A 46,530-nucleotide genomic window follows, 5' to 3' on the forward strand; every position below is an offset into this window, starting at 1 on the left:
CTGGCCCGACATGGCCGTCAGCGTAAAGCGCAGGGCGTCGGCGCCGAACTCGTCCACCAGCTCCAGCGGGTCCAGGACATTGCCCTTGGACTTGGACATCTTCTTGCCCTCGGCGTCGCGGACCAGGGCGTTGATGAAGACGCGGCGGAACGGAACCTCGCCGCTGAAGTGGATCCCCTGCATCATCATCCGGGCGACCCAGAAGAAGATGATGTCGAAACCGGTGATCAGGGTGTGGGTCGGATAGAAGCGCGCTAGGTCGCTGGTCTTGTCCGGCCAGCCCATGGTGGAGAAGGGCCACAGGCCTGAGGAGAACCAGGTGTCGAGGACGTCCTCGTCCTGGACCAGGGGCTCGTCGCGGCCGTAGTGCTCGCGGGCGGCGGCCTTGGCCTCGTCCTCGGTTTCGGCCACGAAGGCCTTGCCGTCGGGGCCGTACCAGGCCGGAATGCGATGCCCCCACCAGAGCTGGCGCGAGATGCACCAGGGCTGGATATTCCGCATCCATTCGAAATAGGTCTTGTCCCAGTTGCGGGGCTCGAAGACCGTCCGCCCCTCCTCCACCGCCTTGATGGCGGGGCCGGCCAGGGTCTTGGCGTCGACGTACCACTGGTCGGTCAGATAGGGCTCGACCACCACGCCGGAGCGGTCCCCGTGCGGGACCACGTGGCGGGTCTTCTCGATCTCGCGCAGCAGGCCGAGGGCCTCGAACGCTTCGACCACCTTCTTGCGGGCGGCGAACCGGTCCAGGCCGCGATAGGCCTCCGGCGCGTTCTCATTGATCCGCGCATAGTCGTCGAAGACGTTGATGACCGGCAGGTTGTGGCGCTTGCCCACCTGGAAGTCGTTGAAGTCGTGGGCCGGGGTGATCTTCACCGCGCCGGAGCCCTTTTCCGGATCGGGATATTCGTCGGCGATGATCGGGATCGGCCGGTTCACGATCGGCAGGCGCACGGCCTTGCCGACCAGATGCTTGTAGCGTTCGTCGTCGGGATGGACCGCCACGGCGGTGTCGCCGAGCATGGTCTCAGGCCGGGTGGTGGCCACGACGATCTCGCCGGAGCCGTCCTCCAGGGGATAGGCGAAGTGCCAATAGGCGCCGTCAACCTCGCGCTGCTCGACCTCGATGTCGGAGATGGCGGTCTGGAAATGGGGATCCCAGTTCACCAGCCGCTTGTCGCGATAGATCAGGCCTTCCTTATGGAGCTGGACGAACACCTTGCGGACGGCGGCCGACAGGCCCTCGTCCAGGGTGAAGCGCTCACGGCTCCAGTCACAGGAGGCGCCCAGGCGGCGCAGCTGGTTGACGATGGTCCCGCCGGACTTGGCCTTCCACTCCCAGATCTTCTCGACGAAGGCGTCGCGGCCCATCTCGCGGCGGCCGATATTACCGGCCTCGGCCAGCTGGCGCTCGACGATGTTCTGGGTGGCGATGCCCGCATGGTCGGTGCCCGGCAGCCACAGCGCGGCCTTGCCCCGCATCCGCTCGAACCGGATCAGCACGTCCTGCAGCGTGTTGTTCAGCGCATGGCCGATGTGCAGCGAGCCGGTCACGTTCGGCGGCGGGATGACGATGGAGAACGGCTCGGCGTTCGGATCGTCGGTGGGGGCGAACGCGCCCGACTGCTCCCAAGCCTCATAGAGGCGGGGCTCGGCGGTCTTGGGATCGAAGGTCTTTTCAAGCATGGCGGATCAGGGGGTCCATACAGGCCCGCGCATCTGCGCGAAAGCCGGATGCTGCGCCGAAACGAACGAACCCGCCCTGGCGGGGCGGGTTCGGCGACTCACACGCCCGTGGGGCGTGAGAGACAGATAGACTAGCGTACGCGACCGCGGGCGATGCGCTCGACCTCTTCGCGGACCGAGGCCTCGACGATCTGCGGCAGGTTGTCGTCCAGCCACTGCTTGAGCAGCGGGCGCAGCATCTCGCGGACCACGTCCTCAAGGGTGCGGTCGGAATGCGGCATGCCGATCGCCGCCGACAGCTGACCGAAGGCCGAGGCTGCAGCCGTGGCCGCCGTCTGGCTAAGCAGGCCCTCGTCGGCGGACGGCTCGGCGTAGGAGGGTGCGGGTTCCGGCGCAGGCGGCGGCGAATAGGCCGCCGATTCCGGCTCGGCGGCGGCCGGCGCGGTCGTGGGGCTATAGACGTCGAGATCGCCGACCTGGTCGACCCGTTCGGTCAGCTCCAGGGGCTCGTCATCTTCCTCGGCCGCCGGAGGCTCATAGGCGGGCGCGGGCGGCGCCTCGGGCTCAGGCTCGGGCGTATAGGCCGGCGCCTCGGCGGCGGCGTCCTCGGCGGGGGCTTCGCCCTCCTCGGCCTTCGCCTCGTCCGCAGGCGCGTCGTCCTCCGAAATGATGCGGCGAATGTAGGCGAGAATCTCCTCCATCGTCGGTTCTTGGGAGGTCTGATCGGACATGTGGCCGCCGTTATGACTTCAGGTGAGAATCCGAGCGCCAGCCTAGGCGCGATAGATCGATCCTGCAATTTTCCCCTGTCGGCGCAAGGCGCTTATCGCCCTGCGCGAAGGCCACACACCAAAAGTCTAGTTGGCCGTGGCCATCGGCGCGTCCCGGGGCAGTTCCTCGGTCACCGGCACAAGGATCGAATCCGCCAGGCCGATGGGGACTTCCCAGGGCGTCCAGCCGCCAGCGAAGCGCAGGCCGCGGGAATTGGCCTGGGCGTCATAGCGCTCGACGTCGGGGATCAGGTTGGCCGCATCCAGCCGGCCCACGGCCGACAGCACAGAGGCGGCGGCCACATATTCGTCCCGGCGGGCCGAGATCTGGGCCAGCTCAGCGGAGCGCAGCTCCTGTTCGGCGTTCAGCACATCGATGGTGGTGCGCAGGCCCACCTGCTGTTCCTGGCGCACGCCTTCGGCGGCGATCCGCGTGGCGCGGACCTGCTCGTCGGTGGAGCCAATATTGGCCCGGGCGGCCAGGAGCTGGCTCCAGGCCTGGGTGACGTTCTGCAGGGCCGTGCGGCGGGCCTGCTCGACGCCGAGCTCGCTGGCCGTCTCCCGCTCGCGGGCGGCGCGGACGCGGGAATTGGTCAGGCCGCCGGTGAACAGCGGCACGGTCAGCGTCGCGCGGCCAGTGATGTTGCGCGAATAGTCCGAGGGCTCGAAGGGCTCGGCCAGACCGCTCCAGCCGAGGCTGGCGTTCAGCCCGAGATTGGGCATGCGCTCGGCCCGGGCCGCCGACACGCGGGCTTCGGCCGCCTGGGCGTTGTACATCGCCTGGCGAACCTGCGGATTATTGATCTCGGCGGCTTCGAAGGCGGCCTCGACCGACGGCGGCAGGAGGGGCCCCAGGGGCGGCTCGGGTTCTAGATCGCCCGGGTTCTGGCCGACGATGGCGGCGTAGCCTGCACGGGTGATGGCCAGTTGGGCCTCGGCGGACCGCATCTGCGCCTCGGCCGCGGCCAGCCGGGCCTGGGACTGGGCGACGTCGGTGCGGGTGATCTCGCCGACCTCGAAGCGGGCGTCGGATTCTTCGAGCTGGCGACGCAGCACCTGGACATTGTCCTGGCGGATGCGCAGGGCCTCGATGTCGCGGCGCACATCCACATAGGCGACGATCACGCCCCCCAGGACCTCGGCCTCGATGCGACGCAGGTTTTCCTGCCCGGCCAGCACTTCAGCCTGGGCCGCCGAGACCGCCGAGGCCACGCGGCCGCCGGTCCAGATCGGCTGCGACAGGTTGAAGGTCGCCGCCCCCGAATTTCGCTCGTCGATGCCGCTGCCGGCGGCCGTGTCGGGAATGCCGTCGCCGTTGGAATCCACCAGGGTCGCCCCGGACTGCTGAGGCGTGCGCGTCTCGGTGTACCCGGCGCTCGCCGAGGCGCTGAGAGTTGGCCGCCAGCCGGACTTGGCCTGCACCGTGCTTTCATCCAGGGCCCGCAGCGTCGCGCGCTGGGCCTGCAAGGTCGGGTTGGTCTGATAGGCGAGCGCGATGGCGTCAGCCAGGGACTCGGCGGCCACCGGAGATCCGAAGGCCAGACCAGCGCTGAAGACGGCGGCCAGCAGGCCTGCACGACGGCTGATGAACATGCGTAATCCCCGACGACGACGAGACAGATGCCCCTATATGACCGGCTGACTCCAACTCGACCAGGGGTCCTAACCTTAAGCTTTTTTCACGCCCGGCTTTCTGGTGTGTTTCAGCACGCCCTAGAAGGCGAAACCTTGCTCAGGCTCAAACCCGGCCAGATGGCGCGGCGTGGCGTCGAATATTACCCGACGGGCGAGACCGGTCTCGGTGCGGGCATAGATGGTCGCCTTGCCCACGGGGCCTGCGCGCTCGATCACCGCCAGGCGGCCGCCGGGCGCCAGGGCCGCAGTCCAGCTCTCCGGCGCGCGAGCCACGGCGCCCTCGCAGATCATCACGTCATACTCGCCGGCCGGCGGCGTCTTCAGGTCCTCGCCGTCCAGGCGGGTCACGGCCAGGCCCGCATGCTCCAGCACCGCGGCGGCGTAGGGCGCGGCGATGGCCAGGGCGCGCTCGCCCGGTTGGATGGCCAGGGCGTGCAGCAACTTGGCGACGTCCCGCGGAGCCAGCATCCAGCGCCCCGGGGCGTACTCCACCTCGGCGTCGGCATAGGCCAGATAGGCCTTGCCTGGCGGGATGAGACTTTCGCGGGGAATGACGCGCATGGCGTCCTGGACCCGCAGGTCGGTCACGTCATTGGTCCGGACCTGACTGTCGACCATGTTCAGGCGGGCGGCGGAGAAGTCGACCATGGGACCTCGACGGTATTCTTGTGAAGCGCGCTTATAGGTCCGCCCCGGAGCCGAGCGCAATCGCCCGCTGCAAGAGAGATTGCCGCGGGCGGGCGGTTCTGTTAGCGATCCGCCTCCGCTCAAGGCGGCGCCTCCTTCTCAAGGGGGCGTCGGCGCAGGATGGCCTGGTGGCGGAGTGGTTACGCAGCGGACTGCAAATCCGTGCACCCCGGTTCGATTCCGGGCCAGGCCTCCATTTCTTCGTAGATTACGACGCGACCGCACCGCCGAGGCGAATCGGCTGTCGGCGCTCTCCAGATTCATGGATCCACACCCGATGAGCCCGGCCGATAACGACTTCGTCTATGATGAAACCACCGGCGAGTGGGTGAGCGCCGGCGAGGCGGCGGCCAATGCGGCCGCGGCCGGCCAGGTGGAGGTTCGCGATTCGGTGGGCAATCTGCTGGCCGACGGCGACAGCGTGACCCTGGTCAAGGACCTGAAGGTCAAGGGCGCGGGCCAGACCCTGAAGCGGGGCACGGTGATCAAGTCCATCCGGCTGACCGGCGACGACCAGGAGATCGACTGTCGCTACGAGGGCATCAAGGGCCTGGTGCTGCGGGCCGAGTTCGTCCGCAAGAGCTGAGGCGTGGTCGCCTAGGCTTGCCGGACAGCAAGCACCTCGACCTCAGACCCGTTCACCAGCGCCACGTCGCCGACGCTGCGGCCCATCAGGGCCCGGGCGATCGGTGAGACATAGGAGATGCTGCCCTGCCCCGGCTGGGCCTCGTCCTCGCCGACGATGCGGAAGGTCTGGCGCCGGCCATCCTCGCGCTCGAGCTCCACGATGCGGCCGAACTGGACCTTGTCGGCCTCAGGCTCAGGCTCGGTGAGTTGGGCGCTGGCCCGGCGGGCCGACCAATAGCGCAGGTCGCGGGTGGCCCTCGCCATGGCCGTGCGATCGGCGCTGACCCCGCCCTGCTGCTGGGCCGCGCCATAGGCGGCGCGGGCCTGCGCCAGTTCGGCCTCAATGGCGGCCAGGCCGCTGGCGGTGACCAGATTGGCGTGGGTGGAGATCGGACGATCCGGCAGGTCGGCGGCCTGGGACTCGTAGTCTTCCTCTCGGGTGAAGGCGACGCTCATCGAGAGAATCTAGGGATTGTCGGCGGCTTTTGCAAAGTCAGCCCAGGCGGCGGGCGCGCCAGGCGCGCACCCCTAGCGCCATCAGGCCGAACAGGAGGATCGCCAGGGCCACCCCGCCCCAGGCCCCCACGCTGCCGGTCCGCAGGCCCCTGATCAGGGCCGCGCCGCCGAACACCATCAGCGCCATCTTGGGCAGGCTGCCCACGCCGGCCCCGGCGATGAAGGGAGAGAAGCCGATGGGCGTGGCCCCGGCGGCGATGTTGATCACCACCGAGGGCACGGTGGGCGCCAGGCGGATCCCGGCGCTGACCCAGAAGCCCCGGCGGGCGAGACCGGCCATGAAGGCGGCCAGGGCGGGCGACTGGTACTGGGCGACCAGTTGCGCGCCGAACCGCCGTCCGACGAAGAAGCCCATGGCGCAGGCGATCATCTTGCCGGTCCAGCTATAGGCGAAGCCCGCCCAGGGGCCGAAGACCAGAACCAGGGCGCTGATCAGGACGAACTGCGGCACGCCGACCGTGGCCAGGCCCGCGAAGATCGCCACCCCGCACAGGGGCGCCAGGCGCCCATCGTTCATCCGGTCCACGGTCAGAGCCAGGGCCTCGGCGTCACCCAGGGGCAGCAGGGGGGCTGCAAACCCCAGCAGGGTGACCAGGGACAGGACCGCCAGCGCCACCACCACAGTGCGGCGGCGGGGACCCTGATCAGGGGGCAAGATCGCCCTCCCCGGCCACGAACAGGGTCAGGTCGAGGTCTTCGCCATCGGAATAGTTCTGCCCGGCCACCCTGCCCGCCGGTGCGGGCGACAGGCCAAGCGCCTGGGCGCGGGCGAGGAAGGCTGGCGTTTCCGGCCCGCCGATGACGGCGACCGCGCAGGCCGGCGCCAGGGCCAGGGCCTCGGCCGCCGCCTCCGGAGTCGGCGTCAGGCGGGTGGTTTCGGGGCCGTTCAGGAACACCATGCTTGGCTCATGGTACGGCGCGCTGATGATCAGCGGCGTCCCACAGCCGGGCGCGGCGGCGCGGGCCTGGGCGACGATCTGCGGACTCAGCCATAGGGCCTCCAGCCGCGGCAGGGTGTAGCCATAGGTGTTGCCGGTCACCAGGATCGCAGCCGCCACCCCCGCCAGCACCGCCTGGTCAGGCCGCCCGGCCAGGACGCGCCAGACGACCACGCCGACCGCGACGATGGCGCCCGCCGCCAGCACGACCGCCAGCCCGTCGATCCGCGCCTCGTAGGTCCAGATCCCGAACGGCGCCAGGGCGCTCAGCGCCAGGCTTACCGCCAGCCAGAGCAACAGGAAGAGGCCGAACAGCGCCTTCTGGATCCGCCCGGCGGCGGGACGCTGCGCCGTGATCGCCGCCGCCGTCAGGGTGGCGATGGCCGGAAACACCGGCAGCACATAGTGGGGGAGCTTGGTGGAGACGAGTTCGAAGACCAGCCAGGCCGGCACGATCCAGCAGATCAGGAACCGGATCTCCGGCCGCGCCCGCTCGCGCCAGGCAAATGGAATGGCCAGGGCCGCCAGCACGGCGCCTGGCCAGAAGGTCAGGGCGAACCCCATCAGGTGATAGCCGATCGGCCCGCCGTGGGACTGCTGGCTGGTCCCGACCTTGTGCAGCAGGTTGTCGCCGATCGCCACGCGGAAGAAGTCACCGTCGGTGGCCAGGCCGATCATCACATACCAGGGGGCGGCCACCAGCAGGGCAAGCGGCAGCCCCCACAGCGGCTGCAGCGGCTTGAGCCGCGCCAGGCTGCGGTCCCAGAGCGCCAGGGCCAGCACGCAGAGGCCGACGACGATCAGGATGATCGGACCCTTGAGCATCATGCCGACGCCCAGGGCGACCCAGAAGATCAGGACCGGCCAGCGTGAGCGGGCGGCGCCGGCATAGACCCGCATGAAGGCGAACTGGGCGAGGGTCACGGCGGCCAGGAGGGAGGCGTCGGTCTTGGCGATGCGCGCCTCGAAGCCCAGGGACATGCAGGCCGCCAGCATCAGGCCGGCCAGCAGACCCGCCCAGCGGCCGAACCACAGGCTGGCCATGAAGCCGGTCACCAGCACAGCCGCCAGGGCCGCGATCAGGGACGGCAGTCGGAAGGCCCAGATCTGGCGCGCCTCCGGCTCGGTGAAGGCCCCGGCGCTCAGGGCCTGGAGCCAATAGACCCCGGCCGGCTGGAGATAGCGCGGCTGATCCTGGAACCGGATATCCACATAGTCGCCGGTCGCCAGCATCTGGGTCGTGGCGACCGCATAGCGGGACTCGTCCCGGTCCACAGGCGGCAGGCCGGTGAGGCCCGGCAGCAGCAGGACGAGCGCCGCGATCAACAGCAGCAGGCCCTCGCGCAGCCCCAGGCGGTCTGAGGCGTCCGGCGTCACGGGCGGCGCTCGGACACGACCGGCGCCTGGATACGGCTCTTCAGCCAGATCACGCCGAGCATGTCGCCGACGCCCACCAGGGCGCGGCCGAGATTGGTGTATTTGGACTGGCCGTGCAGCCGGGCGTGGTGGGTGACCGGGTGATTGATCAGCGGATGCCCATAGGACTGGAAGAGCGCCGGCAGGAAGCGGTGCATCCCCTCGAAACACGGCAGGCGCAGGAAATCCTCGCGGCCGAACAGCTTCACGCCGCAACCGGTGTCGGGGCAATGGTCGTTCAGCACAGCGGCGCGGAAGCCATTGGCCAGCCGGGTGGCCACCAGGCGCGGCCAGGGATCGTCGCGGCGGACGCGGACTCCCGCCACCAGCGGTCTTATCCCCTTCGCGGCCTGGGCCAGGGCCAGCATGTCGGCGAGGTCGCCCGGCGTATTCTGGCCATCGCCATCCAGGGTGCCGACCCAGGGCGCGCGGGCGGCGACCACGCCGGTGCGCACGGCCTGGGACTTGCCGCAGCGACGGTCATGGGCGACCAGCCGGATCTCCGGATGGCGGGCGGCCAGGGCGAGGATCACCTGGGCGGTGGCGTCGGTGGAGCCGTCATCGACGAACACGATCTCAAAGGGGCCGACTCCGGCCAGCTGGCCCAGACAGTCGGCGGTCACCGCCTCGATGTTCTCGGCCTCATTGAGGACCGCAATCACCAGGGACAGGACGGGGCCGCTCGTCGCCCCGGCGGCGGGGCCGCTGGTTTCGAGCTCGCTGTGGTGCTCCACGCCCCCTCCTCATACGCTCTGGCCGCAGCTTGGACACGCGCCGCCGGCCACCGGCTCGTCATAGCCCCCGCCCGGCGGGCTGGAAACCGATTCCGCCCAGGCCTTTGCAGACGAGGCTCAGTCGACCCAGGCGCGGTAGATGGTGCAGCTCTCCGTCGCCTCGCGCAGGGGATTGTCGAATGGCACAACCTCCGCATCAGCCCGGGCGAAAACGCGCTGCAGCCGAGCGAGGAAGGCATCGTCCGGCGCGGCGTCCGACCAGAGGCCAAACACCCCGCCGGGATGCAGGCAGGGGACGAGCCTCGCCAGCCCCGCCTCGGCATAGAGGTCGCCATGGCTGGCGTTCAGCCAGGCCTCGGTGGAGTGGTCGATGTCGACGGCGATGACGTGGAACCGGCCGGGATCCGGCAAGGCGCCGCTGCGGGCCATGGCGAAGAAGTCGCCCTCGATCAGAGCGCAGCGCGGATCGGACGACAGCCGCGGCCCGAGGTCCACCAGGCCCTGCCGGTGCCAGGCGATCACCTCGGGCAGGACGTCGACCACCGCCAGGCTCCGCACCCGGTCGTGGTCCAGCGCCGCCGCCGCCGTATAGCCAAGGCCAAGCCCGCCCACGAGGACATCGAGGTCTCCGGCCGGCGCCGCCTCGATCGACAGGTGGGCCAGGGCCCGTTCGCCGGCCGTGAACAGGCTCGACATCAGGAAGTCCTCGCCGAGCTTCACCTCCAGCACATCGCAGTCCAGGGTGAGCATCCGCCGTCGGCGCAGGCTGAGCGCCCCCATGGGGGTCACGTGGTAGGCCAGTTCGGCGAAGGTCATGAGGTCTCGCGGTTCGGGGGGACGGGAACGGCCAGGGGCCCGCGTCGTCGGGCTCATCCTAGGCCTTGGCCGGGGCCGGTGGGTAGGGCGGCCAGCCAGGAACCTGCCCATAGGCTGGGCGCAGGGCGCTGCAATCTTGCTCAAAAGCGGCCAGGGGCGATCCCCCTGCGCGCCGCATCTGGCCAAGCCGGGTGTTAGAATGTACCATTGTCGCCAATTGGAGGCTGATATCATGCGGACAGCAGTTCTGTTGGGTTTTTGCGTCGCGCTAGGCGCCAGCGCCGCCCAGGCCTGCGATATGCATGGCGACCTGTACGGCCCCATGACCGCCTATTACAGCTATCGCGACATGAACCCCGAGCAGCGGCGCGATGCTGACGCCAGGGCCCGGGAGGCCATGCGCGAGAAGGACATGGCCGACGCCCGCAGCGCCCTGCTCTCCCGGTTCGCCATCAAGGTCGAGCGGGGTCCGGACGAGCCGCAGCTGGCCAGCGCCGCCTCCAGACAGGGTCGAAGCTCCCGCTAGCCTCCAGCCTGACGACCTTCGTTTATTGTATCCTGGACACATCGCGCCGATCTGATGACGACGCCTTCCGAACGGCTTATCGAAGTCCAGGGCCTGCGCCATGAGATCGCGGGCCGCTGCGTCATGGACGTGCCTGCCTTCGCCGCCGGCCGTGGCGAGCACACCCTGCTGATCGGCCCGTCCGGCAGCGGCAAGACGACCCTGATCAACGTCATCACCGGCCTGATCACCCCGACCTCCGGCGAGGTGCGGATCGATGGCGAGCTGATGTCCAGCCTGCCGCCGGCCAAGCGGGACCAGCTTCGAAGGCGAACCATCGGGGTGGTGTTCCAGACCCTGCGATTGATTTCAGCCCTCACCGTCCGCCAGAACCTGTCCCTGGCCCAGACCCTGGCCTTGGGCCATGCCGAGCCCGCGATCATTGATGATCTGATCGGCCAGGTGGGGCTGAAGCATCGGGCCGACGCCATGCCCCGGGAACTGAGCCACGGCGAGGGCCAGCGCGCCGCCATCGCCCGCGCGCTGTGCGCCCGGCCGGCCATCGTGGTGGCCGACGAACCCACCTCGGCCCTGGACGACGCCAATGCGCTGGCCATGGCCGAGCTCTTGCTGAGCACCGCCGAGACAACCGGCGCGACCCTGCTCATCGCCACCCATGACAACCGGCTGCGCGACCGCTTCGCGCGGACCCTGGCGCTGACAGCCCCGCAGGTGACGGCATGACCCTGGCCGGACTGTCGCTGGCCTATCTGAAGGACCGGGCGCTCAATACCGCCCTCAACATCCTGTTGCTGACGCTGAGCGTAGCGACCCTGGTGATCCTCGTCCTGTTCTCGAGCCAGCTCAGCGAGCGGTTCGCCCGCGATGCGCAGGGAATCGACCTGGTGGTCGGCGCCAAGGGCTCGCCCCTGCAGCTCATCCTCTCCAGCATCTACCAGGTCGATGTGCCGACGGGGAACATCCCGCTGGAGACCCTGGAGACGCTGCGCGCCGATCCCACGGTGGCCGAGGTCATTCCCCTGGCCCTGGGCGACAGCTTCCGCAGCTATCGGATCGTCGGAACCGAGAGCGCCTATGTGGAGCACTACAACGGCCGCATGGCCGAAGGCCGCATGTTCGAGGCGCCCTATGAGACGGTGATCGGCGCCCAGGTGGCCCGGGGCACGGGCGCGGGACTCGGTCAGAAGTTCGAGGGCTCCCACGGCCTTTCCGGCGACGGCCATGTGCACGAGCAGACGCCCTTCGAGGTGGTCGGCATCCTCGCCCCGACCGGCACGGTCCTCGACCGGCTGATCGTTACGCCGGTCGCCAGCGTCTGGGGCGCCCACGGCTTTGGGACCGGTCCGAGCGAGGATCATGACGATCACGAAGATCATGAGCACGAAACGGCGGGCCACGATGAACACGCCGGCCACGATCATGAGCATGACGACCATGAACATGAACATGACGACGTCGCCCACGACGACGACGCTGCACATCACGCCGACGAGGCCGAGCTGGAAGTCACCGCCCTGCTGGTGAAGTACCGTTCGTCCCTCGCGGCCGTCCGCCTGCCCACCTTCATCAACCGCCAGACCCAGCTGCAGGCCGCCGCGCCCGCGGTGGAGATGACCCGTCTGCTGTCCCTGCTAGGGGTCGGCATCGACGCCGTGCGGGCCTTCGCCATCCTGTTGATGATCACCAGCGGCCTCTCGATCTTCGTCGCCCTCTATTCGGCGCTTCGCCAGCGCGAGGGCGACATGGCCATGTTGCGCGTCATGGGCGCCCGACCGCCGGCCATCTTTGGCCACATCGTCCTGGAGGGCGTGCTGCTGGCCGCCGCCGGCGCCCTTCTGGGGGTGATCGTGGGCCATTGGGTGGTCGCCTTCGCCGCCGCCACCTTCCCGCAACTGCAGGACATGGGCCTCAGCGCCCTGCGCTTTGAGCCGGCCGAAGCGGTCATCGTCCTGGCGGCCATCGCCATGGGCGGGCTCGCCGCCCTGGTTCCGGCCTTGAAGGTCTTCCGGGTGGATATCGCCCAAACCCTCGCCGACACCCGTTAGGAGTCAGAGTGATGCTCATACGCCTGCTGCTCACCGCCGTCCTCGCCCTCCAGGCGACGCCAGTCGCCGTCTCGGCGCAGACTCGCCCGGTAGCGCCGACGGAGAGCGTCTGGAAACCGGCCGACACGCCCCCCGGCGGCGTCGCCTGGTCGCTCCTGGAATCGACCCAGGAGATCACCCGCACCGATGCGCGGGGTTATGTAGTGTCCAAGCCTTCCTTCCCGGCCGGGGTGCTGGCCCTGAAGGGCAAGAAGGTGAAGGTCTCGGGCTATATGATGCCGTTGCAGAACGGCCCGAACCAGACCCACTTCGTCCTGCTGGCCTATCCGCCGGACTGCCCCTTCCACCTCAATCCGAGCCCGATGCAGTTCATCGAGGTGAAGACCGAAAAGGGCGTGACCTTCGACTATGGGGTCAAGACCATCGAAGGCGTGCTGGAGCTTGGCGGTCAGGACGAGGGCGGGGTCTTCTACAAGATCAACGGCGGCCGCGCGCTCTAGGGACACGGGTTGACACTCTCGGGCGGGCGCAGGTTCAAGATCAGTCCTGCTCTGATCTTGGAAGGCCCTGATGTCCGACTGGCCCGACCGCCGCCTGATCGATCTGTTCGGGATACGCCATCCCATCCTCCAGGCCCCCATGGCCGGCGCCTCCGGTGTCGCCCTGGCCGTGGCGGTCAGCCGGGCCGGCGGCCTGGGCGCCCTGCCCTGCGCCCTACTGTCGCCGGAGGAGGCGCAGGCGCAGGTCGAGGCCTTTCGCCAGGCGGCGGGCGGCCCGCTGAACCTCAACTTCTTCTGCCATACGCCCCCTACGCCAGACCTAGCGGCCGAGGCGGCCTGGATGGCGGCGCTGTCGCCCTACTATGCCGAGTTGGGGCTCGACCCCGAGGCCCCGCGGCCGGCGGCGACCCGGGCGCCCTTCGACGACGCCTTCTGCGCGCTCGTCGAAACCACGCGACCGGAGGTGGTCAGCTTCCATTTCGGCCTGCCCACGGCAGGCCTGCTGGCGCGGGTGCGCGCGAGCGGCGCACGAGTCATCAGCTCCGCCACCACGGTCGAAGAAGCGGTGTGGCTGGCCGAGCGGGGCTGTGACGCCGTGATCGCCATGGGCTTCGAGGCGGGCGGTCATCGGGCGAGCTTCCTCACCGACGATATGAGCGCCCAGCCGGGGACCTTCGCCCTGGTCCCCCAGATCGTCGATGCGGTCGACCTCCCGGTGATCGCCGCCGGCGGCGTGGCCGATGGGCGTGGTGTGGCCGCCGCCCTGGCGCTTGGCGCCGCCGGGGTCCAGGTGGGCACGGCCTATCTGAGAAGCCCGGAGTCGCTGGTCCCGGACTTCCACCGCCAGGCCCTGGCGGCGGCGCGGGACGACGGCACGGCGGTGACGAACCTGTTCACCGGCCGCCCGGCGCGGGGGATCTCCAACCGGCTGATGGCCGAGATCGGCCCGATGTCGGCGGCGGCGACCCCCTTCCCCACGGCGGCGGGCGCCCTTGCGCCGCTGCGGTCGGCGCGGCCGGGGCCAGATTTCAGCAATATGTGGGCCGGCCAGGGCGCGGCCCTGGCGCGGGAGTCGGGCGCCGAAGATGTCACCCTGGCCCTGGCCCGGGACGGCCTCGCCCGGCTGGCCAGGCTCAGCGGAAGGCCGCGCCCGGCTTGACGCCCAGCTTCTTGAACACCAGGGCGGCCGGGCAAAAGCCCGTGAAGGCCGCCTGGATCATATTGGCCCCGGCAAACGCGCTGAGCAGCATCCACCAGGGGCTGACCAGATAGGCCAGGGCCACCCCCGCCAGGACGACGAGTCCGGCGAAGACGAAGACGACGCGGTCGAGTGTCATGAGCTTGGCCCTTGGTAAGCGCCGCCATTCAGGCGGCGGCGAGCGCCTGGTTCATCCAGGCGATGATCTGGTCGGTGGTCATGGCGCCGGCCTGGCGGGCGACCTCCCGGCCGTCCTTCAGCAGGATCAGGGCCGGGATGCCCGACACCCCAAGGGCGGCGCTGGCGTCCGGCGCCTCATCGGCGTTCAGCTTCAACAGACGCGCCCGCGGCTCCAGGCGCTGGGCGGCGGCGGCGAAATGCGGCGCCATGGAGCGGCAGGGCCCGCACCACGGCGCCCACACGTCCAGCAGCACCGGCAGGCCCTGATTGGCGCGGCGGTGGACCTGCAGGCGCGCAGCGTCCACCTCGACCGGGCGGCCCTGGAACAGGGCCTCGCCGCAGCGACCGCACTTGGCGGCGCCGGCGTCCCGTTCGGGCGGAATGCGGTTGGCGGCGGCGCAGTTGGGGCAGACGATCTGGACCATGGTCAGGCTTTCAGCTTGCGGGCCCCCATGAGGTCGAGGGCCAGCTTCTCGTAGAAGGGCGCGCTTTCGCCGCGCTTGATCTTCCCGATGAAGTATTTCTCGAAGCCCACCTTCGCCAGATGCACCCATGCGCCTTCGGCCGCCCAGTTGAGATTGCGCGGCGGGATCTGCGGTTGGGCGATAAAGGCCACCCCGCCGTCTCCGAAGTCCGCCAGACAGATGGCGTTCCATGTGGCTTCGTGCGTGGGCTCCTGGCCGTCCAGCATCTGTCGCAGGTTTTCGGCGATGGCGGTGACCATGCTCTCGATCATGAAGCCGGTCTTGGGCACCCCCACCGGCACCGGCGTCTTGCCCACCGGCGGAATGGCGACGCAGACGCCGAGGGAAAAGACGTTGCGATAGGTCGGATTGCGCTGGTGGCGGTCGGCCAGGATGAAGCCGCGGGGATTGGTCAGGCCATCGACCCCCGCCACCGCCGCGACGCCGCGGAAGGCCGGCAGCATCATGGAATAGGCGAAGGGCAGGTCGTGGGTCGCCTTCACCGCGCCGTCGTCGGCCACCTCCTCCACCGACATCAGGCCGTCCGTCACCTTGACCACCCGGGCGTTGGTGATGAACTTGATGTGCCGGTCGCGCATCTCGGCCTCCAGCAGGCCCTTAGTGTCGCCGACCCCGTCGAGACCGAGATGGCCCACATAGGGCTCGGCGGTGACGAAGGTCATGGGCACGCGGTCGCGGACCTTCCGACGCCGGAGCTCAGTGTCGAGGATCATGGCGAATTCATAGGCCGGGCCGTAGCAGGAGGCGCCCTGCACCGCCCCCACCACGATGGGACCCGGCTGGCGGACGAAGGCTTCGAAAGCCGCGGCCGCCTTTTCCGCGTGATCCACATGGCAGATCGACTGGGTGAAGCCGTCCGGTCCCAGGCCCTCGATCTCGTCAAAGGCCAGCTCCGGTCCGGTGGCGATGACCAGATAGTCGTAGAACAGGCTCTCGCCGTCTTCGAGCTCCAGGCGATGCTCCCCGGGATGCACGCGCCGGGCGCCGACCGCGGTGAAGCCGATCTTCCTGCGCGCCATCACGGGGGCCAGGGCCACCTCGATGGCCTCACGGGTGCGCCAGCCGATGGCCACCCAGGGGTTGGACGGCACGAAGTGAAAGGTCTCTTCGCGGGAGACGACCATGACCTCGGCCCGGGCGCCCACGGCGGCCTTGATCTCGAAGGCGGCGATGGCGCCGCCGAGTCCGGCGCCCAGAATGGCGATGATGGGTTTTGTCATGGGTCGATCCTGCTCCCCTCTCCAGGCCCCGCATTGATCGCGCTCAAGGCGCGACGGCGCGGCCTGCGTCACAAGGTCCAAGGCTTGAACCGTCTCTTTATTCCATTATATGCGCATCTTCGCATATACAATGGCGATCACGCATTCTGGAGCCCCGCCCATGACCGAGCCCGACATCAGCGCCGCCGACGTCCATGACCGACTGAACGCCCATCAAATCGTGCTGATCGACGTCCGGGAGCCGGCCGAATATGCCGCCGAGCGGATCCATGGGGCGCTCAACCTGCCCCTGACCACCTTCGATCCCGCCGCCCTGCCGGTGGGCGGCGACCGGCCCGTGATCCTGCAATGCGGCTCGGGCAAGCGCTCGGCCATGGCCCTGGACCTCTGTCGCAAGGCCGGCGTCGAGGTGGCCGGTCACCTGGCCGGCGGGATCGGCGCCTGGCGCGCTGCGGGCCTGCCGGTGATCCGCATCGACCCCGCCACGGGCGCCGTCCGCGACGTCCGCTAGTCGCCCCCGGAAGGATTGTTCATGCGCCTCCTCCTGACTGCGAGCCTGCTGGCCCTGACCCTGGGGGCCGCCGCCTGCGCTGAACGCGGCGAGCCGACGCCTGAGCCCAAGGTCGTGGCGGTCGCGGGCGAAACCCTGACCCTGGCGGCGACCACCGTCGATGATCTCAAGCCTGTCTCCGCCACGGTGACCACCCGTGACATGGCCGAGGCCCGGGCCCGCATCGGCGGCACGCTGAGCGCCCTGCTGGTCCGGGAGGGCGACCATGTCCAGAAGGGCCAGGTGATCGCCCAGGTGAGCGATCAGCGCCTCAATCTGGAAACCACGGGATATGAAGCCCAGGCCGCCGCTGCGGCCGCTGAGGCCGCCCGCGCCGACGCAGATCTGGCGCGGGTCCAGACGCTCTATGACAAGGGGTTCTACGCCAAGGCGCGGCTGGACCAGGCCATGGCGGCGGCGAAAGCCGCCCGGGGCCAGGTGGACGCCGCCCAGGCCCGCCGCGCCGCCAGCGCCGAGCTAGGCGCCCAAGGCGCCATCCTCGCCCCCTCTTCGGGACGTGTCCTTCGGGCGCCCGCCCCGGCTGGGTCGGTCGTGACGGCGGGCCAGTCCGTGGCGACCGTGACCTCGGGCCAGCCCCTGCTTCGCCTGGAGATACCCGAAGGCCAGGCCCGCGCCCTGAAGGTTGGCGACCAACTGCCCATAGCCGCCAATGACATCCGTGGCCTCGCCGCCTTCGGGACGGTGATCCAGGTCTATCCGGCGGTCACCGCTGGCCAGGTCACCGCCGATCTCGCCGTCGACGGCCTGCGCGCCGACCTGGTGGGCCAGAGGGTGGGCGTGAAGGTGAAGATCGGCGAGCGCCAGGCCCTGGTGGTCCCCGCCCGCTACGTCGCCCGGCGCTTCGGCCTCGACTTCGTTCGGCTGGTCGCCCCTGACGGGTCGGTCAGCGAGATCGCCGTCCAGACCACGCCGGCCGCCGCATCCGGCAGGGTGGAAATCCTGTCGGGGGCGCAGCCGGGCGATCGTCTGGCCCCGGCCCTGGCCGAGGCCGCCCGATGAACCTTGGCCTATCGGGGCGGCTGACCCGCGCCACCATCCATTCGCCCCTGACGCCCCTGGCCCTGCTGGCGGCCATCGCCGTGGGCCTGATGGCCCTGTTCTCGATCCCGCGGGAGGAAGAGCCGCAGATCAGCGTGCCCATGGTGGACATCATGGTCTCCGCGCCCGGCCTGCGGGCGCCGGACGCCGCCGAGCTGGTGGCCAAGCCCCTGGAGACCATCGTCCGCAGCATCGACGCCGTGGATCATGTCTACACCCAGGTGCAGGACGACCAGGTCCTGGTCACCGCCCGTTTCGATGTGGGTGAGGACCCCGACGCCGCAGCCGTCCGGGTGCACGAGAAGGTTCGGGCCAATATCGACAAGATCCCCGTCGGCATCCCCGAGCCTATGATCGTCACCCGCGGCATCAACGATGTGCCGGCGGTTGTCCTGACCCTGACGCCGAAGGCCGGCGCGGCGGACCGCTGGAGCGACCAGGCCCTCTATGATGTCGCCCAGAAGCTGCGCACCGAGATCGCCAAGGTCGAGGATGTGGGCCTGACCTTCGTGGTCGGGGGCCGGCCTGATGAGATCCGGATCGAACCCGATCCCGAGCGGCTGAACCTGCGCGGCGTGGCCCTGGGCTCGGTCATCGAGGCGGTGCGCCAGGCCAATCGCAGCTTTCCCGCCGGCGTGATCCGCCAGGATGGCCAGGCTGTCGAGGTCACGGCCGGCGACACCCTGGCCTCGGCCCAGGCGGTCGGCCTGCTCACCGTCGCCTCGGTGGACGGCCAGCCGGTCTATCTCCGCGATGTGGCCGATGTGATCCAGGCGCCGCGGGAGGATCAGGCCCGCGTCTGGCGTCAAAGCCGCACCGTCGAGGGCTGGAACCAGGCGCCGGCCGTCAGCCTGGCCATCGCCAAGCGCAAGGGCGCCAACGCCGTGGTGGTCTCCGAGCACATTCTCGAACGGGTCGAGACTCTCCGGGGCGGCCTGATCCCCGACAGCCTGGAGGTGGCGGTCAGCCGCGACTATGGCGAGAGCGCCAACGAAAAGGCCAATGAGCTGCTCTTCCACCTGGGTCTGGCGACCGTCTCCATCGTCATCCTGATCGGCCTGGCCATCGGCTGGCGGGAGGCGGGCGTCACCGCCGTGGTCATCCCGACCACCATCCTGCTGACCCTCTTCGCGTCGAACCTGATGGGCTACACCATCAACCGGGTCAGCCTGTTCGCCCTGATCTTCTCGATCGGCATCCTGGTGGACGACGCCATCGTCATGATCGAGAACATCTCCCGCCACTGGGCCATGCGGGACGGCCGCTCGCCCACCCAGGCGGCGATCGAGGCGGTGGCCGAGGTGGGCAATCCCACCGTGGTCGCCACCCTGACCGTGGTGGCCGCCCTGCTGCCCATGCTGTTCGTCTCGGGGCTGATGGGACCCTATATGGCCCCGATCCCGGTCAACGCCTCGGCGGCCATGGTCTTTTCGTTCTTCGTGGCCGTGGTCATCGCGCCGTGGCTGATGGTGCGGTTCGCCCGCCAGACCCTGGCCGAAGGTCCCGGACATGGCCACGACGAAGGCGGCGGCCGGTTGGGCGGTCTCTATCGCGCCCTGGCCGGCCAGGTCATCGCCAGCCGCCGCAGCGCCTGGATCTTCCTGATCGCCGTCGGCCTGGCCACCCTCTTGGCCATGGCCATGTTCGCCACCCGTACGGTGACGGTGAAGCTGCTGCCCTTTGACAACAAGTCCGAGCTGCAGGTGGTCCTCGACCTGCCCGAGGGGGCGAGCCTGGAGACTACCGAGCGCGCCCTGGCCGCCGCCGCCCAGATCACCGGCGGCCTGCCCGAGGTGACCGCCATCGAAGCCTATGCGGGGACCGCATCGCCGTTCAATTTCAACGGCCTGGTCCGCCACTATTTCCTTCGCAGCCGCCCGGAATTGGGCGACCTGGCGATCACCCTGGCCCACAAGGGCGACCGTCAGCGGACCAGCCACGCCGTGGCGCTGGACCTGCGCGAGCGTCTGGCCGCCCTGCCCCTGCCGAGCGGCGCCTCGTTGAAGGTGGTGGAGGCGCCGCCAGGACCGCCGGTCATGGCCACCCTGCTGGCCGAGGTCTACGGCCCCGACGCCGAGACCCGCCGCGCCGTGGCCGCCGAGGTGAAGGCCCTGTTTGCAACCGTCCCCTATATCGTCGATATCGATGACAGCGCCGGTCAGCCGCGGCCGCGCCTGCGGCTGACGCCGGTGCGCGAGCATCTGGAACATCTGGGGGTCTCCGAGGGCGAGGTTCTCGACTCCATCGGCGCCGTGCTAGGCGGCGGCCCCGTGGGCTACGCCCACCGCGGCGAGGGTCGCACGCCGCTGGAAATCTCCGTCCGCCTGCCCCAGTCCGACCGCACCTGGAATGAGCGGCTGGCGACGACTCCCGTGGCCGTGGCTCAGACGGCCGACGGCCGCCGGCTGGTGGAGCTGGGCGAGGTGGTGGAGGCCAAGGCCGAAGCCGGCTCGCACATGATCTACCGCCGCGACGGCCTGGACGCCGAGATGGTCACCGCCGAGTTGGCCGGCCAATATGAGGCGCCGATCTACGGCATGCTGGCTGTGGGCGAGGCGATCGAGGCCCATGACTGGGGCGCCCTGCCCGCCCCGGAGATCCGCCTGAACGGCCAGCCCACCGACGAACGCACGCCGACCTTACTGTGGGATGGGGAGTGGGAGATCACCTGGGTGACCTTCCGAGACATGGGCGCGGCCTTCGCCGTGGCCATCCTGGGCATCTATGTGCTGGTGGTCGCCCAGTTCAAGAGCTTCCGCCTGCCCCTGGTGATCCTGACGCCCATTCCGCTGACCCTGGTGGGGATCGTCATCGGCCATATCCTGTTCGGGGCGCCGTTCACGGCCACCTCGATGATCGGCTTCATCGCCCTGGCCGGGATCATCGTGCGCAATTCGATCCTGCTGGTGGACTTCATCCGCCATGCCCAGACCGGCGAGCGGCCCCTGCGCGACGTCCTGCTGGAGGCCGGCGCGATCCGATTCAAGCCGATCGTGCTGACCGCCGCGGCCGCCATGATCGGCGCCGCGGTCATCCTGTTCGACCCCATCTTCCAGGGCCTGGCGATCTCGCTGCTGTTTGGCCTGGCCTCCTCGACCCTGCTCACCGTGCTGGTCATCCCAGCCATCTATGTGGTGCTGCGGGACGATGGCCGACCGTCCAGTGCGCCCGCCGCCTTGCCCCAGGCCTGAGGGAGGCTAGATAGGGAAGATGACCGAGGTTTCCGCCCCCATCGCCCGACGCCTGCCCAAGCCGGCCGAACTGGCCGAGCTGGAGGCCAGCGCCGCGGCCGCCGCGCGGCTGATGAAGCTGATGGCCAGCGAGCAGCGCCTGATCATCCTCTGCCACCTGGGCGAGGGCGAGTGCTCGGTGGGTGAGCTCGCCCAGCATGTGGGCCTGGCGCAATCGGCCTGCTCGCAGCACCTGGCCAAGCTGCGCGCCGAGCAGGTGGTCGGCACCCGCCGCGAGGGCCAGACCATCTATTACCGGCTGACAGACCCCGCCGCCGTCCGGGTGATCGACACCCTGTGCGACATCTACCGCGGCAAGCCCGCCCCTAAACCGGCGGCCTAACCGGGCCGGCGGGCGATCAGGTCGATCAGGGCCGATGGGCCGCTATGGCCGGCGCCCTCCTCGATCACGGCGTCATAGACCGACAGCTCGAGGAGTTCGAAGTCGCTGAAGGCGGCGCGCAGCAGGGCCTCGGTATAGAGGTTCTCCGGCACGCGTGGGCCGCCTGTGCCATAGGCGATTTGCTCGGGCCGATAGCCTTCCAGGAGCAGCAGGCCGCCGGGCTTCAGGGCGCGCTTCATTCCGGCGAAGATCTCGTCCCGCAACTCGGGGCCTGCGAACTGGATAAAGATCGCCACCACCAGGTCGAACTGCGCGTCTGGCCACGCCCAGCTAGCCAGGTCCACCTCGTCAATCCGCAGCCTCGTCCCCCGGGCGCGGGCCAGGCGCGCCGCCTTGGCCTGGGCCACCGGCGAGGAATCCACCGACAGGACATCCAGGCCCTGCTCGGCCAGCCAGACGCCGTTGCGCCCCTCGCCATCCGCAACGGCCAGGGCGCTGAGCCCCGATTTCAGGCGGTGGGCCTGGGCGGCGAGAAAGGCGTTGGGCGCCTCGCCAAACAGATAGGCCTCGCCCTGATAGCGCTCGTCCCAGAAACTCATCCGCTCAGCCCCTTCCAGGCGACATAGACCGCCACCGCCAGAACCAGACCCGCAAAAAGCCGGCGGGCCAAGAGGGCATGTTGCGCCAGGGCGCCCGCGGCCTTCAGGCCGATCCAGCCGCCCCCGGCGCTCCCCAGAATGAACAGGCCGGCCACCGGCCAGACCACCTGGCCTGACAGGGCGTAGTTCGCCGAGGTGGCGGCCCCGAACAGGCTGACCGACAACAGCGATGAGGCCGCCGCATGGGCCAGGGTCATGCCGGTCGCCGCCATCAGGCCCGGCACGATCAGGAAGCCGCCGCCGATGCCGAAGAAGCCGGCGGCCAAGCCCGTCGCCAGACCGATGGGCGCCAGCCGCAGGGTCAGGGGCCAGGAGATATGGACCAGCGGATCGCCCGCCGCCTTGGGTCGCCGCATCATGGAGAGCGCAATGGCCGCCATGGCGAGGGCGAACAGCGTCAGGAGGGCCTGGCCATCGACCTGCTTGGCCAGGCTGGAGCCCGCCACCGCGCCCGCCAGGCCGGCGGCGGCGAAGACGCCGGCGCAGGGCCACTTCACCCGACCGCTGCGGGCGTGGCCCAGCAGATTGACCGCCGCGCTGACCGCCACGGCCGCCGCCGAAGTCCCGATGGCCAGGTGCGTGTCGTCCAGGCCGACCACATAGAGCAGGGCTGGCGTCGCCAGGACCGAGCCCCCGCCCCCGAAAACAGCGAGCAGCAGACCGACCACCGCCCCGCTGACGGCTGCGGCGATCATCGCCGTATGGGTGAGCTCCATCAACGCCTCCTGATCTCGTAGATAGGCGCATTTGCTATATTAGCAATAGTGAATATATAGGGTGCGAAAGGGAGACCATGATGTCCGTCCAGCACCACAGCTTCTTCCACGAACCCACCTCGACCGTGACCTATCTGGTCTGGGACGAGGCGACCCGCGCCGCCGCCGTCATCGACCCGGTGCTCGACTACGAGCCCCGCGCGGCGAAGGTCTCCGGCGACCAGATCGCCGAAGTTCTGCGGTTCCTGGAGGACCACGGGCTGAGCCTCGCCTATGTGCTGGAGACCCATGCCCACGCCGACCATCTGACGGCGGCGGCCCGCCTGCGCGAGGCCACCGGCGCGAAGGTGGTCATCGGCGCCCACATCACCGCCGTGCAGGACTATTTCGGCAAGGTGTTCGGCGCCGGCGACGTCACCCCGGACGGCGCCGTCTTCGATCGTCTGGTCCAGGAGGGCGACACCCTGATGCTGGGCGAGACCCCCATCGGCGTGCTGCATACCCCCGGCCACACGCCGGCCTGCGTCACCTATCTGATCGACGGCGCCGCCTTTGTCGGCGACACCCTGTTCATGCCGGACTACGGCACCGCCCGGGCGGACTTTCCCGGCGGGGACGCCGCGACCCTCTATCGGTCCATCCAGAAGATCCTGGCCCTGCCGCCCGAGACCCGGATCTTCGTCGGCCACGACTATCTCACCGACACCCGCCAGACCCATGCCTGGGAAACCACGGTGGCCGCGCAGGCGGCGGAGAACATCCATCTCCGCGGCGGGGTGACCGAAGCCGAGTTCGTCGCCCGCCGGGAGGCGCGGGACGCCACCCTGCCGCCGCCGGTCCTGATCCTGCCGTCCCTGCAGGTGAACATCCGGGCCGGCGACCTGCCCCCGGCCGAGGCCGACGGTCGGGTCTATCTGCGACTGCCCGTCACCCTGACCTGACGTGCGAGGGCGGGGCGCCCCCTCCCCGGCGGCCGGTCGAAATGCGAATGACGATTGGCGGGGCGGCCGCAATGGTGTTCTAGACTCCCATGGCTCCGCAGAAAGACACCTACCTGTTGCTGGACGTGGCCGGCGTGGACATGGCCCTGCCCATGACGGCGGTGGCCGAAATCCTGCCGATGACCCGGCTCGACCGTCAGGCGCCCTGGCCCAAGGTGTTGGCCGGGTTCGTGAACCTGCGCGGCCGGCCCCTGGCGGTCATCGACCTCGCACGGGTGATGGATCCCCAGCGAGAGCCCTCGAAGCCCGACCTCTACAGCCACGTCGTCCGTCTGGACCAGGCCCATGGCGGCGGCGGTCTCGCCCTGCTGGTCGACCGCGCCAAGGACGCCGAGGTGGCGGCCGACGACTTCACCGAGGTGGATGACGCCGCCACCGCCAACGGGGTGATCTGCGGCAACCTGCTCATCCTTGGCCGCCTGACGCCTTTGATCGATGTGAACCGCCTGCTCCTGATCGAAGAGGAGGTCCGGGTGGCCGAGATCGCCGAGGCCCTGCGCACGAGGCTCGAGGCCTCGGGGAGCAGCGAGCCCTGAGCGCCTTCCCGGTCTTCGGGCCAGACCATCCCTTCTGGCGGCTGAAGGCGGAGGTGATCGCCCGCACCGGCCATTTCTATTACGCCGACAAGGATGACGTCCTGTGGGATCGGGTTCGGCGCCGGCTGGCGACCCTGCGCCTGGCCGATGTGGAGACCTATGTCCGCCTGCTGGACGACCCCGTTGCCGGACCTGCCGAATGGCGGCGGCTGGAAGGCGAGATCACCGTCGGCGAGACCTACTTCCTGCGCTATGTCGAGCAGTTCGCCGCCTTGCGCGCCACCATCCTGCCCGAGTTGATCGCCCGTAACGCCGAACGCAGGCGCCTGCGGATCTGGAGCGCCGGCTGCGCCACGGGCGCCGAGCCCTATTCGGTGGCGATCCTGGTGACCGAACTGCTGGGCGACCGCATCGCCGACTGGCGGATCACCATACTGGGCACAGACATCAACGAGGCCGCCCTGGAGGCCGCCCGGACCGCCAGCTTCGGCGCCTGGGCGTTGAGATCCCTCTCGGCCGATCAGCGCAGCGCCTGGTTCATCCCGGAGGAGCGAAGCTGGCGGCTGAGGCCCCGCTTCCGCAGCCTCGTCCGCTTCCAGCACGGCAACCTGCTGGACCTGCTGGGCGCCGATGCGCCCCTCGACCTGACCGATTTCGACCTGATCCTCTGCCGCAATGTCCTGATCTACTTCCATCCGGACACCATGAACGCCGTGGTGGCGGCCCTGGCCGATCGGCTCGAGCCGGAGGGCTGGCTGCTGGTCGGCCATGCCGAGCCGAATCCCGGCTTTGAGGCCCATGTGCGGACCGTCTCTCTGCCGGGCGCCACGGCCTATCGCCGACGGAGCGGTGACGATCCAGACCCGGAGCCCCCCGAGGCCTGGGCGCCGTTGGTTTTCGAGCCCCCCGTCCTCACCCGGCCGACACCGCCCCCGTCCTCAGGCCCCAGGGCGATCCAGGCGCCGCCCGCGCCGCCGCCGGCGCCCGTCCCCACCAGCATTTCGGAAATCCGCGCCCTGGCCGACCTCGGACGCTTTGCTGAGGCCGCCGAAGCCTGCGCCCGGGCGCTGCAGTCCAATCCGGCCGACCCCGTGGCGCACTTCTATCTGGGCCTTGTGAAGCAGGCTCAGGGACAGCTTCATCAGGCCGAAGACGCCCTGCGTCGGGCGGTCTATCTGGATGGCGACTTCCTGATGGCGCAATATCATCTCGGCCTGGTCCGACTCGAACGGGGCTCCGCCGCCGAGGGCCGCCGCACCCTGGCCGCAGCGGCGCGCATGGCGGCGAGCTTGAGCCCCACGACAGGTCTGTGCGAAGGGGAGGGCTTGACCGCGGCTGATCTGCGCGAACTGGCGCGGCTGCAACTCGAGAGCCGATCGGGGGCGAGACATTGAGCCAGGACAAGCCGAAAGTCAGCCGAACGCGCCGGGCGGCGCAGGCTGAGTCACCTCGCACACGGCTCATCCTGGACGAGCGCGCCCAGCGGCTTGCGCGGCTCGATAGCGCCGGGCCCGAGGTGATCGCCGATCAGACCGCATCGGTCCTGTTGTGCCCCATGGGCGAAAATCTCTACGGCCTGCCCATGGTTGAAGTGGCCAGCCTGCGCCCGCTGGAGCGGCTCAGCCGGACGGCTGCGGCGGCCCGCAGCGGCGTCATGGGTCTGGTCGCCGACAGCGGCCGGGTCCGCCAGGTCCTCGACCTGGGTAACCTGCTGGGCGCGCCAGCCACCCGGGACGTCGACGGCTATCTGGTGATCCTCAAGGCCTATCCCGACCTCGCCCTGCGCCTGGGCGAACGCCCTCTCTCGGTCGCGGTGACCCCCGACCCGTCCCACCCTGAGCGCGCCCAGGTGGCGAGCCCCGGGGACCATCACGCCAAGACCCTTGTCATCCTTTCCGTCGCCGCCCTGCTGGCCGCCGACGTGTCCGTGGGAGCCTGACCCCGTGAGCATCGCCAACCGCATCCTGCTGGGCTTCGTCGCCGTCATCATCCTGGTGATAGCGCTGGGCGCCTTCGGCCTCAGCCAGATCGGCGAGGTCCGGTCGGAGACGACATCGATCGTCAACCGGGACCTGACCTTTATCCGGCAGCTCGCCGCTGTCCAGAACGCCCAGCATGGGCTGGAAGCGGCCACGGAGTCGGATTTCGCCGCCCATGCCCTGGGAACCATCGAGGCCAGCGCCGATGGCGTCTCACCGGCCTGGCGCGCCGCCGACGCCGGGGCGACCCAAGCCCTCGATCAGGCTATCGCCCAGGCGGCCAACTTCCAGGCGACCGCCGCCTCGCCCGAACGCGGCCGCGCCTGGGGAGAGATCGCCCAGGCCCTGACGCGAGCCCGCGCCGTGCTCGCCGACCTGCGCCAGCGCGATCTGGTGGCCTTCCAGGCCATGGCCCGGGGCGACATGGCGGCCGGCCAGGCGGCTCGGGCGCAGCTGCTCGCGCCGCGTGCGGCCTTCCGGGACGAAATGGCCCAGGCCAATGCGACGATGAACCAGGCCCTCGAGCTCGGGCAACAACGGATCGACCGCGTGTATCAGGTCAGCCGGCTCTCCACGCTGATCGGCCTCATCCTGGCCGTCGCGATCGCAATGGCCGTGGCCTATCTGATCCGCAAGTCGATCATCACACCGCTCAGCACCTTCATGGCCTTCGTCGAGCGCGTGGGTCAGGGGGACCTGACGCGCCACACCGAGCTGACCGGCGCCGACGAGATCGGACGCCTGGGCGCCACCTTGAACGGCATGGTCGATGGCCTGCGCGACCTCGCCCGTCAGAACCGGGACGCGACCGAGAACCTGAACGCCGCGACGGCCGAGATCCGCGCCTCCTCGCAGGAGCAGGCCGCCAGCGTCGAGGAACAGCTCGCCGCCGTGCAGGAAACCGCCGCGACGGTGGACGAGATCACCCATTCCGGCGCCCAGATTGGCAAGCGCGCCCAGGAGGTCATCGCCTCGGCCCAGGCCACGGCCCAGACCAGCAATGAGGGGCTGCGCGCCGTCGACGAGACCGCCCGGGCCATGGATGCGATCCGCGATCAGGCCGAGGCCGTCGCCGAGAACATCGTCGCCCTGAGCGAGAAGACCCAGGCCATCGGCGACATCATCAGCACCGTCAACGACATCTCCGAGCGCTCGCACCTGCTGGCTCTGAACGCCGCCATCGAGGCCGCCGCCGCCGGGGAAAGCGGGCGCAGCTTCTCGGTCGTGGCGTCGGAGATGAAGCTGCTGGCCGACCAGGCCAAGGACGCCACCAACCAGGTCCGCTCGATCCTCGGGGACATCCAGCGGGGGATCAACTCCTCGGTCATGCTCACTGAAGAGGCCGTCAAGCGGGTGGCCGCCGGCAAGGAGCGCACCGACACCACCCAGCGGACCATCACCGAGATCACCGGCCGGGTTCAGGAGAGCGTCCAGACCTTCCAGCAGATCGTCGCCTCCACCAACCAGCAGCAGCTGGGGATCGAACAGGTCATGGGCGCCTTGCAGAACATCCGCCAGGCCAGCCAGCAGACCGCCGTCGGCACCCGCCAGCTGGAAGAGGCCGCCGGCAATCTGGCCAGCCTGTCCCAGCAACTGCTGGGCCTGGCCGAACGCTATCGGGTCTGATCGCCCGCCGTGCCGGACCTTCGCGCTCAACTTCTCGCGGCGTTCGATATCGAGCACCGCGACCATCTCGAAGCCGTACGCCGCGCCCTGGCGGCGCCGGAAGAGGCCGACCTGCGCGAGGTCTTCCGGCGCCTGCACAGCCTGAAGGGCGCCGCGCGGGCGGTGGATCTGGAGGTTGTCGAGCACCTGGCCCACCGACTGGAGGAGCGCCTGGCCCAGGTCATCGACCGGGGTTCTGGGCTCGACGGCGCCAGTGTCGATCTCATCCATCTCGGCCTGGACGCCATCGAGGCCCAGGCCGCGGCCCAGAAGGCCGGCGCGCCGCTGCCGGACGCCACCGGGGCGCTGGACGCCCTGGGCGCGCCGACCGTCGGCGGGACCTCCGAACCTCCGCGCCAGGCCCCGGCGCCCGTTTCGCCCGCCCCCGCCGCCCCGCCCGCTGAGGAGCGGACGCCGGAATATGTCCGGGTCGACGCCGCGCTCGGCGAACGCCTGAGCGAGTCGCTGCACAATCTTTCGAGCGAGGTGCAGATCGAGGCCGCCCAGCTTGACCTGACCCGCCGCCTGCGGGGCGAAGCCGCACAATTGGAGCGGCTCTGGCGGGAGATGCGGGCCCGCGGCGCCGATGGGCGGCTGGCCAACCGAATCCAAGCCTTCGAGCGCGCCCTGCAGGACCTGAACCGCGATATCGGCGACCTGGCCCGCCGTCAGGCGCGGGCCAACTGGGCCGTCGGCGAGAGCCTTGCCGAACTGCGCGAGCGGATCGACGAGATCACCCTGACCCCGGCCGAGAGCGTGCTGGGCGACCTGGGGCGCATGGTCCGTGATCTGGCGCGCGAACAGGGGATCGAGGTCGACGTCCGCACGGAGGGCCTGGAGGTGCGCGCCGAGCGTCGCGTGCTTCAGGCCCTGCGCCAGCCGATCATCCATCTGCTGCGCAACGCCGTGAGCCATGGGGGCGAACCGCCACCGGTCCGCACCGCCGCCGGGAAGGACGAGCGCCTGCATGTCACCCTGCGCGCCGCCGCCCGCGGCGGACGGCTCGAGGTGCGCATCGCCGATGATGGCGCGGGTCCTGACCTGGCGCGGATCGAGGCCGCGGCGATCGCCAAGGGCCTGCTTTCGCAGAACGAGCCTGGCGCGGCGCCCCGGCATCCCGACGAAATCCTGGCCTTCGCCTTTGAACCCGGCGTTTCGGCCAGCGAGACCGTGGACCGTCTCTCAGGCCGAGGCATGGGCCTGTCGGCGGTGAGCCAGGCCCTGGCCGCCCTGGGGGGCTCGGCCCGGCTCCTGGCGCGGCGACCGGCCGGCGCCGAGGTCGTCCTGTCGGCCCCCCTGTCGGCGGCGCGCCAGACCCTGGTGGTGGCCGAATCCGGCGGCGGTCTGTTTGGTCTGCCCAGTTTTGCGATCCGGTCACTGATGCGCCTGCGCCCCGGTGAGCTGGAAATCGTCGAAGGCGTGCCCAGCGCACGGATACAAATCGACGGGTCGGACATTGTCACGCCCGTGATCCCTCTCAACGCTCTCCTCGATGACGCCGCCCTCACCCCGTCGGCGTCCGACGCCGCCACGCCGATGATCCTGATTCATCGCGGTGAGCGGCACCTGCTGCTGGCTGTGGACGAGATCGTCGACGTGCGCGAACTCACCGTCCAGGACCTGGACGACCGCCGGCTGGCGCCCGGGCTGACCCTCGGCGCCGCGATCCTTGACGAGGATCGGCCCCTGCTGGTCCTCAACCCCGAGGCGTTGATCGACCGGTGGCTGCGCAACGCCCGCCGGCTCTCGGCCTCGGCGCTCGGCCTGGCCGCCCCCGAGGCCGTGGCGCGACAGGTGCGCACCGTGCTGGTGGTCGACGACTCCATCACCACCCGGACCCTGGAGAAGAGCATCCTCGAGGCCCAGGGCTATCGGGTGATCCTGGCCGTGGACGGGGTCGACGCCCTGAACACCCTGCGCTCGTCAGAGGCGCTCATCGACCTGGTGGTGGCCGATATCGAGATGCCCCGGATGGATGGCTTCTCCCTGCTGCAGGCCATCAAGGCCGATGCGGGCCTGGCCCGCCTGCCCGTGATCCTGATGACCTCGCGCAACGAAGAGGCCGATGTGCGCCGGGGCCTGGATCTGGGCGCCGAGGCCTATATCACCAAGCAGAAGTTCGACCAGCGGGAGCTCTTGGCGACCATCGGGCGCATCCTGTGACCGCCCCTGCGCCCGTGCGGGTGATGATCGTCGAGGATTCCCTCGTGGTGCGCGAACTGTTGAACCACATCGTGGCTCGCGACCAACGGTTCCAGGTGGTCGCCGCCGTCGCCTCGGCCGAAGAGGCGCTGGCGGAGATCCCGCGCCTGCAACCCGACGTCATCTCCATGGACATCCGGCTGCCGGGGATGGACGGCCTGGAAGCCACGGCCCGCATCATGGCCGATCATCCGACCCCCATCGTGGTGATCGCCGACGCCGTGGAGGACGCCTCCCTGCGGATCTCCATGAACGCCCTGCGCGCCGGCGCCCTGACCGTGGTGGAGAAGCCCGCCGGCCCGGCCAACGCCAGCTATGAGCGGCTGGCCGACACCATCTGCACCCAGCTCTACATCATGAGCAGCGTGCCCGTGATCCGGCGACGCCATATCGGCGGCCCCCCCGACAGCCGGCCGGCGCCGCGGCCCGCCGCGACCGGCGCCTTCGAGCGGCTGGACTTCCTCGCCCTGGCCGCCTCCACCGGCGGCCCCCCGGCCCTGGCCAAGGTCATCGCGGCCCTGCCGTCCAACTTCCCGGCCCCGGTCTTTGTCGTCCAGCACATGGGCGCCGCCTTCATGGAGGGTTTCGCCAAGTGGCTCGGCGGCCTCTCGGCCCTGCCCGTGACTCTGGGCGAGGACGGCGTCACGGCGCAGCCGGGCCGCGTCTATGTCGCCCCCGGCGACAGCCACATGGTGGTGCGCAGCAGCGGTGTGATCCGGATCAGCCGCGATCCGCCCCAGGGCGGTCAGCGTCCCTCCGCCAATATGCTGTTCGGCGCCCTGGCCGAGGCCGCCCCCACCCGCACGGTGGCCGCCTTGCTCACCGGCATGGGCGAGGACGGCGCCCAGGGCCTGTCGCGCCTGGCCCAGGGCGGCGCCCACACCATCGCCGAGCACGCCAGCACGGCGGTGGTCAACGGCATGCCCGCCGCAGCGGTCCGCCTGCGCGCCGCCCGTGACATCCTGCCCCTGGATCTGATCGGCCCTCGCATCTTGCAACTGGCCGGCAAGGGGCGGCCATGAGCCCGCACCAGCATGCCACGGTTCTGGTTGTGGAGGATTCCGAGACCCAGGCCCTGGCGCTGCGCGGGCGTCTGGAGGCCGAAGGCTACACCGTGCAGACCGTGACCAGCGCCGAAGCGGCCCTGGAACGGCTGAACGGCCCCCTGCCGGACCTGGTGGTCGCCGATTTCCACCTGCCGGGCATGGATGGGCGGGAGATGTCGCGACAACTGCGCCTGAACCGACGCACCCGCACCCTGCCACTCCTGATGCTGACCAGCGCCCGCGAGCAGGACCTGGAGCGCCAGGGCCTGGAAAGCGGCGCCGACGCCTATGTCTCCAAGTCGGCGGACATGGATGTGATGCTGGCCAGGCTTCGCGCCCTGCTGCGCCGGGGACGGACCGCCGCCAGCGAAGGCGCATCGGCCACCGACTTCCGGCCGGCCCGCATCATCGTGGCGCACGACAGCCCGACCCAGCGCCTGCGCCTGGCCGCCGCCATGGCCCAGGCGGGCTACGAGGTCCGCGAGGCGGCGAACGCCGAGGCGGCCCTGGCCGCGGCCAATGACGAGATTGACTGCATCGTCATGCCCGCCTCAGGGGCAGGCCTCGACGGCCTGGACCTCTGCCGCCGCCTCGACCGACGTCGGGAGCGGATGGCCCTGCCCTTCCAGATCGTGGTGATCGGCCCAGGCGCCAGCGATCCCCACGCCCTGGCCGCTGCGTTCGACGCGGGCGCCGACGATGTCACCGCCAGCACCGACGACGACGAGGTGCTGCGCATGCGGGTCCGCGCTCTGGTGCGCCGCAAGCTGCTGGCCGAGGAGACCCGTCGCGCCGAGGAGGCCGACGCCCGGGCCGCCGCCGCCGACGAGCTTTCCCGCGCCAACGCCGAGCTCGAAGCGGCCAACCACCAGCTCCGCCAGGCCCAGGCGCAACTGGTCCAGTCGGCCAAGATGGCGTCCCTGGGCGAGCTGGTGGCCGGCATCGCCCACGAGATCAACAATCCCCTGGCCTTTATCCTCGGCCATCAAAACACGGTGGAGCGGCTGACCAGCCAGGTGGCCGGCGGCGCCCTGGGCGAGGCGGACAAGGCGGCCCTAGCCAAGGCTGCCGACCGGCTGGGCGCCATGCGCATGGGACTGCAGCGGATTCAGAGCCTGGTGCTGAACCTGCGTAAGTTTTCCCGCCTGGATGAGGCCGAAAGCCAGAGCCTGGACGTCCCCGACGCTATCGAGACGGTCCTGGCCCTGCTGGCGCCCAAGATGGGCGCTATCGAAGTGCGCCGACGGCTTGAGGCCCGTACGACCCTGACAGCCTCCCCTGCCCTGCTGAATCAGGTGGTGATGAACATTCTGTCCAATGCGGCCGACGCCCTGGGAGGCGAAGGTGTGATAGAGATCGCCACAAGCGAGCAAAATGCCCTGTACAGGATCGAGATCAATGACTCAGGGCCCGGCGTGCCGGAAGCTGTCCGCGACCGCATCTTCGAACCCTTCTTCACGACCAAGCCCGTGGGCGCCGGCACCGGCCTTGGCCTCGCCATTGCCTATGCGGTCGTCCGGGCTCACAAGGGCGAAATCACAGTGGACAGCGGTCCCCTCGGAGGCGCGCGCTTCGTGATTCAACTGCCCGTGGACGACCAGGCATGATCGCGCCGCTCAATCCGTCGCCCCTGATCCTGCTGGTGGATGACGAGCCAGACATCCTCGTGGCTCTGGAGGACCTGTTCGAAGGCGACTTCCGGGTGAAGGCCGCCCATTCCGGCGCCGAGGCTCTCGACGTCCTGGCGGGCGAGCCGGACGTGGCGGTGATCGTTTCCGACCAGCGCATGCCGGAGATGACCGGCGACGTCTTTCTGGGCCAGGCCCGCGGTCTGTCGGACGCCGAGGCGATCCTGCTCACCGGCTATGCGGACCTGAGCTCTGTGACCTCGGCCCTCAACAAGGGCGGCATCGTCGGCTACGCCGCCAAGCCCTGGGACCCGGAGGCCCTGCGCGCCATGGTGGCCGCCGCCGCCGAGCGCCATCAGCTTCGCCGGGCGCTGAACGAGGAGCGTTCCCTGCTCCGGGGTCTGATGGCCCACCTGCCCGCGGCCGTGGCGGTCAAGGATCGCAAGGGTCGGTTCGTCCGCATCAACCAGCGCAAGGCCCTGGCGCTGGGGATCGCCGCCGAGCAGGGGCTGGGGATGACCGAGGTGGAGCTGGGGGCGCACGGTCGCGCCGACGCCGAGGCCCGCGCCATACAGGCGGGCCAGACGGTCGAGGTCCTGGATGAACTGGAGACCGAGGTCGGGACCCAGTGGCTGGAAACCGCCATCGTGCCCGTGCCCGACGCCGGCGGCGAGATCCGCCACCTGGTGATCGTGGAGCGCGACGTCACCGACGAGAAGCTGGCCGAGATGCACCTGAGGCAGTCGGACAAGCTGCGCGCCCTGGGCACCCTGGCCGGAGGCGTGGCCCATGACTTCAACAATCTGCTGACCGCCATCATCGGCAGTCTGGAGCTGGCCACGCGGCGCCTGGGGGACGAGGCGGCGGTGCGCCGCTATCTCGACAACGCCACCCTGGCCGCCCAGAAGGGCGCCACCCTGACCCAGCGCCTGCTGGGGTTCAGCCGGCAGACCGAAAGCCGCGGGGCCGAGGTCGTCGACCTTGCCGGGATCCTCACCGAAACTCGCGATCTGGTGGAGCGCACCCTGGGCGGCGGCGCCCGGATCAGCTGGAGCGTCGCTTCGGATCTGTGGCGCTCGGCGATCGAGCCCGACCAGTTCGAACTGGCCCTTCTGAACCTGGCGGTGAACGCCCGCGACGCCATGCCCGATGGCGGACGGATCACCATCTCGGCCTGGAACCAGGAGATCAAGACCGCGCAGCCGGGCCTGGACCTGGGCGCTGGCGACTATGCCGTGGTGTCGGTGCGCGACACCGGCCCCGGCATGACGCCGGAACTGCTGGCGCGGGTGCTGGAACCCTTCTTCACCACCAAACCCGTGGGCAAGGGAACGGGCCTTGGCCTACCCATGGCCTATGGCTTCGCCCAACGTTCCGGCGGCGCGCTGGACATCAGCACCGAGCCTGGTCAGGGCACGGAGGTGAAGATCTACCTGCCCCGGGCCCAGCCGGAGGCGCCCAGCGCGGCGGTCGAACCGGGCGCCGAGGCGCCGGCGCCCGCCGCCGCCCGCCGCCGGATCCTGGTGGTCGATGACGAAGCGCCGGTGCGGGCGGTGACCGCGGGCTTCCTGCGCGACTGCGGCCACGAGGTGGTGGAAGCCGACGGCGCCGAGCCGGCCCTGGTCCAGCTCAGGACCGACGGCCCGTTCGACTTGGCCCTGGTGGACTTCGCCATGCCCGGGGTGAATGGGGTGGAGTTCGCGCGCCGCGCCAGACCCAGTTGGCCCGACCTGCCCATCGTGCTGCTGACCGGCTATTTCGATGTCGAGGTCCCCGGCGACATCACCCTGGTCCACAAGCCCTTCAGCCACGCCACCCTGCAGGCGGCCCTGAACCGGGCCTGGGCTCAGTAGATCCCGAGCGCCAGACCGGCCGCCAGCGCCGCGCCAAGTTCGCTGCAGGCCGCAAGCTCGCCCGCTCCAATGGTCTTCGGCGCCAGGATGGCCTCGGGCGTCTGGGCGTGGGTGCAGACGATGATCGGCTCGGCCACGGCCTTCAGCCGCCAGCCCGTGGCGATCCGGGCGATCTGGCGCGCGGCGTTCTCGCCATCGCTGCCCGCACAGACCATGATCGCATAGGGGCGGCCTTCGATGCGGCCGAGCACGGGATAGTAGGTGCGGTCGAAGAAGGCCTTCAGTTCGCCTGAGATGGCCGCCAGGTTCTCCGGCCCGACGAAAAGATAGCCGTCGGCCCCCAGCACATCATCCTCGCCCGCGCGCTCGGCCTCCCGCAGCCGCACCTCGACCTCGCCGTCGGCGCGGGCGGCGTCAGCCGCAGCCTGCGCCATCTGGCGCGAGCCCCCGGTGCGGGAGTGATAGACGATCAGGAGGGTCTTCATCGGTCGCACCATACCCGTCTGCGGCCTCCATTTGGCGGCGCTGCGGCCTGGAATCTGCCGATTGGCGTCGGCTACTCGACTCAATGGCGAGGCTTGGGTCGATTTTCGGTGAATCTGGCCCGCTAAACGCCATCCGCGCGGAACCCGCAGACCGGCCAGCGCCTTTCTCCCGCCAAGAGGAGATTTCCATGGCCATCATCCAGGGCTTGGGCCTTCAGAGCGCCCCCGCGGCAGGTTTCGCCGACCCCAATAGCCTTCACCGCGGACTGGCGCGGTGGAACCGTAGCCGGCTGTCGCCGTCCGTGCCGCGCCAGGACTGGCGCCTCGAGCTCAGCCGCGACCAGCGGATGCAGCACAAGGAAGGGGAGTTCATCGAAGCCTTCCGCGCCCAGGTCCAGGACGCCGTTGCGGCCGTGCCCACCGATCCGGACGGCTTCATCGCCTGGTTCGAAGGGCTCAAGGAAAGTGGCCCCGGCCAATGGGATCCCCTGTTCGACTGGCTGGCCACCGAGGCGGACATGGACCAGATGCGTTGGTTCCTGACACAGGAGGCCGCCGGCGAGGCTGGCTTCGACGATCTGGTGGCCATGACCCAGGTCAAGCTGCCGGCCCGGCCGAAACTGGAGCTGGCCCGCAACTATTGGGACGAGATGGGCCGCGGCAATATGGGCGGCATGCACGGGCCGATGCTCGACATGACGGTCCAGGGGCTTGAGCTTGCCCCGACCATCGAAGGCACCCTGTGGCAATCCCTGGCCCTGGCCAACACCATGACGGCCTTCGCGACCACCCGACGATACGCCTATCACTCGGTGGGCGCCTTGGGCGTGGTCGAGCTGACGGCGCCGACAAGGGTCGCCTCCGTCGCCGCGGGCCTGAAGCGCCTGGGCGCCGCCCCCAAGCTCCGCAAGTATTTCGACCTGCACGCCGTGCTGGATGTGGAGCATTCCAAGGCCTGGAACGCCGAGGCTCTGATGCCGCTGGCCCAGGAGCACCCCGAAACCCTGCCAGCCATCGCCGAAGGCGCCATCATGCGGCTGCTCTGCGGCGAGCAGTGTTTCGAGGCTTACCGCGCCTTCCTCTGGGCCGGCGCCCAGACCGGCCAGACGCTCCTGCGGGAGTCGGCCTGACCGGCCTTAAGAAGTGCTCAGTCGCCCTTGGACGAATTGCGGTAGTCCAGCGGCGGAGCGCGGTCGCCGACCATGGCCTCGTAGGTGAAGTCACCGCCGCGGCGCTCGTTGAGTTCGGCCTTGGCGGTTTCGATCAGCTCGGGTTCGCGCAGCAGTCGGGCGCCGGCCAGGGCGATCGTCTTGGCCGCCACCTCGGCGCCCTTGGAGCCAATGCTCATGCCGCCGGCGGCCACCGCCTGCCAGCTGTGGGCTGGCGTGCCGGGGACCCAGGTGGCCGCACCCATGCCGGCGGTCGGCGTGACCCAGCTCACATCGGCCACGTCGGTGGAGCCGCCGCCCCCGCCGCCGCTGGAATAGGGTCGGATCTCACTGACCGGGGGCGCCTTGGCGCCGGCCGGGAGCTGGGCGCTCATGGCCTCGGCGAAGGCCTTTTCCTCGGCGGTCCACACCGGCGGCCCGACCTCGCGCAGGGCCTGGTCCATCACCATGCCCAGGGTGTCGTTGACCAGCATGTTGTAGACGCCGCCGGTCTGCTCGAAGCTGACGCTCGTCTCCGTGGCCATGGCCGCACCCTCGGCGGCCTTCTGCATGCGGGCGAAGACGTCGCGGACGACCTGGGGATCGGTGTGGCGGACGTAGTAGTAGACCTCGGCCTTGTCCGGCACGACATTGGGCGCGGTGCCGCCATCGGTCACCACATAGTGGATGCGGGTCCCGTCGGGGATGTGCTCGCGCAGATAGTTCACCGACACGTTCATGATCTCGACCCCGTCCAGGGCCGAGCGCCCGCGGAAGGGGGCGGCCGACGCGTGGGCCGAAGCGCCGGCGAAGCGGAACTTGCCGGAGATATTGGCCAGGGACACGCCCTGGGCCGCGCTATTGCCGTCGCTCGGGTGCCAGTGGAGCGTGGCGTCCACATCCTCGAACAGGCCTTCGCGGACCATATAGACCTTGCCTGAACCGCCCTCCTCGGCCGGCGTGCCATAGACGCGGATTTCGCCGGCCACATTGTTGGCCTTCATCCAGGCCGCCAGGCTCTGGGCGGCGGCGACAGAGGCCGCGCCGAACAGGTGGTGACCGCAGGCATGACCGGCGATCTGGCCGGCGATCGGCGCGCGCTCGGGCTTCGCTTCCTGGGCCAGGCCCGGCAGGGCGTCAAATTCGGCGAGGATGGCGATCACCGGACCGTCGCCATTCTTGAAGCTGGCGACGAAGGCTGTGGGCATGCCCGCCACCCCGGCCTCGACCGTGAAGCCGGCGGACTTCAGTTCCGACTGCAGCAGGGCCGAACTCTTCGTCTCCTGATAGCCGACCTCGGCATATTCCCAGATCTGATGGGCCACCTCGGCCATCCGCGGCGCGCCCTGCTCGACGCTGGCGATCAGGGTCTGGCTGTCCTGCGGGGTGACCTGGGCGGCGACGGGAACAGCAGACAGCGCCAGGCAAAGGCTGGCGGCGCTCATCAGGGCGATCTTGCGGGCGGCGCGCATGGGAGAACTCCAGGGGAACAAGTGAACCAGGGGCTGACGCCCCGCCTGCCCCCCATCGTCTGCCGATCGGGGGCCGATACAAGCCTGTGCGGACGCCCCCAAGAGGGAGCGCCCGCACGCTTGGCCTAGAACGTCTTGCGAACGCTCACATACCAGTAGCGGCTATAGGGCGTGTAGAGCTCGCCCAGGTAACCGTCGGACGCCAGAGGGGGCTTCTCGTCGGTCAGATTGCGGACGCCGAGACGGAGCCGGGTATTGGCGGCCATGCCGTCCACGAACTCGTACTGCCCATAGAGGTTCGCCGTCACCTGGCTATCGACGATCCACGGGTCACCGGCCGCGTCGATCAGGCCGAAGTCCTGGACGTCGCCGATGTACTGGGTGAACGCGCCGACGGTGAACTGCTCGTAGCGCCAGGTGGCCGAGGCCGACCACTTCCACTCCGGCCGGCCTTCGTCGCGGACCAGATCGCCACCGCCCGAGATATCGACGCCGGGATTGATCTCCCCGGCCGCCTGAGCATCGAGCAGCGCCTGGATGGCCGGCGACGGCTGGCGGTAGAACTTGATCAGATGGGCGGCGTTGACGCTGGCCGAGAAGTCGCCGAAGCGGGTGCCGTTGAGGCTCCAGGCCACGCCGAAGTCGAGGCCACGGGCCTCCTGCGGCAACAGGTTCTGGTACTGGTCATTGACGTACAGCACCTGGCCGACCGGGTTCAGGCCCGTGCCGGCGAAGGCCGCCACATCGTCCGGGGTCGGATCGGCGCGGATCACGTCGGGATTGCTCGAACCCTGGGTACGCAGGAGGTAGTCGAGGATCAGGGCGTTGCCCTCGCCGAACAGGCCGACGATGCCCTCCTGCTTCACGCGCCAGTAGTCGACGGTGAAGATGAAGTTCCCGACTTCCGAGGGCAGGAACTGGGGTTCGAAGACGACCCCGGCCCCCCAGGTTTCCGACTCTTCCGGCTGCAGGTCCTGGTTGCCCGCCCGTTGCGCCGTGGTGGCGCCCGAGCGCGAGCAGGCCGAGAAGCTGGTGATCCGACCGGCGCGCAGATCGGCCTCGCAGCGGATGAAGTCGGTGCGGGTGTTGGAGCGCGTCACCAGGGTGGCGTTGACCTGCTCCAGGTTCGGCGCCTTGAAGCCCTGCGCCCAGGAGCCGCGGAACCGCAGGCCGTCGACCACGTCCCAGGCCACGGCGACCTTGGGCTTGGCGACGGAGCCGGCGTCGCTGAAGTCCTCGAAGCGACCGGCCAGCTGCATCTCGACGCTCTGGACCAGCGGGATGTTCATGTCCGGCGAGATCACCGGCACGCCGAACTCGATGAAGGCCGAGGCGACGGTGCGCGAGCCCTTGGTGTCGGGCGACGGACTGGTGCCGATCAGGTCGCCGGTATAGGCGACGCCGGTCACCGCATCGGTGAAGTTGATCGTGCCGTCCACGCGGCCGTCACGGTCGTCCTTCTGGGTCTCACGGCGGTACTCGACGCCGAGCGCCATGCCCACCTCCCCGGCCGGCAGGGCGAAGAGGTCGGGACGCGAAATCTTGAAGTCGGCCAGGGCCAGCGAGCTGGTGTTGCGGCGGACGGTCTTGATCCGGATCGCATCAAGCGCGGCCTGGCTGCTCGGGGCCGTATCGGCCAGGCTGGTGTTCAGAAGGTTGGCCCCGTTGAAGGGGTTGTAGGCGTCCGGGGTGGACAGGGAGAGCTGCTGCTGCAGCAGGGTGGCGCTGACGCCGTCGGAAACGTCCTCGACCTCGGCCTTGGAATAGAGCAGCGCCCCTTCCCAGTTGAAGCCGAACCGCTCGCCCCGCAGGCCCACCAGGGCGCGCCATTGCGAGTTCTCCACATCGACCTGATTGGGGCCGAGATCCGAGAAGTTGTAGGTCCGGATCGTCACGGCCCGGCCGCTGGCCGGCGCGTCGATGCCGCTCAGGCGGTTCGGATTGACCGCGCCATTGGCGAAGGTGGTCGGGCCGAAGGGGTTGTAATAGCTCGAGGCCGGCATGGTGATCGGCATCGAGGACAGCGTGCCGGTCGAGGTCTGGGTGCTCTTGGTCGTGGCCGTATAGTAGCCGAGTTCGCCAAAGCCCGTGATCTCGTCGGTGAGGTCGTAATTGCCGGTCAGGAACAGGTTCACCCGCTCGACCTGGGGGATCACCGTGGTGTTGTAGGCGGCCGGGGAGTCGAAGCGCAGGTCGCGGTCGGCCGCAGCCGTGGCGATGGCGCCGTCATCCAGGCAGATGTCGCCGTTCAAGGGCGCCGAGCAGCCGGCGAAGGTCGAGGGCTGGACGTGGAAGAAGCCGGCCGTCGACGTCACCAGAGCGCCGTTGCGGCGCACGGCGCCGTCGGCCTGGAAATAGCCCCAGGGGGTGACGGTGCTGCGGCTGTCGAGGGAGGTGGCGCCGTCGAACCGGGTGCCGGCGAACAGCGGCCGGCGGTCGAGGGAAGCGGTGTAGTCCTGGTCCTGTGCGTCGAGGGCCGTGCGGTCGGTATAGCTGGCGAAGACCGTGACATTGCCGCGGTTGAAGTTGCGGCCAAACAGCGCCGACAGGTCGGTCTGGCGCAGGCCCGTGCCCTCGGCGCCGCCGTACTGGGCGTCCAGGGTCAGGCCGTCATAGTCGGTCCGCAGCACGGTGTTGACCACGCCGGCCACCGCGTCCGACCCATAGAGGGCGGCCGCGCCGTCCCGCAGGACTTCGAGGCGCTGCAGCCCGTTCACCGGAATGGCGTTGGTGTTGTAGGTGAGGACGGGAACCAGGTTCTCGTCGGCGCGGCTGGAGGGGTGGGTCACCACCCGGCGGCCGTTCAGCAGGACCAGCGTGTTGCCGACCCCCAGGTTGCGCAGGTTCACCGAGCCCACGTCACCGCGGGCGCTGTTGCTGGAATTGGGCAGATAGCTGGAGTTGAAGCTCACATCGCCCATCTGCGGGATGGAGCGGAACAGCTCGTCACCGGAGGCCGCGGCCACCGACTGCAGTTCGTCCTGGCCGAGCACCGTAACCGGCACGGCCTCGGTGATTTTCGAGCCCTGGACCTGCGAACCGATGACGACGATTTCGTCGACCGTGTTGTCCGCCGTCTGGGCGAGGGCTCCGCTGGCGCCGAACGCGCAGAGCATGGTGGTTCCGAGCAGCCTGCGCCGCCCCCAGGACTTGAAGTTCATGGTGATCCCCTTCGATCCTTGTGCTGGAGATCGACGTTTCCCGATCTTCACAGCTGCCGACTCCGCGAATACGCGGCGGGGGAAATCTAGCGCCGTTATAAGAGGCAGCCCGACACCATTTGGCCACACTGCTGCATATTCGAGCGTTTAGGCGCTCAAATATGCAGCGATTTCGCCTCATTTCAGCGGATTTTGCCGATCAACAGTCGGTGATCGTTGATCAGTAAAACGCAACGTCATCGACTTCGAGCCACAGGGTTTCGCCGGCCGGACGAGAGCCGCCGAACTGGATCTCCAGCAGATCAGCCCCGGTCCAGGGGGTCTGAGGACCCCGCCAGTCGTCCGAGGGCCGCAGGTCTGCGAAGGGCGCTCTGAGTTCAGTCCATTCCGCGCCCGCCTTGACAGAGGTCTCCCACCAGCCGCCCACGGTGCGGACCATCACCTTGTAGTCGCCGCCGTCGCCGCGCAGGGCGAAGGACAGGCCGTTGAAGGCGCCCGCGTCCACAGGCTGCAGAGACCCGCGGCTGAGCGGCAGGATCACCCCCGCGTGCGGATCCTCCTTCACCGACATCCGCGCCGAAAGGCGCAGAGCCTGGTTCCCGTCGGGCTCGGGCGCCACCAGGCTGACCAGCACGCTGCGGTCCATACCGCCGTCGGTGTCCTGCACACGCAAGGTGTCGAGGCGCGTGCGGCCCGGCTCGCCCTGGAAGTCGTCGATCAGGGCCTGGGCCGCCGGCGTGGCCGGCAGGGTCATGACGGTGTTGGCCGCAGGCAGTTCGATCTCCGGTCCGACCACTTGCCGGCCGTCAATGAACACCCGCTCGGTCTTGCGAACATCGGCGATGTTGGTCCAGGGGGCGCCGTCAAGCAGGACGAGATCGGCCCGCTTGCCCACCTCGATGGTGCCGCGGTCGTCGAGCACGCCCATGGCCCGGGCGCTGTTGGCGGTGCCGACCATCAGGGCCTCCACCGGCGTCAGGCCGGCCTGCACCATCAGCTCCATCTCGCGCAGGGTGGAAAAGCCATGCAGGGTGCCCGGCATGCCGGCGTCCGTGCCAAGCGCGATCAGGATCCCGGCGTCGTGGAACGTCTTGGTGTTCTGCAGGGCGTACTGGAACTTGGCGTTGGACTGGACGTAGCGGGGATTGTTGAGATCGTCCGGCGGGGACTGGCCAGGCTTCACCGGTTCATAGACCGCCAAGGTTGGGGCATAGGCCGTGCCGGACGCCTTCATCAGGTCGATGGCTTCCTGATCGACGGGACGATCCTGCAGGGCATGGACGATGATATCGACCTTGGCGCGGGCGGCGACCTTGCCGCGCTCGACGGTGACGGTGTGGGTCACCACCTTCAGGTCGTTCTGATGGGCCTCATCGACCAGGGCGCCGAGGGTGTTCACGTCCATCGAAGTGTTGTCGGCCGAGAAGCCATAGCGCCAGCCGTCGGCGAAGGCCTTGATCAGGTCCGGCTCATAGGGAAGCAGATCGCGCACCGCCTTGCGGGCGGCCTCCGGCGTATTGACCCACTTGGTGGTGGCGGTGTCGGCCCAGTCGGCGCCATGACCGCCGGGCGTGCTCATCCGGGCGGTCAGGTTCACATGCGGCGACGCCAGCTGGGAGAGCCAGCGGCGACGTGGCGCGAAAGACTCCGGGGGCTGGTGAAAGTCGTTCAGGGTGGTGACGCCCGCCTGCACATAGGCCGTGGCGATGGCCGGGGTCTGGTTGGGCCTTCCGTTGGGCGTCCAGTGGGTGTGGAGATCGAAGAAGCCGGGGGTCAGCGCCTTGCCGCGCCCGTCGATCGTGGCCGCGCCAACGGGGATGGCCACGTCCTCGCCCACGGCGGCGATGCGCCCGTCGCGGATCAGCACATTGGCCACCCGCGGCGCTGCGCCGGTGGCGTCGAACACGGTGGCGCCGACAATGGCTATGGTGTCGCCTGACGCCTGGGCGGCCGCGCCGCCGGCCAACAGGCTGAGGCCCAGGGCCGTGGCGGTGAGGGTTCGAAACTTATGCTGAAACGTCACTGGAAGGCCCCACACGACACACCGCCGCCCACTGCGCGGCCAGACTCGCTTAGCCCAGGGTCGTGGGCAAATCCAGAAACGGCGACATGAAAAGCCGCCGACCGACCGGACGCCGCCGAATGCGGCGCCGGGTCAGTGGGCCAGAAGCACCGCGGTGGGCGGGGCCTCGATCATGCTGCGGGTCGCCCCGCCGAGGACGAACTCCCGGGCGCGGGAATGACCGAAGGCGCCCATGACCAGCAGATCGGCCGCGGTCCGGTCGACCACATGCTCGAGCACCGAGCCGATCTTGGCGCCGGCCGAGTCGAAGGTCTGAACCTCAGCCGTGATCCCATGCAGCGCCAGATGGCGAACGACATCGTCAGCGACAGCGGGCGTCGCCGAGGGCTTCTCGTTCAGGATCGTCAACACCACCACCTTCTTGGCCGCCAGCAGGGCCGGCAGCGCCGCCGCCAGGGCTGCAGCGGCTGACCGCCCGCCGTCCCAGGCGATGATCGCCGTCCCGATCTCGGTCTTCGGCGCCGCGCCCTCCTTCGCGGGGAAGATGATCACCGGCCGACCGGAGGAGAAGATCAGCGTCTCGGCCATGCCCTGCTGGGGACCCGGATCGCGCGCATAGGGGATCACACAGACATCGCGCGTTCGCGCCAGCCGGGCGATGAGGTCTGGAACCTCGAACATCTCCGCGTGGGGACTGATGCGTCCGCCATAGACCCCCGCCGCAACGGCGGCGGCTTCGAACCGGTCGAGCAGATGATCGGCGGCGGCCTGGCTGCGGCCTTCCTCTGACCGCGCCATTTCACCGAGGTTCAGCATCAGGTTCGCCAGACGGTTGGACTTCAGGGCGATGGTCGCACGGGCGGCCACCGCCGTGACCTGCCCCCCAAGGGCTGCGCAGAAGGTCAGCGCCTGATCAGCCGCCCCGTCTGTGGTGGGGTCAGGATAGGTTTCAAGGTGAAGCAGGATGTCCTTGAAGGGCATGAAAACCTCGTTCAGTGCGGCGGAACCTGGGCGGGTCAGCCTAGGTCTTTTTACGGCGCTCAGCGACCAGCACGCTGATCAGCAGGGCCGCGGCGGTCAGCGCCGCGCCGGCCGAGACCAGCGGATGATCCCGCACTTCCTTGACCGCCTTGTCGGCCAGGTCACGGGCGGGCTTGGCGCGCTCGGCCAGGGCGTCGGCGGCGTGGCGCACGGCGACGGCGGCCTTGGCGACAGCCTCTTCGCTCTCGTCGGCGAGGCCTTCGGCGGCGGCGCGCAACGCCTTGGCCACGTCCTCGAGCGTGTCGTCGATGTCTTCGCGGATATCTTTGACGATGGATTTCGACATGGGATCGGTTCCTTGCGGGTTGCACCACGATAGGAGCCCATCGGCCCTGCCCCCGCCTTGACCCGTATCAAACCCCTGCGACATCGCGCGCACGCTGACGCTTGAGCCAGATCAAGGAGCCCCCGCCCGGCCAGGCGCAATTCCGGGGCACGACCAGCCCTGAAGGGGCGGCCGTTCAGAAGGGGATAGATATGAAGACCACCACCGCCCTCCTCGCCGTCAGCCTCGCCCTTGGCCTGGCCAGCACAGCCCAGGCCCAGGACTTCCAGCCCAAGGCCGCTGGCGTGAAAATGCTGAATGTGCGGGTGACCTCGGTTGATCCCGAGGCAGGCGATCCGATCACGACCCTCAGCGGCGCGGCGACCGGCCTCACCGCCGAGGTGAACGCCGATGTCATGCCGACCATCGGCCTCAGCTACTTCTTCACCGACAACATCGCCGTCGAGGTGATCGCTGGCACCACCAAACACACGGTGAAGGCCCAGGGTCCCGGCACGGACGTGAAGGTCAAGGAGACCTGGGTGCTGCCGCCGGTGGTCGCCCTGCAGTACCACTTCGCCCCGGCCGGAAAGGTCAGCCCCTATGTGGGGGCCGGCGTGAACTACATGCTGTTCTACAGCGGCTCGGACAAGAACGGCTTCAACCTCGACATCGACGATGGGTTTGGGGTCGCCCTGCAGGCCGGGGTGGACATCGCCACGGTGGGTCCCTGGAGCGCCAATCTCGACGTGAAGAAGATCTACTTCGAGACCGACGCCACCGACACCACCAACGGCCTGAAGTCCAAGGTCAGCCTCGACCCCTGGGTCGTCTCGGCCGGCTTCGGCTACAAGTTCTGATCGCGAAGGGGGCGGCGCGCAAAGCGCCGCCCTCACCCGGCCGGGGCGTTCAGCACCGAGAGCGCGCCCCTGGCGATGACAATCTGCTCGTCGGTCGGCAGGACGAGCGCTTCGACGGCGCTGTCGCCGGTGGTCAGCCGAGTGTCGCCACGGCCGTTGGCGTCGGCATCCAGATCCACCCCCAACCACTTGCACGCCGTGAGGATTTCGGCGCGAATCTGCGGATCGTTCTCGCCGATCCCGGCGGTGAAGACGAGACGATCGAGCCCGCCCAGCGCCGCCGCCAGACCGCCGATCTCGCGGGCGACCCGGTAGACGAACAGCCCAAGGGCCTCCCGCGCAGCGGGGCTGTCGCTGGCCTGCAGGCGCCGGACGTCGCCGCTTTCGCCCGACACGCCCAGTAGGCCCGAACGGCGATAGAGCAGGTCTGTCAGGTCCGGAGCCGACATGCCCTTGGTCTCCATCAGATAGAGCAGCACGCCAGGATCAATCCCGCCGGAGCGCGTGGACATGGGTGGGCCGTCCAGGGCGGAGAAGCCCATGGTGGTGGCGATGCTGCGCCCCTGGTCCATGGCGCAGAGTGAGACACCACTGCCCAGATGGGCGACCACCACCCTGCCCCCCGCGCGCTCGCCATAGAACCTGCGCAGTTCGCCGGCGATGAAGTCGTAGGACAGGCCATGGAAGCCGTAAGCGATCACGCCGTCATCGGTGATCTCCCGCGGCAGGGCGTAGATCCGGGCCAACCGGGGCTGGTCGGCATGGAAGGCGGTATCGAACAGCCCGACCTGGACGGCGTCCGGGAAGGCTGTGCGGGCGGCAGCCACGGCCTCGAGATTGAAAGGCTGATGCAGCGGGGCCAGCGGGACCAGCTCGTTCAGGCGCGCCAGCGCGGCCTCGTCCAGCCGGACAGGGGCTCGGAAGGTCAGGCCTCCGTGGACGATCCGATGGCCGATCGCGATGGGCGCGTCCAGGCCGCCCGTCCTGGCCAGCCAGGCCAGCAATCGAGGCAGGGTGCGGGCGAGACCACCGTCGGCGCGGGGCCAGTCGCTCTCGGTCGCCACCCTGCCGTCGGGTCCGCGGGCCACGAACTGAGGCTCATCGGGCAAGCCTGATACCGAACCACTCAAGGCCAGGGACAACTTTTCGTCGGAAGATACGGAATAGACGCCAAATTTCAGGCTGGACGAGCCGGCGTTCAGAACCAGGATCTGGGGCATGGTCACTTCGCAGGCTTGGACCGCTGGGCCTTGGCGACCAGGAGCGCGACGGCGCAGGAGGCCATGCGCGACAGCGCCCCGTCGGACCGGCTGGTCAGCATGATCGGCACCTTGGCGCCCATGACGATCCCGGCCGACTGGGCCCGCGCCAGATAGAAGAGCTGCTTGGCCAGCATGTTGCCGGACTCGATATCGGGCACCAGCAGGATGTCGGCGTCGCCGGCCACCTCGGAGACGATATGCTTGGCCTCGGCCGCCTCCTTTGAGATCGCATTGTCGAAGGCCAGCGGGCCGTCGAGAAGGCCGCCGACGATCTGGCCCCGGTCGGCCATCTTGAAAAGCGCCGCCGCGTCCAGGGTGGCGACCGAGAGCGACTGGCCCCGCGCCGACGGTGGTCTCGCCCGCACCCTGC

Annotated in this window: 43 protein-coding genes and 1 tRNA gene; 22 read left to right on the plus strand and 22 right to left on the minus strand. The window is 69.5% G+C overall.

What is annotated here, in order from left to right:
* The 4 genes from Q7S93_RS10465 to Q7S93_RS10480 all read right to left on the minus strand — a co-directional run.
* The coding region (locus tag Q7S93_RS10465; protein WP_304713835.1) for a valine--tRNA ligase at positions 1–1,683 on the minus strand (1,683 nt) is incomplete at its 3' end.
* Between the two features lie 131 nt (positions 1,684–1,814).
* Entirely contained in the window at positions 1,815–2,414 is a 600-nt protein-coding gene (locus Q7S93_RS10470) for a PopZ family protein (protein WP_304713836.1), read from the minus strand.
* A gap of 126 nt (positions 2,415–2,540) precedes the next feature.
* Positions 2,541–4,046, minus strand: coding sequence for a TolC family outer membrane protein (locus Q7S93_RS10475; RefSeq protein ID WP_304713837.1), 1,506 nt, complete (start codon positions 4,044–4,046; stop codon positions 2,541–2,543).
* Between the two features lie 120 nt (positions 4,047–4,166).
* Positions 4,167–4,736 (minus strand): protein-L-isoaspartate O-methyltransferase family protein, encoded by a 570-nt coding sequence (locus Q7S93_RS10480; RefSeq protein ID WP_304713838.1) that lies wholly within the window; start codon positions 4,734–4,736, stop codon positions 4,167–4,169.
* Between the two features lie 161 nt (positions 4,737–4,897).
* Between Q7S93_RS10480 and Q7S93_RS10485 the strand changes: the two genes are divergently transcribed.
* Both Q7S93_RS10485 and Q7S93_RS10490 read left to right on the plus strand, forming a co-directional pair.
* Positions 4,898–4,971, plus strand: a tRNA-Cys gene (locus Q7S93_RS10485).
* Between the two features lie 177 nt (positions 4,972–5,148).
* Complete coding sequence (locus Q7S93_RS10490) at positions 5,149–5,361, plus strand: alkylphosphonate utilization protein (protein WP_300576253.1); 213 nt, start codon at positions 5,149–5,151, stop codon at positions 5,359–5,361.
* An 11-nt stretch (positions 5,362–5,372) separates the two neighbouring features.
* Here the strand turns inward: Q7S93_RS10490 and greA are convergent, their stop codons facing one another.
* From greA to Q7S93_RS10515, 5 genes are all read right to left on the minus strand, one after another.
* Positions 5,373–5,858, minus strand: a complete 486-nt coding sequence (gene greA / locus Q7S93_RS10495; RefSeq protein WP_304713839.1) for a transcription elongation factor GreA — start codon at positions 5,856–5,858, stop codon at positions 5,373–5,375.
* 37 nt (positions 5,859–5,895) lie between these two features.
* Positions 5,896–6,573 carry a TVP38/TMEM64 family protein gene (locus tag Q7S93_RS10500; RefSeq protein WP_304713840.1) on the minus strand — a complete coding sequence of 226 codons (678 nt, stop codon included), beginning with the start codon at positions 6,571–6,573 and terminating at the stop codon, positions 5,896–5,898.
* Positions 6,563–8,233 (minus strand): ArnT family glycosyltransferase, encoded by a 1,671-nt coding sequence (locus Q7S93_RS10505; RefSeq protein ID WP_304713841.1) that lies wholly within the window; start codon positions 8,231–8,233, stop codon positions 6,563–6,565. The genes Q7S93_RS10500 and Q7S93_RS10505 overlap by 11 nt, the downstream gene beginning before the upstream one ends.
* Complete coding sequence (locus Q7S93_RS10510) at positions 8,230–9,006, minus strand: glycosyltransferase family 2 protein (protein WP_304713842.1); 777 nt, start codon at positions 9,004–9,006, stop codon at positions 8,230–8,232. Before Q7S93_RS10510 ends, Q7S93_RS10505 begins: the two co-directional genes overlap by 4 nt.
* Before the next feature lie 117 nt (positions 9,007–9,123).
* On the minus strand, positions 9,124–9,822 hold the full coding sequence (locus Q7S93_RS10515) for a hypothetical protein (RefSeq protein WP_304713843.1): 699 nt from the start codon (positions 9,820–9,822) through the stop codon (positions 9,124–9,126).
* 232 nt (positions 9,823–10,054) lie between these two features.
* Between Q7S93_RS10515 and Q7S93_RS10520 the strand changes: the two genes are divergently transcribed.
* The 5 genes from Q7S93_RS10520 (at position 10,055) to Q7S93_RS10540 (ending at position 14,052) form a co-directional block, all read left to right on the plus strand.
* Positions 10,055–10,348 (plus strand): hypothetical protein, encoded by a 294-nt coding sequence (locus Q7S93_RS10520; protein WP_304713845.1) that lies wholly within the window; start codon positions 10,055–10,057, stop codon positions 10,346–10,348.
* Between the two features lie 54 nt (positions 10,349–10,402).
* On the plus strand, positions 10,403–11,071 hold the full coding sequence (locus Q7S93_RS10525; protein WP_304713846.1) for an ABC transporter ATP-binding protein: 669 nt from the start codon (positions 10,403–10,405) through the stop codon (positions 11,069–11,071).
* Positions 11,068–12,393: an ABC transporter permease gene (locus Q7S93_RS10530; RefSeq protein ID WP_304713847.1), complete on the plus strand. Its 1,326-nt coding sequence runs from the start codon at positions 11,068–11,070 to the stop codon at positions 12,391–12,393. Before Q7S93_RS10525 ends, Q7S93_RS10530 begins: the two co-directional genes overlap by 4 nt.
* 11 nt (positions 12,394–12,404) lie before the next feature.
* A complete protein-coding gene (locus Q7S93_RS10535) occupies positions 12,405–12,893 on the plus strand; it encodes a DUF3299 domain-containing protein (protein WP_304713848.1) in 489 nt (162 codons plus the stop codon).
* A gap of 70 nt (positions 12,894–12,963) precedes the next feature.
* Entirely contained in the window at positions 12,964–14,052 is a 1,089-nt protein-coding gene (locus tag Q7S93_RS10540; RefSeq protein WP_304713850.1) for an NAD(P)H-dependent flavin oxidoreductase, read from the plus strand.
* On the opposite strand, the gene Q7S93_RS10545 is transcribed toward Q7S93_RS10540, so the two are convergent.
* From Q7S93_RS10545 to Q7S93_RS10555, 3 genes are read right to left on the minus strand one after another with little or no spacing between them, the layout of a single operon-like run.
* Positions 14,027–14,230 (minus strand): YgaP family membrane protein, encoded by a 204-nt coding sequence (locus Q7S93_RS10545; RefSeq protein WP_304713851.1) that lies wholly within the window; start codon positions 14,228–14,230, stop codon positions 14,027–14,029. The genes Q7S93_RS10540 and Q7S93_RS10545 overlap by 26 nt on opposite strands.
* Positions 14,231–14,258: 28 nt before the next feature.
* Positions 14,259–14,696, minus strand: coding sequence for a thioredoxin TrxC (gene trxC, locus Q7S93_RS10550; RefSeq protein ID WP_304713852.1), 438 nt, complete (start codon positions 14,694–14,696; stop codon positions 14,259–14,261).
* 2 nt (positions 14,697–14,698) lie between these two features.
* Positions 14,699–15,976, minus strand: coding sequence for an NAD(P)/FAD-dependent oxidoreductase (locus Q7S93_RS10555; RefSeq protein WP_304713853.1), 1,278 nt, complete (start codon positions 15,974–15,976; stop codon positions 14,699–14,701).
* A gap of 160 nt (positions 15,977–16,136) precedes the next feature.
* Here Q7S93_RS10555 and Q7S93_RS10560 point away from each other — a divergent pair, with 160 nt between their 5' ends.
* The 4 genes from Q7S93_RS10560 to Q7S93_RS10575 are packed head-to-tail and all read left to right on the plus strand — an operon-like array spanning position 16,137 to position 21,158.
* Positions 16,137–16,487, plus strand: coding sequence for a rhodanese-like domain-containing protein (locus Q7S93_RS10560; protein ID WP_304713854.1), 351 nt, complete (start codon positions 16,137–16,139; stop codon positions 16,485–16,487).
* A gap of 21 nt (positions 16,488–16,508) precedes the next feature.
* Positions 16,509–17,546 (plus strand): efflux RND transporter periplasmic adaptor subunit, encoded by a 1,038-nt coding sequence (locus Q7S93_RS10565; RefSeq protein WP_304713855.1) that lies wholly within the window; start codon positions 16,509–16,511, stop codon positions 17,544–17,546.
* Positions 17,543–20,776, plus strand: a complete 3,234-nt coding sequence (locus Q7S93_RS10570) for an efflux RND transporter permease subunit (RefSeq protein ID WP_304713856.1) — start codon at positions 17,543–17,545, stop codon at positions 20,774–20,776. The genes Q7S93_RS10565 and Q7S93_RS10570 overlap by 4 nt, the downstream gene beginning before the upstream one ends.
* A gap of 19 nt (positions 20,777–20,795) precedes the next feature.
* Positions 20,796–21,158, plus strand: a complete 363-nt coding sequence (locus tag Q7S93_RS10575) for an ArsR/SmtB family transcription factor (protein ID WP_304713857.1) — start codon at positions 20,796–20,798, stop codon at positions 21,156–21,158.
* On the opposite strand, the gene Q7S93_RS10580 is transcribed toward Q7S93_RS10575, so the two are convergent.
* Positions 21,155–21,757: an SAM-dependent methyltransferase gene (locus Q7S93_RS10580; protein WP_304713858.1), complete on the minus strand. Its 603-nt coding sequence runs from the start codon at positions 21,755–21,757 to the stop codon at positions 21,155–21,157. The genes Q7S93_RS10575 and Q7S93_RS10580 overlap by 4 nt on opposite strands.
* The gene (locus tag Q7S93_RS10585) at positions 21,754–22,533 is read right to left on the minus strand and encodes a sulfite exporter TauE/SafE family protein (protein WP_304713859.1); all 780 of its coding nucleotides are present in this window, start codon (positions 22,531–22,533) and stop codon (positions 21,754–21,756) included. Before Q7S93_RS10585 ends, Q7S93_RS10580 begins: the two co-directional genes overlap by 4 nt.
* 80 nt (positions 22,534–22,613) lie before the next feature.
* Between Q7S93_RS10585 and Q7S93_RS10590 the strand changes: the two genes are divergently transcribed.
* From Q7S93_RS10590 to Q7S93_RS10630, 9 genes are all read left to right on the plus strand, one after another.
* The gene (locus Q7S93_RS10590; RefSeq protein WP_304713860.1) at positions 22,614–23,474 is read left to right on the plus strand and encodes an MBL fold metallo-hydrolase; all 861 of its coding nucleotides are present in this window, start codon (positions 22,614–22,616) and stop codon (positions 23,472–23,474) included.
* A gap of 89 nt (positions 23,475–23,563) precedes the next feature.
* A complete protein-coding gene (locus Q7S93_RS10595) occupies positions 23,564–24,070 on the plus strand; it encodes a chemotaxis protein CheW (RefSeq protein ID WP_304713861.1) in 507 nt (168 codons plus the stop codon).
* Between the two features lie 53 nt (positions 24,071–24,123).
* Positions 24,124–25,464: a CheR family methyltransferase gene (locus tag Q7S93_RS10600; RefSeq protein WP_304713862.1), complete on the plus strand. Its 1,341-nt coding sequence runs from the start codon at positions 24,124–24,126 to the stop codon at positions 25,462–25,464.
* The gene (locus Q7S93_RS10605; RefSeq protein WP_304713863.1) at positions 25,461–26,009 is read left to right on the plus strand and encodes a chemotaxis protein CheW; all 549 of its coding nucleotides are present in this window, start codon (positions 25,461–25,463) and stop codon (positions 26,007–26,009) included. The genes Q7S93_RS10600 and Q7S93_RS10605 overlap by 4 nt, the downstream gene beginning before the upstream one ends.
* A gap of 4 nt (positions 26,010–26,013) precedes the next feature.
* Complete coding sequence (locus Q7S93_RS10610) at positions 26,014–27,675, plus strand: methyl-accepting chemotaxis protein (protein ID WP_304713864.1); 1,662 nt, start codon at positions 26,014–26,016, stop codon at positions 27,673–27,675.
* Positions 27,676–27,684: 9 nt separating this feature from the next.
* Complete coding sequence (locus tag Q7S93_RS10615) at positions 27,685–29,877, plus strand: hybrid sensor histidine kinase/response regulator (protein WP_304713865.1); 2,193 nt, start codon at positions 27,685–27,687, stop codon at positions 29,875–29,877.
* Positions 29,874–30,938 carry a chemotaxis-specific protein-glutamate methyltransferase CheB gene (cheB, locus tag Q7S93_RS10620; protein WP_304713866.1) on the plus strand — a complete coding sequence of 355 codons (1,065 nt, stop codon included), beginning with the start codon at positions 29,874–29,876 and terminating at the stop codon, positions 30,936–30,938. The genes Q7S93_RS10615 and cheB overlap by 4 nt, the downstream gene beginning before the upstream one ends.
* A complete protein-coding gene (locus Q7S93_RS10625) occupies positions 30,935–32,569 on the plus strand; it encodes a hybrid sensor histidine kinase/response regulator (RefSeq protein WP_304713867.1) in 1,635 nt (544 codons plus the stop codon). The genes cheB and Q7S93_RS10625 overlap by 4 nt, the downstream gene beginning before the upstream one ends.
* Positions 32,566–34,443 (plus strand): response regulator, encoded by a 1,878-nt coding sequence (locus tag Q7S93_RS10630; RefSeq protein ID WP_304713868.1) that lies wholly within the window; start codon positions 32,566–32,568, stop codon positions 34,441–34,443. Before Q7S93_RS10625 ends, Q7S93_RS10630 begins: the two co-directional genes overlap by 4 nt.
* Here Q7S93_RS10630 and Q7S93_RS10635 read toward each other — a convergent pair.
* Positions 34,437–34,928 (minus strand): flavodoxin family protein, encoded by a 492-nt coding sequence (locus Q7S93_RS10635; RefSeq protein ID WP_304713869.1) that lies wholly within the window; start codon positions 34,926–34,928, stop codon positions 34,437–34,439. The genes Q7S93_RS10630 and Q7S93_RS10635 overlap by 7 nt on opposite strands.
* Positions 34,929–35,116: 188 nt before the next feature.
* On the opposite strand from Q7S93_RS10635, the gene Q7S93_RS10640 reads away from it, so the two are divergent.
* Entirely contained in the window at positions 35,117–36,058 is a 942-nt protein-coding gene (locus tag Q7S93_RS10640; protein WP_304713870.1) for an iron-containing redox enzyme family protein, read from the plus strand.
* Between the two features lie 17 nt (positions 36,059–36,075).
* On the opposite strand, the gene Q7S93_RS10645 is transcribed toward Q7S93_RS10640, so the two are convergent.
* The 5 genes from Q7S93_RS10645 to Q7S93_RS10665 all read right to left on the minus strand — a co-directional run bounded on the left by Q7S93_RS10645 (position 36,076) and on the right by Q7S93_RS10665 (position 44,059).
* On the minus strand, positions 36,076–37,548 hold the full coding sequence (locus Q7S93_RS10645) for an amidohydrolase (protein WP_304713871.1): 1,473 nt from the start codon (positions 37,546–37,548) through the stop codon (positions 36,076–36,078).
* Positions 37,549–37,673: 125 nt separating this feature from the next.
* A complete protein-coding gene (locus Q7S93_RS10650; protein WP_304713872.1) occupies positions 37,674–40,709 on the minus strand; it encodes a TonB-dependent receptor plug domain-containing protein in 3,036 nt (1,011 codons plus the stop codon).
* Between the two features lie 220 nt (positions 40,710–40,929).
* Entirely contained in the window at positions 40,930–42,732 is a 1,803-nt protein-coding gene (locus Q7S93_RS10655; protein ID WP_304713873.1) for an amidohydrolase family protein, read from the minus strand.
* Between the two features lie 132 nt (positions 42,733–42,864).
* On the minus strand, positions 42,865–43,713 hold the full coding sequence (locus Q7S93_RS10660; protein WP_304713874.1) for a universal stress protein: 849 nt from the start codon (positions 43,711–43,713) through the stop codon (positions 42,865–42,867).
* A gap of 40 nt (positions 43,714–43,753) precedes the next feature.
* Positions 43,754–44,059 carry a hypothetical protein gene (locus Q7S93_RS10665; RefSeq protein WP_304713875.1) on the minus strand — a complete coding sequence of 102 codons (306 nt, stop codon included), beginning with the start codon at positions 44,057–44,059 and terminating at the stop codon, positions 43,754–43,756.
* A gap of 191 nt (positions 44,060–44,250) precedes the next feature.
* On the opposite strand from Q7S93_RS10665, the gene Q7S93_RS10670 reads away from it, so the two are divergent.
* On the plus strand, positions 44,251–44,898 hold the full coding sequence (locus Q7S93_RS10670; protein ID WP_304713876.1) for an OmpW/AlkL family protein: 648 nt from the start codon (positions 44,251–44,253) through the stop codon (positions 44,896–44,898).
* A 32-nt stretch (positions 44,899–44,930) separates the two neighbouring features.
* Here Q7S93_RS10670 and Q7S93_RS10675 read toward each other — a convergent pair whose 3' ends face one another.
* A complete protein-coding gene (locus tag Q7S93_RS10675) occupies positions 44,931–46,118 on the minus strand; it encodes an acetate/propionate family kinase (protein ID WP_304713877.1) in 1,188 nt (395 codons plus the stop codon).
* A gap of 2 nt (positions 46,119–46,120) precedes the next feature.
* A partial coding sequence (locus Q7S93_RS10680) for a phosphate acyltransferase (RefSeq protein WP_304713878.1) occupies positions 46,121–46,530 on the minus strand: 410 nt, incomplete at its 5' end.

Origin of the sequence: Phenylobacterium sp., from assembly GCF_030646615.1 — a bacterium.
Classification (GTDB): Bacteria; Pseudomonadota; Alphaproteobacteria; order Caulobacterales; family Caulobacteraceae; genus Phenylobacterium.

What these genes read in the sequence shown, in the direction of transcription:
- Q7S93_RS10545 (WP_304713851.1), bottom strand. Translation starts at nt 14,230, where the DNA reads ATGACACTCGACCGCGTCGTCTTCGTCTTCGCCGGACTCGTCGTCCTG.
- greA (WP_304713839.1), bottom strand. Translation starts at nt 5,858, where the DNA reads ATGAGCGTCGCCTTCACCCGAGAGGAAGACTACGAGTCCCAGGCCGCC.
- Q7S93_RS10575 (WP_304713857.1), top strand. Translation starts at nt 20,796, where the DNA reads ATGACCGAGGTTTCCGCCCCCATCGCCCGACGCCTGCCCAAGCCGGCC.
- Q7S93_RS10660 (WP_304713874.1), bottom strand. Translation starts at nt 43,713, where the DNA reads ATGCCCTTCAAGGACATCCTGCTTCACCTTGAAACCTATCCTGACCCC.
- Q7S93_RS10590 (WP_304713860.1), top strand. Translation starts at nt 22,614, where the DNA reads ATGTCCGTCCAGCACCACAGCTTCTTCCACGAACCCACCTCGACCGTG.
- Q7S93_RS10640 (WP_304713870.1), top strand. Translation starts at nt 35,117, where the DNA reads ATGGCCATCATCCAGGGCTTGGGCCTTCAGAGCGCCCCCGCGGCAGGT.
- Q7S93_RS10470 (WP_304713836.1), bottom strand. Translation starts at nt 2,414, where the DNA reads ATGTCCGATCAGACCTCCCAAGAACCGACGATGGAGGAGATTCTCGCC.
- Q7S93_RS10565 (WP_304713855.1), top strand. Translation starts at nt 16,509, where the DNA reads ATGCGCCTCCTCCTGACTGCGAGCCTGCTGGCCCTGACCCTGGGGGCC.
- Q7S93_RS10475 (WP_304713837.1), bottom strand. Translation starts at nt 4,046, where the DNA reads ATGTTCATCAGCCGTCGTGCAGGCCTGCTGGCCGCCGTCTTCAGCGCT.
- Q7S93_RS10665 (WP_304713875.1), bottom strand. Translation starts at nt 44,059, where the DNA reads ATGTCGAAATCCATCGTCAAAGATATCCGCGAAGACATCGACGACACG.
- trxC (WP_304713852.1), bottom strand. Translation starts at nt 14,696, where the DNA reads ATGGTCCAGATCGTCTGCCCCAACTGCGCCGCCGCCAACCGCATTCCG.
- Q7S93_RS10635 (WP_304713869.1), bottom strand. Translation starts at nt 34,928, where the DNA reads ATGAAGACCCTCCTGATCGTCTATCACTCCCGCACCGGGGGCTCGCGC.
- Q7S93_RS10585 (WP_304713859.1), bottom strand. Translation starts at nt 22,533, where the DNA reads ATGGAGCTCACCCATACGGCGATGATCGCCGCAGCCGTCAGCGGGGCG.
- Q7S93_RS10625 (WP_304713867.1), top strand. Translation starts at nt 30,935, where the DNA reads ATGAGCCCGCACCAGCATGCCACGGTTCTGGTTGTGGAGGATTCCGAG.
- Q7S93_RS10525 (WP_304713846.1), top strand. Translation starts at nt 10,403, where the DNA reads ATGACGACGCCTTCCGAACGGCTTATCGAAGTCCAGGGCCTGCGCCAT.
- Q7S93_RS10670 (WP_304713876.1), top strand. Translation starts at nt 44,251, where the DNA reads ATGAAGACCACCACCGCCCTCCTCGCCGTCAGCCTCGCCCTTGGCCTG.
- Q7S93_RS10535 (WP_304713848.1), top strand. Translation starts at nt 12,405, where the DNA reads ATGCTCATACGCCTGCTGCTCACCGCCGTCCTCGCCCTCCAGGCGACG.
- Q7S93_RS10595 (WP_304713861.1), top strand. Translation starts at nt 23,564, where the DNA reads ATGGCTCCGCAGAAAGACACCTACCTGTTGCTGGACGTGGCCGGCGTG.
- Q7S93_RS10570 (WP_304713856.1), top strand. Translation starts at nt 17,543, where the DNA reads ATGAACCTTGGCCTATCGGGGCGGCTGACCCGCGCCACCATCCATTCG.
- Q7S93_RS10650 (WP_304713872.1), bottom strand. Translation starts at nt 40,709, where the DNA reads ATGAACTTCAAGTCCTGGGGGCGGCGCAGGCTGCTCGGAACCACCATG.
- Q7S93_RS10630 (WP_304713868.1), top strand. Translation starts at nt 32,566, where the DNA reads ATGATCGCGCCGCTCAATCCGTCGCCCCTGATCCTGCTGGTGGATGAC.
- Q7S93_RS10540 (WP_304713850.1), top strand. Translation starts at nt 12,964, where the DNA reads ATGTCCGACTGGCCCGACCGCCGCCTGATCGATCTGTTCGGGATACGC.
- Q7S93_RS10560 (WP_304713854.1), top strand. Translation starts at nt 16,137, where the DNA reads ATGACCGAGCCCGACATCAGCGCCGCCGACGTCCATGACCGACTGAAC.
- Q7S93_RS10515 (WP_304713843.1), bottom strand. Translation starts at nt 9,822, where the DNA reads ATGACCTTCGCCGAACTGGCCTACCACGTGACCCCCATGGGGGCGCTC.
- Q7S93_RS10675 (WP_304713877.1), bottom strand. Translation starts at nt 46,118, where the DNA reads ATGCCCCAGATCCTGGTTCTGAACGCCGGCTCGTCCAGCCTGAAATTT.
- Q7S93_RS10645 (WP_304713871.1), bottom strand. Translation starts at nt 37,548, where the DNA reads ATGCGCGCCGCCCGCAAGATCGCCCTGATGAGCGCCGCCAGCCTTTGC.
- Q7S93_RS10530 (WP_304713847.1), top strand. Translation starts at nt 11,068, where the DNA reads ATGACCCTGGCCGGACTGTCGCTGGCCTATCTGAAGGACCGGGCGCTC.
- Q7S93_RS10480 (WP_304713838.1), bottom strand. Translation starts at nt 4,736, where the DNA reads ATGGTCGACTTCTCCGCCGCCCGCCTGAACATGGTCGACAGTCAGGTC.
- Q7S93_RS10580 (WP_304713858.1), bottom strand. Translation starts at nt 21,757, where the DNA reads ATGAGTTTCTGGGACGAGCGCTATCAGGGCGAGGCCTATCTGTTTGGC.
- Q7S93_RS10520 (WP_304713845.1), top strand. Translation starts at nt 10,055, where the DNA reads ATGCGGACAGCAGTTCTGTTGGGTTTTTGCGTCGCGCTAGGCGCCAGC.
- Q7S93_RS10555 (WP_304713853.1), bottom strand. Translation starts at nt 15,976, where the DNA reads ATGACAAAACCCATCATCGCCATTCTGGGCGCCGGACTCGGCGGCGCC.